55 protein-coding genes (1 of these 55 only partly in view) are annotated in these 54,480 nt (G+C 71.3%); 35 read left to right on the forward strand and 20 right to left on the reverse strand.

Annotated elements, in window-relative coordinates:
• The 12 genes from ACFOGJ_RS25430 to ACFOGJ_RS25485 form a co-directional block, all read left to right on the forward strand.
• Nucleotides 1–2,864 (forward strand): 4Fe-4S dicluster domain-containing protein (locus ACFOGJ_RS25430; RefSeq protein ID WP_379905948.1); only part of this gene is annotated, 2,864 nt, incomplete at its 5' end.
• 2 nt (nucleotides 2,865–2,866) lie between these two features.
• A complete protein-coding gene (gene nrfD, locus ACFOGJ_RS25435; RefSeq protein WP_379905949.1) occupies nucleotides 2,867–4,237 on the forward strand; it encodes an NrfD/PsrC family molybdoenzyme membrane anchor subunit in 1,371 nt (456 codons plus the stop codon).
• Nucleotides 4,238–4,242: 5 nt separating this feature from the next.
• A complete protein-coding gene (locus ACFOGJ_RS25440; RefSeq protein ID WP_379906234.1) occupies nucleotides 4,243–4,746 on the forward strand; it encodes a DUF3341 domain-containing protein in 504 nt (167 codons plus the stop codon).
• Nucleotides 4,743–5,285: a c-type cytochrome gene (locus tag ACFOGJ_RS25445; protein ID WP_379905951.1), complete on the forward strand. Its 543-nt coding sequence runs from the start codon at nucleotides 4,743–4,745 to the stop codon at nucleotides 5,283–5,285. The genes ACFOGJ_RS25440 and ACFOGJ_RS25445 overlap by 4 nt, the downstream gene beginning before the upstream one ends.
• Nucleotides 5,282–6,229, forward strand: a complete 948-nt coding sequence (locus ACFOGJ_RS25450; RefSeq protein ID WP_379905954.1) for a hypothetical protein — start codon at nucleotides 5,282–5,284, stop codon at nucleotides 6,227–6,229. The genes ACFOGJ_RS25445 and ACFOGJ_RS25450 overlap by 4 nt, the downstream gene beginning before the upstream one ends.
• A gap of 44 nt (nucleotides 6,230–6,273) precedes the next feature.
• The gene (locus ACFOGJ_RS25455; protein WP_379905956.1) at nucleotides 6,274–6,582 is read left to right on the forward strand and encodes a hypothetical protein; all 309 of its coding nucleotides are present in this window, start codon (nucleotides 6,274–6,276) and stop codon (nucleotides 6,580–6,582) included.
• Nucleotides 6,579–7,412 (forward strand): SCO family protein, encoded by an 834-nt coding sequence (locus ACFOGJ_RS25460; protein ID WP_379905958.1) that lies wholly within the window; start codon nucleotides 6,579–6,581, stop codon nucleotides 7,410–7,412. Before ACFOGJ_RS25455 ends, ACFOGJ_RS25460 begins: the two co-directional genes overlap by 4 nt.
• Complete coding sequence (coxB, locus tag ACFOGJ_RS25465) at nucleotides 7,405–8,364, forward strand: cytochrome c oxidase subunit II (RefSeq protein WP_379905960.1); 960 nt, start codon at nucleotides 7,405–7,407, stop codon at nucleotides 8,362–8,364. Before ACFOGJ_RS25460 ends, coxB begins: the two co-directional genes overlap by 8 nt.
• Nucleotides 8,361–9,977, forward strand: a complete 1,617-nt coding sequence (locus tag ACFOGJ_RS25470) for a cytochrome c oxidase subunit I (RefSeq protein WP_379905962.1) — start codon at nucleotides 8,361–8,363, stop codon at nucleotides 9,975–9,977. The genes coxB and ACFOGJ_RS25470 overlap by 4 nt, the downstream gene beginning before the upstream one ends.
• Complete coding sequence (locus ACFOGJ_RS25475; RefSeq protein ID WP_379905964.1) at nucleotides 9,974–10,606, forward strand: cytochrome c oxidase subunit 3; 633 nt, start codon at nucleotides 9,974–9,976, stop codon at nucleotides 10,604–10,606. Before ACFOGJ_RS25470 ends, ACFOGJ_RS25475 begins: the two co-directional genes overlap by 4 nt.
• A complete protein-coding gene (locus ACFOGJ_RS25480) occupies nucleotides 10,603–10,914 on the forward strand; it encodes a cytochrome C oxidase subunit IV family protein (protein ID WP_379905966.1) in 312 nt (103 codons plus the stop codon). Before ACFOGJ_RS25475 ends, ACFOGJ_RS25480 begins: the two co-directional genes overlap by 4 nt.
• A gap of 76 nt (nucleotides 10,915–10,990) precedes the next feature.
• Nucleotides 10,991–13,036, forward strand: a complete 2,046-nt coding sequence (locus ACFOGJ_RS25485) for an NAD(+) synthase (protein WP_379905968.1) — start codon at nucleotides 10,991–10,993, stop codon at nucleotides 13,034–13,036.
• Nucleotides 13,037–13,064: 28 nt separating this feature from the next.
• On the opposite strand, the gene ACFOGJ_RS25490 is transcribed toward ACFOGJ_RS25485, so the two are convergent.
• From ACFOGJ_RS25490 to ACFOGJ_RS25500, 3 genes are read right to left on the reverse strand one after another with little or no spacing between them, the layout of a single operon-like run.
• Complete coding sequence (locus ACFOGJ_RS25490; protein ID WP_379905970.1) at nucleotides 13,065–13,973, reverse strand: helix-turn-helix transcriptional regulator; 909 nt, start codon at nucleotides 13,971–13,973, stop codon at nucleotides 13,065–13,067.
• Nucleotides 13,974–13,975: 2 nt separating this feature from the next.
• A complete protein-coding gene (locus tag ACFOGJ_RS25495; RefSeq protein WP_379905973.1) occupies nucleotides 13,976–16,060 on the reverse strand; it encodes a xanthine dehydrogenase family protein molybdopterin-binding subunit in 2,085 nt (694 codons plus the stop codon).
• Nucleotides 16,060–16,515, reverse strand: coding sequence for a (2Fe-2S)-binding protein (locus tag ACFOGJ_RS25500; protein WP_379905975.1), 456 nt, complete (start codon nucleotides 16,513–16,515; stop codon nucleotides 16,060–16,062). Before ACFOGJ_RS25500 ends, ACFOGJ_RS25495 begins: the two co-directional genes overlap by 1 nt.
• 141 nt (nucleotides 16,516–16,656) lie before the next feature.
• On the opposite strand from ACFOGJ_RS25500, the gene ACFOGJ_RS25505 reads away from it, so the two are divergent.
• The 3 genes from ACFOGJ_RS25505 to sigJ are packed head-to-tail and all read left to right on the forward strand — an operon-like array spanning nucleotide 16,657 to nucleotide 18,519.
• Nucleotides 16,657–17,043, forward strand: a complete 387-nt coding sequence (locus ACFOGJ_RS25505; RefSeq protein WP_379905977.1) for a hypothetical protein — start codon at nucleotides 16,657–16,659, stop codon at nucleotides 17,041–17,043.
• The gene (locus tag ACFOGJ_RS25510) at nucleotides 17,040–17,585 is read left to right on the forward strand and encodes a hypothetical protein (protein WP_379905978.1); all 546 of its coding nucleotides are present in this window, start codon (nucleotides 17,040–17,042) and stop codon (nucleotides 17,583–17,585) included. Before ACFOGJ_RS25505 ends, ACFOGJ_RS25510 begins: the two co-directional genes overlap by 4 nt.
• Nucleotides 17,578–18,519: an RNA polymerase sigma factor SigJ gene (gene sigJ, locus ACFOGJ_RS25515; RefSeq protein WP_379905979.1), complete on the forward strand. Its 942-nt coding sequence runs from the start codon at nucleotides 17,578–17,580 to the stop codon at nucleotides 18,517–18,519. Before ACFOGJ_RS25510 ends, sigJ begins: the two co-directional genes overlap by 8 nt.
• On the opposite strand, the gene ACFOGJ_RS25520 is transcribed toward sigJ, so the two are convergent.
• The 6 genes from ACFOGJ_RS25520 to ACFOGJ_RS25545 form a co-directional block, all read right to left on the reverse strand.
• Nucleotides 18,507–18,878 (reverse strand): PRC-barrel domain-containing protein, encoded by a 372-nt coding sequence (locus ACFOGJ_RS25520; protein WP_379905981.1) that lies wholly within the window; start codon nucleotides 18,876–18,878, stop codon nucleotides 18,507–18,509. The two genes, sigJ and ACFOGJ_RS25520, sit on opposite strands and share 13 nt — an antisense overlap.
• 58 nt (nucleotides 18,879–18,936) lie before the next feature.
• A complete protein-coding gene (locus ACFOGJ_RS25525; RefSeq protein ID WP_379905983.1) occupies nucleotides 18,937–19,938 on the reverse strand; it encodes an ABC transporter permease in 1,002 nt (333 codons plus the stop codon).
• Nucleotides 19,939–19,943: 5 nt separating this feature from the next.
• Complete coding sequence (locus tag ACFOGJ_RS25530; RefSeq protein ID WP_379905985.1) at nucleotides 19,944–22,514, reverse strand: ATP-binding cassette domain-containing protein; 2,571 nt, start codon at nucleotides 22,512–22,514, stop codon at nucleotides 19,944–19,946.
• Between the two features lie 166 nt (nucleotides 22,515–22,680).
• Nucleotides 22,681–23,850, reverse strand: a complete 1,170-nt coding sequence (locus ACFOGJ_RS25535; protein ID WP_379905987.1) for a substrate-binding domain-containing protein — start codon at nucleotides 23,848–23,850, stop codon at nucleotides 22,681–22,683.
• 61 nt (nucleotides 23,851–23,911) lie between these two features.
• Entirely contained in the window at nucleotides 23,912–24,373 is a 462-nt protein-coding gene (locus ACFOGJ_RS25540) for a nuclear transport factor 2 family protein (RefSeq protein ID WP_379905989.1), read from the reverse strand.
• Between the two features lie 33 nt (nucleotides 24,374–24,406).
• Nucleotides 24,407–26,056, reverse strand: coding sequence for an FAD-dependent oxidoreductase (locus ACFOGJ_RS25545; RefSeq protein ID WP_379905992.1), 1,650 nt, complete (start codon nucleotides 26,054–26,056; stop codon nucleotides 24,407–24,409).
• 307 nt (nucleotides 26,057–26,363) lie between these two features.
• On the opposite strand from ACFOGJ_RS25545, the gene ACFOGJ_RS25550 reads away from it, so the two are divergent.
• The 9 genes from ACFOGJ_RS25550 to ACFOGJ_RS25590 all read left to right on the forward strand — a co-directional run bounded on the left by ACFOGJ_RS25550 (nucleotide 26,364) and on the right by ACFOGJ_RS25590 (nucleotide 34,483).
• A complete protein-coding gene (locus ACFOGJ_RS25550) occupies nucleotides 26,364–27,257 on the forward strand; it encodes a helix-turn-helix domain-containing protein (RefSeq protein WP_379905994.1) in 894 nt (297 codons plus the stop codon).
• A 147-nt stretch (nucleotides 27,258–27,404) separates the two neighbouring features.
• Nucleotides 27,405–28,328, forward strand: a complete 924-nt coding sequence (locus ACFOGJ_RS25555) for a MotA/TolQ/ExbB proton channel family protein (protein WP_379905996.1) — start codon at nucleotides 27,405–27,407, stop codon at nucleotides 28,326–28,328.
• Between the two features lie 43 nt (nucleotides 28,329–28,371).
• Entirely contained in the window at nucleotides 28,372–28,920 is a 549-nt protein-coding gene (locus tag ACFOGJ_RS25560) for an ExbD/TolR family protein (RefSeq protein ID WP_379905998.1), read from the forward strand.
• Nucleotides 28,917–29,423 (forward strand): ExbD/TolR family protein, encoded by a 507-nt coding sequence (locus ACFOGJ_RS25565; RefSeq protein WP_379906000.1) that lies wholly within the window; start codon nucleotides 28,917–28,919, stop codon nucleotides 29,421–29,423. The genes ACFOGJ_RS25560 and ACFOGJ_RS25565 overlap by 4 nt, the downstream gene beginning before the upstream one ends.
• Entirely contained in the window at nucleotides 29,423–30,607 is a 1,185-nt protein-coding gene (locus tag ACFOGJ_RS25570) for an energy transducer TonB (RefSeq protein ID WP_379906002.1), read from the forward strand. Before ACFOGJ_RS25565 ends, ACFOGJ_RS25570 begins: the two co-directional genes overlap by 1 nt.
• A gap of 53 nt (nucleotides 30,608–30,660) precedes the next feature.
• Nucleotides 30,661–30,972, forward strand: a complete 312-nt coding sequence (locus tag ACFOGJ_RS25575; protein WP_379906004.1) for an antibiotic biosynthesis monooxygenase family protein — start codon at nucleotides 30,661–30,663, stop codon at nucleotides 30,970–30,972.
• A gap of 122 nt (nucleotides 30,973–31,094) precedes the next feature.
• On the forward strand, nucleotides 31,095–32,348 hold the full coding sequence (locus ACFOGJ_RS25580) for a Glu/Leu/Phe/Val family dehydrogenase (RefSeq protein WP_379906006.1): 1,254 nt from the start codon (nucleotides 31,095–31,097) through the stop codon (nucleotides 32,346–32,348).
• Between the two features lie 69 nt (nucleotides 32,349–32,417).
• Nucleotides 32,418–34,016, forward strand: a complete 1,599-nt coding sequence (locus ACFOGJ_RS25585; protein ID WP_379906008.1) for an AMP-binding protein — start codon at nucleotides 32,418–32,420, stop codon at nucleotides 34,014–34,016.
• A gap of 176 nt (nucleotides 34,017–34,192) precedes the next feature.
• Nucleotides 34,193–34,483 (forward strand): GIY-YIG nuclease family protein, encoded by a 291-nt coding sequence (locus tag ACFOGJ_RS25590; protein ID WP_379906010.1) that lies wholly within the window; start codon nucleotides 34,193–34,195, stop codon nucleotides 34,481–34,483.
• A 156-nt stretch (nucleotides 34,484–34,639) separates the two neighbouring features.
• Here ACFOGJ_RS25590 and ACFOGJ_RS25595 read toward each other — a convergent pair whose 3' ends face one another.
• The 5 genes from ACFOGJ_RS25595 to ACFOGJ_RS25615 all read right to left on the reverse strand — a co-directional run bounded on the left by ACFOGJ_RS25595 (nucleotide 34,640) and on the right by ACFOGJ_RS25615 (nucleotide 38,352).
• On the reverse strand, nucleotides 34,640–35,047 hold the full coding sequence (locus ACFOGJ_RS25595) for a VOC family protein (protein WP_379906012.1): 408 nt from the start codon (nucleotides 35,045–35,047) through the stop codon (nucleotides 34,640–34,642).
• Nucleotides 35,048–35,125: 78 nt separating this feature from the next.
• Complete coding sequence (locus tag ACFOGJ_RS25600) at nucleotides 35,126–36,388, reverse strand: RNA polymerase sigma factor (RefSeq protein WP_379906014.1); 1,263 nt, start codon at nucleotides 36,386–36,388, stop codon at nucleotides 35,126–35,128.
• A gap of 5 nt (nucleotides 36,389–36,393) precedes the next feature.
• Nucleotides 36,394–36,819 carry a YciI family protein gene (locus tag ACFOGJ_RS25605; RefSeq protein WP_379906016.1) on the reverse strand — a complete coding sequence of 142 codons (426 nt, stop codon included), beginning with the start codon at nucleotides 36,817–36,819 and terminating at the stop codon, nucleotides 36,394–36,396.
• A 91-nt stretch (nucleotides 36,820–36,910) separates the two neighbouring features.
• Nucleotides 36,911–37,441 carry an AAA family ATPase gene (locus tag ACFOGJ_RS25610; protein ID WP_379906018.1) on the reverse strand — a complete coding sequence of 177 codons (531 nt, stop codon included), beginning with the start codon at nucleotides 37,439–37,441 and terminating at the stop codon, nucleotides 36,911–36,913.
• A complete protein-coding gene (locus ACFOGJ_RS25615; RefSeq protein ID WP_379906020.1) occupies nucleotides 37,438–38,352 on the reverse strand; it encodes a LysR family transcriptional regulator in 915 nt (304 codons plus the stop codon). Before ACFOGJ_RS25615 ends, ACFOGJ_RS25610 begins: the two co-directional genes overlap by 4 nt.
• A 112-nt stretch (nucleotides 38,353–38,464) precedes the next feature.
• Between ACFOGJ_RS25615 and ACFOGJ_RS25620 the strand changes: the two genes are divergently transcribed.
• The gene (locus ACFOGJ_RS25620) at nucleotides 38,465–38,917 is read left to right on the forward strand and encodes a cupin domain-containing protein (RefSeq protein WP_379906022.1); all 453 of its coding nucleotides are present in this window, start codon (nucleotides 38,465–38,467) and stop codon (nucleotides 38,915–38,917) included.
• Nucleotides 38,914–39,168: a helix-turn-helix domain-containing protein gene (locus tag ACFOGJ_RS25625; RefSeq protein WP_379906024.1), complete on the forward strand. Its 255-nt coding sequence runs from the start codon at nucleotides 38,914–38,916 to the stop codon at nucleotides 39,166–39,168. The genes ACFOGJ_RS25620 and ACFOGJ_RS25625 overlap by 4 nt, the downstream gene beginning before the upstream one ends.
• Nucleotides 39,169–39,438: 270 nt before the next feature.
• On the opposite strand, the gene ACFOGJ_RS25630 is transcribed toward ACFOGJ_RS25625, so the two are convergent.
• Both ACFOGJ_RS25630 and ACFOGJ_RS25635 read right to left on the reverse strand, forming a co-directional pair.
• Nucleotides 39,439–40,923, reverse strand: coding sequence for a SulP family inorganic anion transporter (locus tag ACFOGJ_RS25630; protein WP_379906026.1), 1,485 nt, complete (start codon nucleotides 40,921–40,923; stop codon nucleotides 39,439–39,441).
• Nucleotides 40,924–41,072: 149 nt separating this feature from the next.
• Nucleotides 41,073–41,978 (reverse strand): LysR family transcriptional regulator, encoded by a 906-nt coding sequence (locus tag ACFOGJ_RS25635; RefSeq protein ID WP_379906028.1) that lies wholly within the window; start codon nucleotides 41,976–41,978, stop codon nucleotides 41,073–41,075.
• 133 nt (nucleotides 41,979–42,111) lie between these two features.
• Here ACFOGJ_RS25635 and ACFOGJ_RS25640 point away from each other — a divergent pair, with 133 nt between their 5' ends.
• Nucleotides 42,112–42,729, forward strand: coding sequence for an FMN-dependent NADH-azoreductase (locus ACFOGJ_RS25640; protein WP_379906030.1), 618 nt, complete (start codon nucleotides 42,112–42,114; stop codon nucleotides 42,727–42,729).
• A gap of 12 nt (nucleotides 42,730–42,741) precedes the next feature.
• On the opposite strand, the gene ACFOGJ_RS25645 is transcribed toward ACFOGJ_RS25640, so the two are convergent.
• Complete coding sequence (locus ACFOGJ_RS25645; RefSeq protein WP_379906031.1) at nucleotides 42,742–43,290, reverse strand: AAA family ATPase; 549 nt, start codon at nucleotides 43,288–43,290, stop codon at nucleotides 42,742–42,744.
• A gap of 125 nt (nucleotides 43,291–43,415) precedes the next feature.
• Between ACFOGJ_RS25645 and ACFOGJ_RS25650 the strand changes: the two genes are divergently transcribed.
• The 6 genes from ACFOGJ_RS25650 to ACFOGJ_RS25675 all read left to right on the forward strand — a co-directional run bounded on the left by ACFOGJ_RS25650 (nucleotide 43,416) and on the right by ACFOGJ_RS25675 (nucleotide 50,778).
• The gene (locus ACFOGJ_RS25650) at nucleotides 43,416–44,120 is read left to right on the forward strand and encodes a GntR family transcriptional regulator (RefSeq protein ID WP_379906034.1); all 705 of its coding nucleotides are present in this window, start codon (nucleotides 43,416–43,418) and stop codon (nucleotides 44,118–44,120) included.
• Nucleotides 44,121–44,312: 192 nt separating this feature from the next.
• A complete protein-coding gene (locus ACFOGJ_RS25655; RefSeq protein WP_379906036.1) occupies nucleotides 44,313–44,921 on the forward strand; it encodes a biotin transporter BioY in 609 nt (202 codons plus the stop codon).
• Between the two features lie 434 nt (nucleotides 44,922–45,355).
• The gene (locus ACFOGJ_RS25660) at nucleotides 45,356–46,990 is read left to right on the forward strand and encodes an ABC transporter substrate-binding protein (protein ID WP_379906038.1); all 1,635 of its coding nucleotides are present in this window, start codon (nucleotides 45,356–45,358) and stop codon (nucleotides 46,988–46,990) included.
• Nucleotides 46,991–47,043: 53 nt separating this feature from the next.
• On the forward strand, nucleotides 47,044–48,069 hold the full coding sequence (locus ACFOGJ_RS25665; protein ID WP_379906040.1) for an ABC transporter permease: 1,026 nt from the start codon (nucleotides 47,044–47,046) through the stop codon (nucleotides 48,067–48,069).
• A 13-nt stretch (nucleotides 48,070–48,082) separates the two neighbouring features.
• A complete protein-coding gene (locus tag ACFOGJ_RS25670; RefSeq protein ID WP_379906042.1) occupies nucleotides 48,083–49,060 on the forward strand; it encodes an ABC transporter permease in 978 nt (325 codons plus the stop codon).
• 11 nt (nucleotides 49,061–49,071) lie between these two features.
• Nucleotides 49,072–50,778 carry a dipeptide ABC transporter ATP-binding protein gene (locus ACFOGJ_RS25675; protein ID WP_379906044.1) on the forward strand — a complete coding sequence of 569 codons (1,707 nt, stop codon included), beginning with the start codon at nucleotides 49,072–49,074 and terminating at the stop codon, nucleotides 50,776–50,778.
• 33 nt (nucleotides 50,779–50,811) lie between these two features.
• Here ACFOGJ_RS25675 and ACFOGJ_RS25680 read toward each other — a convergent pair whose 3' ends face one another.
• The gene (locus ACFOGJ_RS25680) at nucleotides 50,812–51,276 is read right to left on the reverse strand and encodes an MOSC domain-containing protein (protein WP_379906046.1); all 465 of its coding nucleotides are present in this window, start codon (nucleotides 51,274–51,276) and stop codon (nucleotides 50,812–50,814) included.
• Between the two features lie 151 nt (nucleotides 51,277–51,427).
• A complete protein-coding gene (locus tag ACFOGJ_RS25685) occupies nucleotides 51,428–52,189 on the reverse strand; it encodes a helix-turn-helix transcriptional regulator (RefSeq protein WP_379906048.1) in 762 nt (253 codons plus the stop codon).
• A gap of 89 nt (nucleotides 52,190–52,278) precedes the next feature.
• Here ACFOGJ_RS25685 and ACFOGJ_RS25690 point away from each other — a divergent pair, with 89 nt between their 5' ends.
• Nucleotides 52,279–53,946 (forward strand): FAD-dependent monooxygenase, encoded by a 1,668-nt coding sequence (locus tag ACFOGJ_RS25690; protein ID WP_379906050.1) that lies wholly within the window; start codon nucleotides 52,279–52,281, stop codon nucleotides 53,944–53,946.
• Complete coding sequence (locus ACFOGJ_RS25695) at nucleotides 53,943–54,131, forward strand: hypothetical protein (protein WP_379906052.1); 189 nt, start codon at nucleotides 53,943–53,945, stop codon at nucleotides 54,129–54,131. Before ACFOGJ_RS25690 ends, ACFOGJ_RS25695 begins: the two co-directional genes overlap by 4 nt.
• Before the next feature lie 23 nt (nucleotides 54,132–54,154).
• On the opposite strand, the gene ACFOGJ_RS25700 is transcribed toward ACFOGJ_RS25695, so the two are convergent.
• On the reverse strand, nucleotides 54,155–54,480 hold the 3' end of the coding sequence (locus ACFOGJ_RS25700) for a pirin family protein (protein ID WP_379906054.1). The gene runs 580 nt beyond the window's last position; 326 of the gene's 906 nt are visible here — the last part of the coding sequence; its start codon lies off the right edge, out of view — the gene reads right to left on this strand; its stop codon occupies nucleotides 54,155–54,157.

Genomic DNA, 54,480 nt, shown 5'->3' on the forward strand with positions numbered 1-54,480 from the left:
CGCCGGAGGAGATCGTCCCCTATGCCGAGATGCCGGAAGGCGCGGTGCCCGGCCGGCCGCGTTTCTATGCCACGGCGCTCGCCCTGACCGACTATGCGACGCCTGCGGTGGTCGAGGCCCATCAGGGCAGGCCGACGAAGGTGGAGGGCAATGCCCGGCATCCGGCCAGCGGCGGTGCCAGCGACGCCTTCGCCCAGGCGGCCGTGCTGTCGCTCTACGATCCCGACCGGGCGCGGGCGCCGCTGCGCCGCGACGCGCCGGGCCAGGCGGGCGCGATCGCCTCCTGGGACCGGCTGCTGGGGGAGCTGCAGCAGCGGCGGCAGGACTGGGCGCGCGACGGTGGCGCCGGCCTGCGCCTGCTCACCCCGCCGGTCTGTTCGCCCACCCTGGCGGCGCAGATCGGTGCCCTGCTGGCGGCCTATCCGGCCGCGCGCTGGCATGCCTGGGCGCCGCTGAACGAGGACAATGCCCGGCGCGGCGCGATCCTGGCCTTCGGGCGGCCGCTGCAGCTGCTGCCCGACCTGGCGCGGGCGCGCGCGGTGCTGACCCTGGATGCCGATCCGCTGGGGCCCGGGCCCGCCCAGGCCATGCTGGCCCGCGGCTGGGCCGCCGCCCGCACGGCCCCCTGTACGGCCGGCGCCGCCGACCGGCCCTTTTCCCGCCTCTATGCCGTGGAGCCGGCGGTGAGCCTGACCGGCGCGGCCGCCGATCACCGCCTGGCGCTGCCGCCGGACGATCTCACCCTGTTCGCCGGGGCGCTGGCGCAGCGTCTCGGCAGCGGCAGGCATGGCGGCGATGACGATGCGGCGGCGGTGCGGCGCCTGCCGGCCGCCGCGCGGGCCTTCCTGGATGCCGTCGCAGCGGACCTGGCGGCGGCGGGCTCGGCCGCCCTGGTGCTGGCCGGTCCGGCGCAGCCGCCGGAAGTGCATGCCCTGGCCCTTGCCATCAACCGGTCGCTCGGTGCCCTGGGCCGCACCCTGTCGCTGCTGGAACCGGTGCAGGCGGGACCGCCGCTGCTGCAGCCGTCGCTCGCCGCCCTGGCCGACGACATGGCGCGGGGCGATGTGACGGACCTTGTCGTGCTTGGCGGCAACCCTGCCCATGACGCGCCGGCCGACCTGGACTTCGCCGCCCGCCTGTCGGCGCTGCCCTTCACCCTGCGGCTGTCCGTCTGGCCCGACGAGACGGCTTCCCTGTGCCGCTGGCATCTGCCCGAACATCACCCGCTGGAGACCTGGTCGGACGCGCGCAGCGTCGACGGCCGGGCGAGCCTGGTGCAGCCGCTGATCCGGCCGCTGTTCGACAGCCGCTCCGCGCACGAGGTGCTGGCGATGCTGCAGGGGGAGCCGGGGCGACAGGGCCATGCGATCCTGCAGGCGCATTGGCGGGACCGGCTCGCTGCCGGCGGGCGCGCCGATGCCGGCGCCTTCGACAGCTGGTGGAAAGCGGCGCTGCGCGACGGCGTGGTGCCGGGCAGTGCCGCGCCGCCGGTGGATCCGGAGAGCCTGCCTGCACCGCCGCCGGTGGCGCTGCCGCGGCCTGCGATGGCGGCCTCGGCCCGTCCCGGCCTGACCCTGCTGCTGCGGCCGGACCCCGCCCTGTGGGACGGCCGCTTTGCCGGCAATGCCTGGCTGCAGGAACTGCCGCAGCCCTTCACCAAGCTGGCCTGGGGCAATGCCCTGCAGCTGGCGCCGCAGGAGATGGCGGCGCGCGGCCTGGCGGAGGGCGACCTGGTGCGGCTGGCGCATGACGGCGCCGTGCTGGAACTGCCGGTCTCCGCCCTGCCCGGACTGGCGACCGGCACCGCCGTCTTGCATCTGGGCCATGGCCGCCGCCGGGCCGGCGCGGTGGGCTCCGGGCATGGCACCGATGCCTATCCGCTGCGCCGCAGCGGTGCCATGTGGCAGCTGGACGGCATCGCCCTGCGCCGCACCGGCGGCCGTGCCCGCCTGCCGCGGACGCAGAGCCATTTCGGGGAAGCCGGCCGCGACATCGTGCGCGAAATCGATCTGGCCGCCCTGGCCGGAGGGACTGCGGAGCCGCAGGCGGACCCGCCCAGCCTCTATGCCGCCCCGCCGGTGCCGCAGGGCCCGCAGGCCTGGGGCATGGCGGTCGACCAGGCCGCCTGCATCGGCTGCAACGCCTGCGTGATCGCCTGCCAGGCGGAGAACAATGTGCCGGTGGTCGGGCCGGAGGAGATGGAGGCGGGGCGCGACATGCACTGGCTCCGGATCGACACCTATTTCGCAGCCGACACTGCGTCGGGGTCGGGGGCGGCCCGTGCGCGGTTCCAGCCGGTGCCCTGCATGCATTGCGAAAAGGCGCCCTGCGAGCCGGTCTGCCCGGTGGCGGCATCGGTGCATGACCGGTCGGGCCTGAACGCCCAGGTCTACAACCGCTGCATCGGTACCCGCGACTGCCAGTCGACCTGCCCCTACCAGGTGCGGCGCTTCAACTTCCGGGACTATGCCGGCGCGGATGCCTACGCCAATCTGGGCGATCCGCTCTATCGCCTGCAGCGCAATCCGGACGTCAGCGTGCGCAGCCGCGGCGTGATGGAGAAATGCACCTACTGCGTGCAGCGCATCGCCGGCGCCCGCCAGGATGCCGAGGCGTCGGGCCGGCCGATGCGCGACGGCGACGTCGTGACCGCCTGCCAGGCAGCCTGCCCGACCCGCGCGATCGCCTTCGGCGACCTGAACGACGACGGGGCGGAGGTGGTGCGCCGCAAGGCGCAGCCGCGCAACTACGCGCTGCTGGGGCATCTGGGGGTCCGGCCGCGGACGACCTATCTGGCGCGGCTGCGCAATCCCCACCCCGATCTGTCCGGTGGAGCGGGGGATGCGGAAGGCGGTGCGGAGTGAGCATGGCCGCGCCCCTGCTGCGGCTGCCCGAGGACCTGCCGGCGGCGCAGCGGCTGTCCTGGCTGACCGCTACGGTCGCCGGGCCGGTGCTGCGGCGGCCGCTGGGCGCTGGCTGGTGGCTGGCGCTGGCGGCCGCCGGCGCCGGCACGCTGGTCATGTTCGGCGCCATCCTCTGGCTGCTGCTGCACGGCACCGGTGTCTGGGGGCTGAACAGCGCCAACATCTGGGGCTTTGCGGTCGCCAACTATGTCTGGTGGATCGGCATCGGCAATGCGGGGACCCTGATCTCCTGCCTGCTGCTGCTGACCCGGCAGCACTGGCGGGCGGCGATCAACCGCTATGCGGAGACGATGACCCTGGTCGCCGCGGCGATCGCCGGCCTGTTCCCGATCCTGCATCTGGGCCGGCCCTGGCTGTTCTACTGGCTCCTGCCCTATCCGAACACCATGGACCTCTGGCCGCAATGGCGCAGCGCCCTGGTCTGGGACCTGTTCGCCATCGCCGGCTACCTGATCTTTTCCCTGCTGTTCTGGTATGCCGGGCTGATCCCGGACCTGGCCGCCCTGCGCGACCGGGCGCAGGGCCGCTTCGGCCGCCGCGCCTACGGTCTGCTGGCGCTGGGCTGGCGGGGCGCGGCGCGGCACTGGCAGGCGCATCACAGCTTCTACGGCGCGATGGCGGCGCTGGGCGTGCCGCTGGTGATCTCCGTCCACAGCGTGGTGGGGCTGGACTTCGCCATCGGCATCGCGCCGGGCTGGAACGAATCCCTGTTCCCGCCCTATTTCGTGGTCGGGGCGATGTATTCGGGCTTTGCCATGGTCGCCACCCTGGCGGTGCCGGTGCGCCATTTCCTGGGCCTGCAGGCGCTGATCACCCGCCGCCACTTCGATGCCATCGGCAGGATCCTGCTGCTCGGCAGCCTGGTGATGGCGGCATCCTACGCCACCGAATGGTTCATCGGCTGGTATGGCGGCGACCCGGCCGCGCGGACCCTGCTGCATTACCGCCTGGCCGGCGATGCGGCGCCGATGTACTGGGCGATGCTGGCCTGCAATGTCGGGCTGGCACAGGCGCTGTGGTGGCCGCGCCTGCGCCGCAGCCCGGCGGTCCTGTTCGTCCTGGCGGCCGGCATCAATGTCGGCATGTGGCTGGAACGCGTGCTGATCGTCACCGACAGCCTGTCGCGCAGCCACCTGCCGTCGCAATGGCGCAGCTTCAGCGCCACCATCTGGGACTGGGCGCTGCTGGGCGGCAGCCTCTGCCTGTTCGCCTTCCTGTTCCTGCTGCTGCTGCGCTTCCTGCCCGCCGTCTCCATGCACGAGACCCGCAGCCTGCTGCCGCCGGCGGATCCGGCGGAGCGGAGGCGGCCGTGACAGTGATGCTGGAATTCGCCGCGGCGCCGGCGCTGTTGCAGGCAATACCCCGCCTGCGCACGGCGGGCCACAGGCCGCTGGAAGCCTTTACGCCCTGCCCGGTGCCGGAACTGGCGGCCGCGCTGGAGCATCCGCCGTCCCGGGTCCGCCCGGTGATGCTGGCCGCCGCGCTGGCCGGCGCCGTCATCGCCTTCGGCACCCAGACCTGGAGCGCGGTGGTCGACCTGCCGCTCAACGCCGGCGGCCGCCCGCTCTTTTCCTGGCCGGCCTTCCTGCCAGTGACCTTCGAACTGGCGGTGCTGTTCGCCGCGATCGCCGGCTTCCTGGCCTTCCTGGCGGCCTGCGGCCTGCCGCGGCTGCACCATCCGCTGTTCGACCTGCCGGCCATGGGCCGGGCGAGCGCGGACCGCTTTCTGCTGGCGGTGGAGCCGGCGGCCGGGGAGGGGGCCGCACTGCGCCGCCTGGCCGCGGAAGCCGGTGCCATCGCGGTGCATGAGGTGCCGGCGTGAGGGGGGCGTCGCTGCCGCCGGCGCTGCTGCTGCCGACGCTGCTGCTGCCGGCGCTGCTGCTGGTGGCCGCGTGCCGCGATGACGGCCTGGCCCGGCAGCCCAAGGCTACCGCCTACGAGGCGGCGGAGGCCCTGCCCCGGCAGGCGGCGGCGCAACCGCCGCCCGCCCATACGGTCGCCCGGCCGGCCCCCGCCGGGCTGCGGCCGGCATCGCCTGCCGCCGCGCCGCGATCCGGCGCCGAGCTGCTGGCCCGCGGCCGGGAGCGTTTCGCGATCTTCTGCCTGCCCTGCCACGGCGCCGATGGCGGTGGCGGCGGCGAGGTCGTGCGCCGCGGCTTCCCGGCGCCGCCCAGCCTGCACAGCGCGCGGCTGCGTGCGGCGCCGGCGGCGCATATCCTGCGCGTCATCGCGGAAGGGCAGGGCGCCATGTATCCCTATGGCGCAAGGGTGCCGCCGGCCGACCGGCGCGCGATCCTGGCCTATATCCGCGCCCTGCAGCTTGCCGGTCCGGCAGCCGCAGGCGGGGAGGAGGCGCGATGAACGCCCTTGCCCCCGCCTGGCTCGCCGCCTGGTGCCTGCTGGCCGCCGTGCCGGCGGGCGCGACGGCCCTGCTGCTGCTCCATGCCCTGACCGGCGGGCGCTGGGGCGATGCGCTGGCAGAGGCCCTGCGGCCCGCCGCACGGGCCATGCCGCTGGTGGCGCTGCTGTTCCTGCCGCTGCTGTTCGATCTGGCAGCGCTCTATCCCTGGGCGGCCGGGGAGGCGCGGCCCGACCTGCCGCCCGATGTGGCCGCCGCCTGGCTGAACCCTGCCGGCTTCACGCTCCGTGCCGTTGCCATCCTGCTGCTGTGGAGCCTGCTGGGCTGGCTGGCGGCATCGCCGCGCCTGCGGCCGGCACTGGCAGCCCCCGCGCTGGCCGTCCATTCGGTCGCCGCCTGCATCGCCGGCTTCGACTGGCTGATGAGCCGCGACCCGGACTTCCATGCCACCGCCTTCGGCGCCGCCTTCGCGGTGTCGCAGCTTCTGGCCGCGCTTGCCTGGTGCGCCTTTGCCGCCGCGCCGAAGCTGCGGCCGGACGAGCGGTCCGACCTGGGGAAGCTGCTGCTCGGCGTCCTGGCCGGTTTCGCCTATCTCTGGTTCATGATCTTCCTGGTGGCCTGGTCCGGCAACCTGCCGGCGAAGGCGGCCTGGTTCCTCGCCCGCATCGAGGGGCCCTGGCTCGGCATCCTGCTGGCGCTGCTGGCGGGCGGCCTGCTGCTGCCGCTGGGCCTGCTGTTCACGGATGCGGGCCGGCGTGCGGCCGGCGCCCTGCGCCCGGCCGGTGTGCTGGTGCTGGCGGGGCTCGGCCTGCTGCAGCTCTGGCTGGTGCGGCCGGAGCCGGCGATCGCCGCGCTGCCATGGCTCGTCCTGCCCCTCGCCGCGTTCTGTGCCGTGGCCATGATCCGGCAGCGGCTTGGGCGGGCGCCGGCGCGGGGGGCGGTATGAGCGGGCACTGGCAGGACAGAGCGGACGCATGGCCCGAGCCCGAGGTGGCATCGCGGCCCGTCCTGTGGCTCGCGCTCGGCGTCCTGCTGCTGCTGGCCGGCAGCCTTGCGGTGACGGCGGCGGTCTTCGAACTCTCGCCCACCGGTACCGGCCCCGACAGGATCGCGCCGCTGCCGGACCTGCCGCTGCGGGGCGTGGACCTGCAGGCGCAGCCGGCGCCGCCGGCCGCCGCACCGCCGCCGCCCGCGCTGCGGCGTGCGATGGCTGCGGTGGCGGCACGGCCGCAGCCGCTCGCCCCGCTGACACCGGCAGAGATGGAGCGCTTCCGCGGCGGCGGGGAGGCCGGGAGATGAGCCGCCGGCTGCGCATGGCTGTCCTGCCGCCGGCCGCCCTGCTGGCGCTCTGCCTCTGCCTCGCCGCACCGGCGACCGCCGGATTGACCCGGGCGGAGCTGGACGATGTTGGCGTGACCCTGCCGCCCCAGGCGCGGCTGCCGCTGGCGGCGCCGTTCCGCGATGCGCAGGGGCAGGCCCTGACCCTGGGCGAAGCCGCCGGCGGCCGGCCGGTGGCGCTGTTCCCGGTCGACTATGGCTGCCGCATGGTCTGCGGCGTCGCGCTGCAGGCGCTGGCCGGGCTGGTCGCCGAGCTGCCGCCGGAAGCGGCGCGCGGCTGGCGCCTGCTGGTGGTCGGCCTGGACCCGGCCGACGGCCCGCAGGAGGCCGCCGCGGCCCGCACCCGGTTCCTGGCCGACCTGCCCGCCGTGGCGCCGGAGCTGCGCTTCCTGACCGGCGATGCGGCGGCGATCGGCGCGGTGACCGGCGCGGTCGGCTATCGCTATGCCTATGACGCGGAACGTGGCGAATTCGCGCATCCGGTAGCCATGGCGCTGGCCGGCCGCGACGGCCGGCTGGCCCGGGTGCTCTCGCCGCTGGCGGCGCGGGGAACGGACCTGCGCCTAGCGCTTCAGGAATCCGGCCGCGCGCCGGACGGCCTGGTCCAGGCGGTGCGCGCGCTGTGCTATCGCTTCGACCCGGCGACCGGCCGCTATACCGTGCTGGTTGACCGGGTGATGACCGGCCTGGCGCTGCTCAGCGCCGGGCTGCTGGCAGCCGGCGTGCTGTGGCTGCTGAGGCGGGAGCGCCGGCGGCGGCGCGACGGCGCGACGGAGGCCGGCCATGGCTGACCTGGCGCTGGTGCCGGAGACCGCCTCCGCCGCCGCGGCGCGCACCGACCTGCTGTTCCTGGTGCTGCTGGCCTTCTCCGCCGCGATCACCCTGCTGGTGGCGGTGCTGATCACCCTGTTCGCGATCCGCTATCGCGCCGGGACGCAGCGCGACCGCGGCCCGCTGCCGGGGCCGCTGCGGCGGGAGGTGGAGCTGGGCTGGACCCTGGCGACCCTGTTCCTGGCGGTGATCATCTTCGTCTGGGCGGTGGTGCAGGACCTGGGCTATCTGCGCCCGCCGGCGGAGGCGCTGGAGATCGACGTGCTGGCCAAGCAGTGGATGTGGCGGGTGCGCCACCCGGCCGGCCCGCGGGAGATCAACCGCCTGCACCTGCCGCGCGGGCGCGACGTCGTGCTGCGCATGAATTCCAGCGACGTGATCCATTCCTTCTATCTGCCCGCCTTCCGGGTGAAGCAGGACGTGGTGCCGGGCCGCACCACAAGCCTCTGGTTCCGGCCGGAGAAGACCGGCCGCTTCCGCCTGTTCTGCGCCGAGTATTGCGGCACCGACCACAGCCGCATGACCGGCGAGGTGGTGGTGATGGAGCCGGAGGACTATGCCCGCTGGCTCGATGCCCGGCCGGCGGGCGACGGGCTGGCCGCCCGGGGGGAGGCGTTGTTCACGGGATTGGGCTGCGCGGGCTGCCACCTGTCGGACAGCGGCCGCCGGGCACCGGTCCTGGCGGGGCTGGCCGGGCGGCCGGTGCTGCTGGCCGACGGCAGCCGGGTGATCGCGGACCGGCGCTACCTGATGGACGCGATCCTGCGGCCGCGGCAGGAGGTGGCGGCCGGCTACGCGCCGGTCATGCCGGGCTATGACGGCATCCTGTCGGAGGGCGAGCTGGCGGCGCTGATCGCCTATCTGCAGCGCCTGGACGGCCCGGAAGCGGTGCAGGCGGGAGACGGGGAATGAGCGGCGCGGACGGCACGGCGAGCTACCTGACGGCGGGCACCAGCCTGCGCTCCTGGCTGCTGACCCGGGACCATAAGCGGATCGCGCTTCTGTACATGGTCACCCTGACCTTCTTCTTCCTGCTGGGCGGGGTCTCCGCGGGGCTGGTGCGGCTGGAACTGGTGACCCCGGACGGCGATCTGATGAGCGCCGACGGCTACAACCAGGCCTTTACCCTGCACGGCATCGTCATGGTCTGGTTCTTCCTGGTGCCGCTGATCCCGGCCTCCCTGGGCAATTTCCTGCTGCCGCTGATGATCGGTGCGCGGGACCTGGCCTTTCCGCGCCTCAACCTGCTCAGCTGGTACCTGAATGTCGGCGCCGGCCTGCTGGTGGTCTATGCGCTGGTGGCTGGCGGGGTCGATACCGGCTGGACCTTCTACACGCCGTTCTCGACGGTCTATTCCAACAGCCATGTCTTCCTGGCCGCGGCCGCCGTCTTCGTCGCCGGCTTTTCAACCATCGCCACGGCGCTGAACTTCGTCGTCACCATCCACCTGCTGCGCGCGCCGGGCCTGACCTGGTTCCGCCTGCCGCTGTTCGTCTGGGCGCTCTACGCCACCAGCCTGATGATGCTGCTGGCGACCCCGGTCCTGGCGATGGTGCTGGTGCTGATCGTCGTGGAGCGGGTGCTGGGGGTCCCGGTCTTCGACCCGGCGCAGGGCGGCGACCCGCTGCTGTTCCAGCACCTGTTCTGGTTCTACTCCCACCCGGCGGTCTACATCATGATCCTGCCGGCGATGGGGGTGGTGACGGAGCTGATCACCTGCTTCGCGCGGCGGCGGGTGTTCGGCTACCGCTTCATGGTCTATGCCCTGCTGGGCATCGCCGCGGTCGGCTTCCTGGTCTGGGGCCACCACATGTTCACCTCCGGCCAGTCCGCCTATGCCAGCGTGGTCTTCTCGCTGCTGTCCTTCCTGGTCGCGGTGCCCTCGGCGATCAAGGTGTTCAACTGGACCGCCACCTTCTATCGCGGCACGATCCGCCTGACCTCGGGCATGCTCTACGGCCTGGGCTTCGTCGGGCTGTTCACCATGGGCGGCCTGACCGGGCTGTTCCTGGCGGCGATCCCGGTCGACATCCATGTCCACGACACCGCCTTCATCGTCGCGCATTTCCACTACATCATGGTCGGCGCGGTGGTGACCGCCTTCTATGGCGGGCTGCATTTCTGGTGGCCGAAAATCACCGGCCGCCTCTATCCGGAGGGCTGGGCGCGGTTCGCCGCGATCCTGATGTTCTTTGGCTTCAACCTGACCTTCTTCCCGCAGTTCATCCTCGGCTATCTGGGCATGCCGCGGCGCTACCACAGCTATCCGGCGGACTTCCAGGTCTGGCATGTCCTGTCCTCCGCCGGCAGCGTGGTGCTGGCGGCGGCCTATCTGCTGCCGATGGCCTATCTGGCCTGGTCGCTGGTGCGGGGCCGGCGGGCAGGTGCCAATCCCTGGGACGCGACCGGGCTGGAATGGCGCACCGCCTCGCCGCCGCCGGTGCACAACTTCGCTGAGACGCCGATCGTCGACGGGCCGCCCTATGCCTACCATCCGCCGACCGACGGGCAGGGGCCGACATGACGCAGCGCAGCCTGCCGGCCGACCATTTCCCCTCCCTGCCGCGCCAGCGGCTGGCGGGCGAGCTGGGGATGTGGATCTTCCTGGCCACCGAGATCCTGTTCTTCGGCGGCCTGTTCGCTGGCTACATGGTCTACCGCCTGCAATACCCGGAGGCGGTGCTGGCGGCGGCCCGCCATACCGACGTCCTGCTGGGCACCGTCAACACCTTCATCCTGCTGACCTCCAGCCTGCTGGTGGCGTTGGCGGTCACCTGCCAGGCGCGACCGACCCTGCGGCTCAGCCGGCTGTTCCTGGGCGGCGCGATCGTCCTGGGCATCGCCTTCATGGCGGTGAAGGCGCGCGAATATCAGATCGACCTGAAGGAGGGGCTGACCGCCTGGCCGGGCTCCAGCCTGCCGCCCGGGCCGCAGCGCCTGTTCTTTGCCTTCTACTGGGTGATGACGGGTGTGCATGCGCTGCACGTGATCATCGGCATCTTCCTGCTGGGCTATATGCTGCGCGACCTCCGGGCGCGGCCGCGCCTGATGCGCGCCACCGGCCGGCTGGAAGTGGCGGGCTTGTACTGGCATTTCGTCGATGCAATCTGGATCTTCCTCTACCCGCTGCTCTACCTGGTGGGGCGGGCATGAACAGCGGCACGGAAGACAAGACGCTCGGGCGCCGGATCCGGCTGGAGGTCGGCGTCTGGCTGGCGCTGATCGTCCTGCTGGCGGCGACCCTGGGCCTGGCCTATCTGCCCCTGGGGGCGGGCCATGCGGCGCTGGCGATCGGCATCTCCAGCGCCAAGCTGCTGCTGGTCGCGGCCTTCTACATGCATCTGCGCAGCGCCCGGCCGCTGGTCCGCCTCGCCGCCCTGGCGGGGCTGGTCTTCCTCGCCGTGATGTTCGCGCTGACCCTGGCGGACGTGCTGTTCCGGCTGCCGCCGGCGTGGCCATGACGGCGCCTGCTGCGCTATCTTTCCGGCCCCGTCCGCAGCCGCGGCCCCCATTCCTGGCGAGCGTCCAGTCCGAACCATGAGCTTCCGATCCCTCTACCGGCACGGTTTCGCCCGGGTCGCCGCCGGCACCATCGCCGTCAGCCTCGCCGACCCGGAGGCCAATGCCGCCGCGATCCTGCGCAGCCTGCAGGACTGCCACGCCCGCGGCGTGGCGGTGGCGGTGTTCCCGGAACTGTCGCTGTCGGCCTATTCGATCGAGGACCTGCTGCTGCAGGACCCGCTGCTGGACGCGGTGGAGACGGCGCTGGCCGGCCTGGCGGAGGCCAGCCGCGAGCTGCTGCCGCTGGTCTTCGTCGGCGCGCCGCTGCGCCACGGCGCGCGGCTCTACAACTGCGCGGTGGCGCTGCATCGCGGCCATATCCTGGGGGTGGCGCCGAAGCTCTACCTGCCGAACTACCGCGAATTCTACGAACATCGCCATTTCGCCGCCGGCCATGCGCCGGAAGCCGACACGATCCGCCTCTGCGGCCGGGAGGTGCCCTTCGGACCCGACCTGCTGTTCGCGGCCGAGGACCTGCCCGGGCTGATTGTGCATGCTGAGATCTGCGAGGATTTCTGGGTGCCGGTGCCGCCGTCCAGCACCGCCGCCCTGGCCGGCGCCACGGTGCTGGTGAACCTGTCGGCCAGCAACATCACCATCGGCAAGGCAGAGGAACGGCGTCTGCTGTGCAGTTCGCAATCGGCGCGCTGCCTGGCGGCCTATCTCTATTCCGCCGCCGGCACCGGCGAATCCACCACCGACCTGGCCTGGGACGGCCAGTGCGAGATCTTCGAATGCGGCCGCGCCCTGGCGGCGACGGAGCGCTTCCCGGATACCGGCAGCCTGGCGGTCGCCGATATCGACCTGGACCTCTTGCGCCAGGAGCGGGCGCGGATGGGTTCCTTCGACGACAATCGCCGGGTCCTCGGCCTGGACGGCGGCGATTTCCGCCGCATCGGCTTCCGCCTCGACCCGCCGCAGGACGATCTGGGCCTGGCGCGCGAGGTCAGCCGCTATCCCTTCGTGCCCGCGGACGCCGACCGGCTCGCCCAGGACTGCTACGAGGCCTACAACATCCAGGTCGCCGGCCTGATGCAGCGGCTGCGCGCGACGGGCATGAAGAAGATCGTGATCGGCGTCTCCGGCGGGCTGGACAGCACGCAGGCGCTGATCGTCGCCGCCCGCGCGTTCGACCGGCTGGGCCTGCCGCGCGCCAACATCCTCGCCTATACCATGCCGGGCTTCGCCACCAGCGACCACACGAAGGGCAATGCGCATCGCCTGATGGCGGCGCTGCAGGTAACGGCGGCGGAGCTGGACATCCGCCCGGCCGCCCGCCAGATGCTGGCCGATATGGGCCATCCCTTCTCCGGCGGCGAGCCGGTCTACGACACCACCTTCGAGAACGTGCAGGCCGGCCTGCGCACCGACTACCTGTTCCGGCTGGCCAACCATAGCGGCGGGCTGGTACTGGGCACCGGCGACCTGTCGGAGCTGGCGCTGGGCTGGTGCACCTATGGCGTTGGCGACCAGATGTCCCACTACAACGTCAATGCCGGGGTGCCGAAGACCCTGATCCAGCACCTGATCCGCTGGGTGATCGCCGCCCGCCAGCTGGAACGCGAGGCCGATCCGGTGCTGGAATCGATCCTGTCGACGGAGATCACGCCGGAGCTGGTGCCGGTGGGGGAGGGCGAGACGCCGCAGAGCACCGAGGCGAAGATCGGCCCCTACGACCTGCAGGACTTCACCCTGTACCATGTCCTGCGCTACGGCTTCCGGCCGTCGAAGATCGCCTTCCTGGCCTGGCATGCCTGGCGCGACGCGGCCGAGGGCGCCTGGCCGCCGCACTACCCGGCGGAGCGCCGCCGCCAGTTCGAGCTGGCGGAGATCCGCCACTGGCTGCAGGTCTTCCTGCAGCGCTATTTCGGCTTCAGCCAGTTCAAGCGCTCCGCTTTGCCGAACGGCCCGAAGGTCAGCGCCGGCGGCGCCCTGTCGCCGCGCGGCGACTGGCGCGCGCCATCGGACGGCAATGCGCGGATCTGGCTGGAGGAACTGGAGCGCGAGGTGCCGGAGAAGTAGGACCGGCGTGCCGTCCGCCGCGCCGGTGCTACGCCCGCACCTCGTCGCGATAGGCCTGCGGGGTCAGGGCGGTGAAGCGCTTGAACGACCGGCCGAAATGGGCCTGGTCGGCAAAGCCGCAGAGGAAGCCGATTTCCGCCAGGCTGTGCCCGGACCCGGCCAGAAGTTCGGCGCTGGCCTCCATCCGCGCCTCCGTCACGACCTGGGCGGCGCTGGTGCCGCGGGCCTGCAGGTGCCGCTGCAGGCTGCGCGGGCTGCGCCCTGTCTGCGCCGCCAGCTCGGCCAGCCGCCAGTGCCGGGCGGTGTCGGCCAGCACCGCCTGGCGCAGGGTTTCGACCAGCGCGCCGGCCCCGATCCGCCCCGCCGGGAAGGCCAGGGGGCGGTCGGGCGCCGGATCGAAGGCCAGGACGCAGCTGTCGAAGGGCGCCGCCCCGTCCGGTATGGTCCAGCGCCCGCCGCTGCGGCGCGGTCCGTCCGCCGCTTCGGCCCGCATCTCCACCCCTTCCGCGCCGGTCATTTCCGCCAGCACCGCCAGGAGGCCCAGGACCAGCAGGCTTTCCGCCGGATGTGGCGGCTGTCCGCGCATTGCCCGGTGCTGCAGATGCAGCCTGCCGGGGCCCTCCGCGCTCCAGCGCACCTGGTGGCGGGAATGGCCGTAGCGTTCCAGGCGGCTCCAGCGGCGCAGCAGGTCCGCCGGGTCGCTGGCCATCGCCAGGGCGCGGTGCAGCGGCTCGCGCGGCAGGTGCGGTGCCGCCTCGCCGATGCGCAGGATCGCCAGCGGGCCATGCGCGGCGAGCAGGGCATCCAGCGCTGTTCGCTTGGCCGCCAGCGGCACCCGCGCCGCGGCAGGCGCGGGCGGCAGCGGCGCCTGCAGGCCCTGCCTCGTGATGCCGGCACGGATCAGCCGCATCATCGCGGCGGAGGCGAAATCCTCCATCCTCAGGCCAGCGCGAAATCGGCGGGGACGAGCGGGAAGCGCCGCGGGCGGATGCCGGTGGCCGCCCGCACCGCATTGGCGATCGCGCCGGGGGCGGCCACGATCGCCGTCTCGCCCGCGCCGGCGGGCGGTGCGTCGCTTTCCACCAGCTCCACCGCGATCGGCGGCATGTCGCTCATCCGCGGGATCGGCGCGTCGGCGAAGCTCGCCGCCGTCACCGCGCCGTATTCGATCGGCAGGTCGTCCATCAGCACCATCGACAGCCCCCATGCCAGGTTGCCCTCCACCTGGGCGCGCACCTGGTCGGGGTTGATGATCGCCCCGCAATCGTGGACGCACCAGAGGCGGGTCACCTGCACGGTGCCGTCGGGGGCGACCGCGACCTCCGCGGCGGCGGCGGCATGGCTCAGGCCCTTGTAGGTGCCGCAGGCCAGGCCGCGGCCGGTGCGGAAGCCGGGGCGCCGGGCGGCCGGTGCCGGCCAGTCCGCCACCTCGCCCAGCCGCCGCAGCACCGCCGCCAGGCGCGGCTCAGCGACAAGGGCCAGGCGGAAGGCCAGCGGGTCGGCACCGGCGGCGAGCGCCGCCGCGTCGATGGCGGATTCCACCGCCAGGCCGTTTGGCCCCGCGGCCAGTCCCCGCCAGGGGCCGGTGAAGACCGGCAGGCGGACCAGGTCGTAGCCGATGTCGCGGCGGGCGATCCGGTAGGGCGGCTCCGCCCCGCGCGCGACCCCGCCATCGCCGACGAAGGTATCGGTCAGGGCCTGCAGCCAGGGCGGCACGGCGGCGTTGGTGAACAGGATATGGCTGCTGACCAGGCGGTGCTGCCAGTCCGACAGGCGGGGGGCGGCGGGCCGGTCCGCGTCGACCCGCAGCCGCAGCCGGTGGCTGACCGGCGGGCGGTGGAAGCCCTGGGCATATTCCTGCGCCCGGGTCCAGCGCACCTTCACCGGACGGCCGGCCGCCTGCGCCAGCGCCGCAGCCTCCGCCTCCACGGTGCAGATGGTGCGGGCACCGAAGGCGCCGCCGGCGCGGGTGGCATGCACGGTGACCCTGTCCTCCGCCAGCCCCAGGCCGCGGGCCAGCACGTCGCGGACATAGAACGCGTCCTGGGTGCCGGTCCAGACCGCCATGCCACCGTCGGACGGCACGGCAAGCGCAGCGCGCGGTTCGATCCCGCCATGGGCCGCCACCGGCAGGTCCAGACGCAGGTCGACATCCCAGGGCCGGTCGCCGGCAATGCTGTCGTCGGCCAGGCTGTGGGCCGCGCCGGCATCCGTCCGGTCGATGTCGATCACCGCGCCGATCTCCGGCGGCGCCGCCGCGTCGACCGCCCATTCGGGATCGAGGGCGGCGGCGATGCGGTCCAGCGCGCCCGGCGTCTCGGCGACGATGCCCAGGCCCTGGCTGGCGCCGAGTCGGAACATGTCGGATTCCACGACGGCGACGAAGCCGGGGAAGGCGCGGGCTGCCTGCAGGTTCCAGGCGGCCGGCCGGGACCCCGTCTCCGGCGAGGCTGCGGCGCGGAGCACCCGGCCATGCGCCATGCCCGGCGCCGTCATGTCGGCGGCGAACAGCGGCCGCCCGGCGACGATGTCGCGCAGCCTGTCCGGTTCCGGGCTGCGGCCGACGAAACGGCGGCCGCGGAAGGCGCGCAGGTCCGCCCGCGGCCGGACCTCCGGCAGCAGCTCGCCCGGCGGCGCGCCGCGGGCCAGGGCGTCGCGCAGGGTGGCGCAGGCCTGGGCCAGGGGCTCGGCGAAGTCGCGCACGGACTCGCTGCCGACGGTGGCGCGCACCCGTGCAATCGCATCGGTGTCCTGCGCCACGACCGCGACCTCGTCCCAGCCCGCGCCCAGTTCTTCGCAGGCGACCTGTTTCAGCGCGGTGCCGATGTTCTGGCCGATTTCCGCCCGCGGCAGGCGCAGGGTGTAGCGGCCGTCGCGATGACCGATCCAGCCCAGGGCGGTTTCCGCGTCCGGATCTGGGCGCTGCGGGAAGACCGGCACCAGGTCGCAGCCGGACAGCAGCGGGGCGGTCATGCCGAAGGCGACGGCGATCCCGCCGGTCGCAAGGAAGCGGCGGCGGTCCATCAGGCGCCCTCCGCCGCGCGGCGGATCGCCCTGCGGATCCGGCCATAGGTGCCGCAGCGGCAGAGATTGCCGTCCATTGCCGCGTCGATCTCGGTCTCCGTCGGCTGCGGCGTCTCGCGCAGCAGCGCCGCGGCGGACATGATCTGGCCGGCCTGGCAATAGCCGCATTGCGGCACCGCCTCGGCGATCCAGGCCCGTTGCAGCGGGTGGTCCGCGTCCGGGCCGCCCAGCCCCTCCAGTGTGACGATGTCGTCGCCTGTCGCCTCGGCGACAGGGGTGATGCAGCTGCGCACCGCGCGGCCGTCCTGCAGCACGGTGCAGGCGCCGCAGAGCCCGACGCCGCAGCCATATTTCGCGGCGGTCAGTTGGAGATGGTCGCGCAGCACGTCCAGCAGGCTCTCCGCCTGCCAGGCGGGCGGGATCTGGTGGCGGGTTCCGTTGACGCGGAGGTGCATTTCTCTCTCCCGGGGGTGTGGCGCCTTCCCGGAGAATGGCGATGCCGGGGCACGGCTTATTGAACAATCGCGCCAGAAAAATGCGGCCCGGATGTCACAGCGGGCGCCCCTGCCTCGTCTCGATGGCAGGAGGTGACCGATATGCGACTGCTTGCCCTGATCCTTGCCCTCTATCACGGTGCCAACGGCGCCCTGATGCTGGCCCTGCCGGGCCCCTGGTACCGGCTGACCCCCGGCGCCGCGGAGAGCGGGCCGATGAATGCGCATTTCGTCCGCGACATCGGCCTGGGCTTCCTGGCCGCCGCCCTTGCCCTGGCCCTGTTCGCGCGGGCCCCGCGTGCCGCGATCGTCTGGCCTGCGGCCCTGTTCCTGGGCGGCCATGCCGGGCTGCACCTGGCGGAGATGGCGCTGCACGGCACGGTTCCGGCGGCGGTTCTGCGCGACCTTGCGCTGATCGTGCTGCCCGGCCTGGCGCCGCTCTGGCTTCTCGCGCGGCCTGCTGCCGGCCTGGCGGAGGGACGGTCGTGATCGGCGCCGTGCTGCGGGCGGGCCTCGACCGCTTCGAGCGCCGCTGGAACTACGATGCCGGCTATATGCGCCGGATCCTGGCGGCGGACCGGCGGGCGGGGCTGAAGCTCGCCCTGGCGACCGGTTTCATGAACCACGATTTCGGGCTGCCGGCGGAGGTCGCCTTCGCCGCCCGGCTGCGCAGCACCCGCGCCGCCGATTGCGGTCCCTGCCTGCGGCTGGGTCTGGCGATGGCCGCCGCAGCCGGCGTGCCAGCAGCGCTGCTGCGCCCGGCGTTGCAGGATGGCGCGCCGCCCCCGGACGACCGGTCGGACATCGCGCTGGCGATCGGCTACACCGATGCGGTGCTGGCCGGCAGCGCCGATGCCCCGGGGTTTGCGGCGGAGGCGGCGGCACGCTTCGGGCCGCGCGGCCAGGCGGGGCTTGCGGTGGCGGTGCTGGCGGGCCAGACCTTCCCGCTGCTGAAGCGCGGCATGGGGGAGGCCGCGTCCTGCGCCCCGGTGCTGCGGGAACTCGCCGCGATGGAGGATGCCGATGCCTGAAACCGAGGATGACGAGGACCGGCTCGCGGCATTCCTGGCACAGCGGCCGCGGCTGGTGCGGCTGGCGTATCGCCATCTGGGCATGCTGTCGGAGGCGGAGGATGTGGTGCAGGACGCCTGGCTGCGGTTCAGCCGGGCGGCGGAGGTGCAGGATGCGGCCAGGCTGCTGTCCACCATCGTCACCCGGCTCTGCCTGGACCGGATGAAGTCGGCGCAGGTGCGGCGGGAGGTCTATGTCGGGCCCTGGCTGCCGGAACCGGCGGTGGGGGAGGCGGTGGACCCGGCAGGCGACCGGGTGCTCGACATCTCCTATGCGGTGATGCGGGTGCTGGAGCGGCTGAGCCCGGCGGAGCGCGCCGCCTATTTCCTGCACGACCTGTGGGAGATGCCGTTCGAGGAGGTGGCCGCGGTGCTGGAGCGCTCGCCGGCCGCCTGCCGCAAGCTCGCCTCCCGCGCCCGCGCAAACCTGGCGGAGGCGCGCGCCCGCTTCCAGCCTTCGGGCGCGCAGGTGGAACGGATGGCGGCCCTGTTCCGCGCGGCGTCGGAGGCGGGCGACCCGGCGATCCTGCAGGCCGCGCTGGCGGAGGAGGTGGAACTGCTGAGCGATGGCGGCGGCAAGGTGCCGGCGGCGCTCAACATCCTGCACGGCGCGGCGAATGTCAGCCGCTTCCTGCTGGCGGTGGCCGGGGAAAAGATCCGGACCGGGATCTACCGCTTCGAGGCCGCGGTGATCAACGATGCCGCCGCGGTGGTGGTCCATGCCGGCGACCGAGTGGAGCAGACCATGTCCTTCGACCTGGACGGCGAGGGGCGGGTGCGCGCGATCTACATCGTGCGCAACCCGGACAAGCTGGCCCGTCTCGCCGGCGGGACGGAGGGGGTGGCCGGCGGCGAGACGGGCGTCGCCCAGGGCATGCCAGGTCAGATCCAGTAGGGAGTGACGCCGTAGTGCCGGTGGATCGCGTCCTCGTAGCCGCGGTCGTCCAGGCGGTGCTCCTCGTGACGCGCGATCACCGGCGCGTCGTGCAACTGTTCCTTGGACAGATGCACGACATAGCCGTCCTTCCGCGGATCGTAGTGCAGCACCTCCCAGGGCAGGGGATGGTATTTCTCGCCGATGCCCAGGAAGCCGCCGAACGACATCACGGCATAGGCCACCTTGCCTGTCGTCTTGTTCACCATCAGCGAATCAACGCTGCCGAGCTCGTCGCCCTCGGCGTTGTAGACGGAGGTTCCCTCCACCTTGTGGCTGGAGATCAGGGTCGGGCTCTCGTCCGTTTCAAGGACCGCCATCGGATTTCTCCTCGCTCTGCCGCGGCCACCATGGCCGGGACAGCGGGGAAACCGCGGCCTACCGCTTGCGGTTCCAGCGGTACGGCAGGCGGAATTCGGCCAGCGCCATGCCCAGCGCGATGGCCAGGCCGTGGATCACGTACTGGACCGCGGTCGACAGGCCGAGCATCTTCAGCATCTGTCCGAGATGGGTCAGGAACAGCGCGGCACCGGCCACCGCGACCATCGAGCCGATGCCGCCGGAGATCGCCGTGCCGGCCAGCACCGCCGCCGCAATCGGCGCCAGCAGGTAGGCATTGCCGACATCCAGGGTCGGATTGCGGATGAAGGCGGAGAGCAGCAGACCGGCAATGCCGTAGAGCAGGGCGGCGGCGGCATAGGCGGAGACCTGCAGCGCCGGCACGTTCAGCCCGGCGATCCAGGCGGCGCGCGGATTGGCGCCCATCGCACCGAAGCGGCGGCCCAGCGCCGTCTTGCGCAGGACGATGGTGGCGATGACGATCAGCGCAGCGGCCATCCAGACCGAGACGTTCAGGCCCAGCAGGCGCGAGCCGCCCCATTCCGCCAGCAGCGGTGGCACCCGGGCCTCCTGCGCGATGCCCTGGCGGTACCAAAGGGTCGCGCCGGCGGTGATCGCACCGACCGCCAGGGTGACGATCAGCGCGTTGAGGCGGAACAGCGCCACCAGGATGCCGTTCACCAGGCCGACCGCCAGCGCAAAGCCCAGGGCCAGCAGGAGCGCCGGCAGCAGCGCCGCGTCCTGCCCGCCGGACACGCCCAGCAGGACCGTACTGGAGAGGGTGATGACGGCGGGGATCGACAGGTCGATGCCGCGCGACATCAGCACCAGGGTCTCGCCCATCGTGGCGATCGCCAGGAAGGCGGCGAAAGGGATGATCGGCAGGATCGAGCCCGGCAGCAGGCTGCGCGGCACGATCGCGGCGCTGAGGGCGAGGAGCGCCAGCAGCGCCAGCCAGATCGCGGCGAAGCGCATCGGCGGCACCGGGATCGACCAGCCTGTGCCGCCGGAGGCGATGCCGGCACCGTCTTTCGCCGCCACGCCCCTCATGACGGCACCCGGGCGCTGCCGGCCGCACCGGCGAAGGCGGCGCGCAGCCGCCGCAGCAGCCAGCCGACCGGCTCCCAGCCGGAATAGACCAGCACCGCGAACAGGGTCAGCCCGCCGCTGGCGATGATTCCGACCGCGGTGTTCAGACCCAGCAGCGGGATGATGTTCACTGTCAGGGTGAAGAACAGGGCGCCCAGCAGCGCGCCGAGGAACGAGCCGCGGCCGCCGGTCAGTGCCGCGCCGCCCAGCACCGCGGCGGCGATGCTGGTCAGGGTATAGGTGGCGCCCACCGTGGGATGGCCGACGCCGACCTCCGACGACAGGAACAGGCCGGCCAGCGCCGCCAGCAGGCCGGACAGCAGGTAGGCGCGGATATGCACCCGGTCGGTGCGCACGCCGTTGCGCTTCGCCGCCTCCTCGCGGAAGCCGGTGGCGCGCAGCCGCAGCCCGCTGCCGGAGCGGTAGAGCCACCAGTCGCCGGCGATCGCGATCGCCACCAGCAGGAAGAAGGAGAGCGGCACGAAGCCGGCCCGCGCCTTCAGGAGGTCGAGGAATTCCAGGCTGACCACCCCGGCCGGGGTCGGCCGCAGGTAGAGCGCGATGCCCTGCAGGATGGAGAGCATGGCGATGGTGGTGATCACCGAGTTGATGCCCAGCCGGCGCACCACAAGGCCGTTGACGGCGCCGACCAGAAGGCCGGCCGCCAGGCAGAGGATGAAGCCCAGCACCAGCAGCGACGGCCCCATCTGGTAGGCGATCAGAAAGGAGGCGAGCACCACCGTCATGCTCATCAGCGAGCCGACGGAGATGTCGAAGCCGCCGACCATCAGCACGTTGAACTGCGCCATGGTCACCAGCGCCAGCGGCGCCGCCGCCAGCAGGATGTGGCGGAAGTTCAGGGTGGTCAGGAAGGCTTCCGACTGGGTCGCCGCATAGCCGCCGACGATCAGCAGCAGCAGCGCCAGGAACAGGAGCGGCGTCCACCAGCGTGACGTCAGGCCGCCGCCCAGCAGGCCCGCGAGGAAGCCCGGCCGGGCGGCCCGGTCGGCCGTCTCGCCGCGCACCCGGGTGGAGGTGAGGAAGGCGGCGACGATGTTCTCCTCCGTCACCTCGTCGCCGGCCAGTTCCCGGATCACATGGCCGCGGGAGAAGACCAGAACCCGGTCGCAGATGCCCGCCAGTTCCAGCGCGTCGGAGGAATTGACGACGAAGCTGGCGCCGGCCTCTGCCTTGCCCCGGATCGCCTGGTAGATGTCGAAGCGGGCATTGGCGTCGACCCCTTGCGTCGGCTCGTCGATCAGCACCACCGGTGCGCCCTGCAGGAAGCTGCGGCCCAGCACCGCCTTCTGCTGGTTGCCGCCCGAGAGGCCGCCGATCGGCTGCTCCAGCCCGGCGGTGACGATGCCCAGCTCCGCAACCATCGCCGCGGCGTCGGCCCGCTCCCGCCGGGCGGAGACCAGGCCGCCGCCGGCATAGCGGCCGAGCACCTGCAGGGTCATGTTCTCCCGCACGCCCAGGGCGGGAAAGATCGATTCCTGCGCGCGGTCGGCGCTGAGCATCGTGATGCCGCCGGCCATCGCCCGGCGCGGCGCACCGCAGGGGATCGACCGGCCATGGCAGGCGATCCGGCCCTGCGCCTCCAGGAAGCCGCCCAGCGCTCGCAGCGCCTGGCGCTGGCCATTGCCTTCCGCGCCGGCGAAACCCAGCACCTCGCCGGCCCGCACCTGGAACGACAGGTCGCTGAACTGCGCGCCCTGCAGGTCCTGCACGTCGAGGACGACCGGCGCGGTGGTGGCCCGCGCGCCGAGCTTGGCGGGATATTCGGATTCCACCAGCCGGCCGACCATCAGCGCGATCAGCTGCGCCTCCGACAGCTCCGGCCCGACCGGATAGGTGCCGCGACCGACCCCGTCGCGCAGGATGGTGACCCGGTCGGCGAGGTCCAGGATCTCCGGCAGGCGGTGGCTGACATAGACGATGGCCGTGCCGGCCGCCTGTGCCTGGCGGATGATCGCCGTCAGCTTCTCCACATCCGGCAGGTCCAGGGTGGAGGTCGGCTCGTCGAGCAACAGCACTTTCGGCGCCGCCGTCAGGGCCTTCACGATCTCCAGGAACTGGCGCTGCGACGGCGTCAGGCTGCCGACGATTGCCTGCGGTGCCAGGTCCAGGTCGTAGCGGTCGAGCTGCGCTGCCGCCCAGGCGGCCATGCCGGTGACCGGCGGCGCGTCCTGCCCGGCGCCGGTGGGAACGCCGAGATAGAGATTTTCCGCCACCGTCAGCTCGCGTACCAGGGAATCGTCCTGGTAGACGGTGGCCAGGCCCAGGCGGCGCGCCTGCATCGGGTCGGCGGCGGTCAGGGGTGCGCCCATGATCTCCACCCGGCCCTCGTCGGCGGCGACCGCACCGGCGGCGATCTTCAGGAGGGTGCTCTTGCCGGAGCCGTTCTCGCCCAGCACGGCATGCACCTCGCCGGGGAGGCAGTCGAAGCTCATCCCGGCCAGCGCCTGCACGCCGGGATAGCGCTTGGAGATGCCGGAGAGGCGGAGGGAGGCATGTTCAGGGGTCATGAGGCTGCCGGTCGTAGATGGCTGCTGAAGGTCAGCCGTTTCAGTCATCCCGGGCTTGACCCGGGATCCATTCCGCCAGCCGTGCCGGGGGGCTGGCGGAATGGGTGCTCGGGTCAGGCCCGAGCACGACGGGCCGGTGGGAAGGGAGGTGGGCCGGGTCCCGCCGCTACTTGAACATCCGGTCGAGCATCGCGGTGCTGACCAGGGTGGAGACCGGCATCTCGTTGGGCAGGTCCGGGTTGCACATGCCCTTGGCGACCTGCTTCATCTTGAACGGCACGTCGACATGCGGCGGGATCTCGGCCCCGGCCTTGGCCATCATCGCCGCGGTGAGCGCGATGCGGGACTGGAAGGTGCCGCCGGACGAGAAGAAGATCTTGAAGTTCTCGTTGTTCGCCTTCTCCCAGTCGCAGAACAGGCCCTGCTCGTCGGTGCGCAGGGTGACGATCACGTCCATCGGCCGGTTCGCCGCCTCGAACGCGCGCACCCCGCCGCGGAAGCCGTCGGCATATTCGTAGAGCACCGCGTCGACATCCTCGTGCTGGGAGAGGAAGCCGGACATCGCCTCGAAGGAGCCTTCCTGGGTCCAGTTGGTATCGGCCTTGCCCAGCAGTTCCATGCGGTCGTTCTTGTCGATCGCCTCTTCCGAACAGGTCTGCCAGGCCGCGCTCAGCGGGTTGCCCGGCGTGCCGCCCAGCTCCACCACCTCGACCTTGTCCTCGGTATTGGCCTGGTCGACATACTGGACGAACTGGCGGCCCAGCTCGCACAGATCCTCCGCCACCAGGGTCAGGTAGTCGGTGCCGGGATCGCCGCCGAAGCCGGCGATATAGGGGACGACGGTGATGCCCTGCTCGGTCGCCTCCCGCGCCGTCGGCAGCAGGGCCGGGCCGGCGTCCGGGAAGGTGGCGATGACGTCGACCTTCTGCGCGATCAGGCTGCGCATGTCGGAGATCGCCTTGGAGGCGTCGCCGCGGGCGGAGGTGTAGATGATCTTCGCCACCTCCGGATAGCTCAGCGCCTGCAGCACGAACTCCATGTGCGTGACCCGGCGCCAGACATTCTCCCCGAAGCCGTCGGCCAGCGCGACGGTGAGGCTGCCGCGGCCGGTCTCGCAGACCAGGTCTTTCCAGCATTTCAGGGCGAGTGCCTGTTCCTCCGGCGTCAGTTCCTTCGCCGCGCGCATGAAGGTCTCCTTGACCACCGGGTTGATGCCTTCGGTGGTGCCCAGCGCCTTCATCTCCAGCTCGGCTGCGGTTTCGGCCTGGGCCGCCAGTGGCAGGGCGAGTGCGGCCGCCGCTGCCAACGGCAGCAGCCGCCTGATCGTCGTCTTCATGATGTCCTCCCTCGGATCTTCTTCTGGTTCTGCGTTTTCTGGTTCTGCGTTTCCGGGCGGATCAGGTCTTGATCCACGGGTAGCGGGCGGTGTCCTTCCCGGCATAGTCGGGGTCGAGGTAGATGAAGCAGCGGCAGATCTTCCAGTCGCGGATCTCGAACACGTCGCACCAGCGGCCGGCGCCCCATTCCGGCACCCCGGCACGCCAGGGCCCGTCCTGGTGCTCGCCATGGCTGGTGCCCTCCGCGACGATCACGTCGGAGCCGGAGAACACCCAGTTGAAATGCGAGTAGTGGTGCAGGATCGACTTGATCGTGGCGCCGACATCGCCGAACAGCTGGCCGATCTGCTCCTTGCCGGTCGCCAGTCCCCATTTCGGGAAATAGACCTGCGCATCCTCGGCGAAGAGGTCGAGGATCGATCCGCCGGTCGAGGTGGTGCCGCCATTGTCGAACGCCTTCAGGTATTCCAGGGCGACCGACTTGCGCTGCTCGTCGGTCATCACTTCCTTGGCCAGGGCCATCGGGTTTCCTCCTTCTGCTGTCTGTGCCGGGGGTCAGTTCGCGGGTTCGCGATTGGCGGCATTGGCCGCGCAATAGGCGAGGGCGAGATAGGGACCCAGGGTCGCGCCGCCGGCCCAGTAGGCGCGGGCCGACGCCGAGGCGACGCAGTTGCCGACGCCGTACAGGCCCGGGATGACGTTACCGGCGCGGTCCAGGATGCGGCCGTCGGGGTTCGCCATCGGCCCGCCCTTGGTGTCCAGGTTGCCGCCGGTCAGCAGGGCGGCGTAGTAGGGGCCGCTGTTGCTGATCGGATACATGGTGGGGTTGGGGCCTGCCGGATCGGCGCAGGCCGGGCCGTTGAACAGCAGTTCCACCTGCCGCTCGCCGCGCTGGAAATCCTCGTCCCGTCCGGCCTTCGCGAAAGTGTTGAAGCGCTCGATCGTAGCCTTCAGGGTGGCGGCGAAATCCTCGGCGACCTTCAGATTGCCGATGGCGGTCGCGTATTTCGCGAAGCGGGCCCGGATGCCTTCGGCCAGCGCCTCCAGGGTCTCGCCCTTGATGACATGGGCATCGTCGCAGCCGGGCGGCACGATGAAGCGGCCATATTCGTCGCCCGCGGAATGCTCCTGGCTGCGCTGGTCCCAGACCGCGATCAGCACCAGGTTCGGATATTCCGCCTTTGTCGGGTCCCATTTGAAGAAGGCCTGGGCGGACTCGTTATAGGCCAGCTTCTCGTTGGTGACCCGGCGGCCGGTGCGGTCGACATAGATCATGGAATCGCCCGATGGCGAGAAGGTGCCGATCAGGCCCGGATCCCCGTTCAGTGCCTTTTCCAGGACGATCGGGCACATCCAGGGATAGTTCATGTTGCGCAGTTCGGCGCCGGCGGCGGCGCCGATGCGCACGAAGTCGCCCTCGTTTGTGACCGCCGCGCAGCCGCCCAGCACCGGCTGGGCCAGGAAGTTGCGGCGCAGGTCGGTATCGTGGGTGAAGCCGCCGGAGCCGAAGATCACCGCCTTCCGCGCTTTCAGGCGCAGCGGGCCGTTGGCGGCGGTGTCGACCTCCACCCCGGTCACCCGGCCCTGGTCGTTGCGGACCAGGCGCTGCACCCGATGGCCGGTGCGGATCTCCACCCCGTCGCGGGCGCAGGCCTCCGACATCGTGCGCACTGCCACCGCACCGCCGTCGGACATCGTGTCGCGCGCGCCCTTCGGCACCAGCACGCGGCCGGTCGGGCATTTGTCCTCCGGGATCTCCGCCCAGTAGTCGGGCACCGCCTCGCAGTGGCGGTATTCCAGGGCGCCCTTCTCCGACAAGAGCTCGGTGGCCGGCGAGGCATTGTCGTAGATCGCTTCGCAGACCGCGTATTCCCAGTCGCTCAGGCCGAACCGCGCATCGTCGGGGGCATAGCTTTCCGGCCGCGACAGCCGGGCCATGTAGCGGATGCAGTCCTCCTTGCGGTCTTCCATCCCGGCGGCCTGCATCGCCTTGTTGTTCGGCACCCAGTACCAGAAGGCCGCCTTCTTCGTGGTGCCGCCCAGCTCGTCGGCTTTTTCCAGCAGCACCACGGAATTGCCGTGCCAGCGGGAGAACAAAGCCGAGGCGAGGCCGGCGGCGCCGCCGCCGACGGTGATGACGTCATACTCGGCGTCGAACCGGTCCGAATTGACGGGCTCGGGCGAGCCGCGGGCGATGGTCGGCATGGGCATCCTCCTCTCCGTTCTGCGGCACCATTGCTGCGGGCGTTGTGCCGCCCGTCCCGTGCCCAGTTGGAGGAAGCCTGCGCGTCGACGGGTGCCCCGTCTTTCAGAAGCCGGCTTTTACAGATTCCTGCCGCCGCCCCTCCGGCGGGACAGATTGTCGCTGGCATGGAGTTGCGGTTAGACTTGGAGCAAGCCCGTGCCAGGCCGGCGATCCCGCCGGCAGCGGCAGCAGAAGGGCGCGACCGCCAGGAGGAGCGCGCAACGGCCCGTTGGCCGGGTCCCGCTTCCTGGACGGCAGAGCTGGGGGGTGACGCTGGTGGCGCTGAGCCGGACCGCGTTGGAATCCGTTCCTGGCAGCGTGATCACCGGCGCACGCTTCCAGGGGTTGGAGCAGTTCCCCGCACGGTCGACGACCGGCGGGATCAGCTACTGCATTGCCGGGCCGACCCCCTATTCCCTGGACTTCGCCACCGACTTCGACGTGATCTGCCTGCTGCTGGGCGACATCGCCGGCCGTACCCGCTTCGACGACGACCGGGAATGCGAGATGGTCTTCCGAGGGGAGACGGCGGCCTTCCATCCCGGCGGCGGCAATGTGCGGGTCGATGCGCAGCGGGTGCGCCACGGCTTCATCGCCTTTGGCTTTTCGCCCGAATTCCAGGAGGTCGCCGACGACCATCGCCTCTCCGCCCTGCGGCGGGAGGGCACCCGCAACAATCTGCGGCGGGTGGAGATCCGGCACCTGGCCCGCTATGTGCGGGAGCGGATGCGCGGCAGCGATCGGCTGGACCGGCTGGAACTGCAGTCGCTCGCCACCCTGACCTACCTGCATACCCTGCGCAGCCTGGAGAGCCGGCCGTCGGAGCGGCCGGGCGGCGGGCTGTCGGATGCCGCCTTTCGGCTGATCTGCGACCATATCGACGCGGAACTGGCGAACGAGATCTCCTGCGAGGGGATCGCCGCCGCCGCCGGCCTGCCGCTGCGGGTGGTGTTCGACGGCATGAAGGCCCGCACCGGCATGAGCCCCTACAAGTACGTGGTGGAACGCCGGCTGGCCCGCGCCTGCCACCTGCTGCGCAGCACCGACGATCCGATCGCCGATATCGCCTTCGCCTGCGGCTTCTCCTCCCAGCAGCACCTGACATCGGCCATGTCGACGCGGCTCGGCCGCACGCCGCTGCGCGTCCGCCGCGACGGCTGACCCCCTCGGGAATTCCGGGCGCTTGCCATGCGCCGCACGCAATACCCCCCGGCGCGCTGCATGTTGCGAATGCAAACGCCTGTCAATTGCATAGATCCACGGGAAAGCCTATGAATGGCGCCGGCGCGTATCGGCCGGAGGAAAGGCGTGGACGAGGAGCAAGTGGCGGTGGAGCTGCCTGGCAATGGCCAGGGCGTAGCCGCGGATGCGAACGGGACGGCACCCGCGGACGGAACGGCGGTTGGTGCGGCCCCCGCCGATGGAGCCCAGATCGGCGGCACCCCGGCGGACGGTTCTCTGGCGGACGGTTCTCTGGCCGGCGCTGCCCCCGACGGCAATATGGCCGGCACCATGATGGCCGGCGATATGACGCCGGGCGAAGGGCCGATCGCCCAGATCGCCGAATGGGCCGGGCTGGGCGGGCCGGTGGTCTGGATCCTGGCGGCCATGTCGGTCCTGGCGCTGGCCGTGACGATCATGAAGATCGTCCAGTTCCTGCGCGGCGGGGTCTGGCGCCGCGGGCGCGCCGCCCGTGCCGTCGCCGCCTTCCGCGCCGGCGACGACGAGACGGCGGCCGACCTGCTGCGTGGCCGCGGCGGCCTGCCGGTGCAGGTCGTCCGCGCCAGCCTGCGCGCCACCGCGGCGCACGGTCCGCTTCCCGCGCTGCGGGAGGAGATCGAGCAGTTCGCCAGCGACCGGCTGGAAGGGCTGCGCGGCAACCTGCGCTTTCTCGAGGCGATCGCCGCCCTGGCACCGTTGCTGGGCCTGTTCGGCACCGTGCTGGGGATGATCGCCGCCTTCCAGGACATGCAGGGCGCCGGCGCCCGTGTGAGCCCCGACATCCTGGCGGGCGGCATCTGGACCGCGCTGCTGACCACCGCGGTCGGCCTGGCAGTGGCGATGCCGGCGGTGGCCCTGGTGACCTGGTTCGAACGCACCCTCGACAGCCTGGCGCACGACCTGGAGAGCTATATCACGCAGATCTTCGCCGCCCGTGCGGTGGCCGAGCTGGAGCCCGCGAACGAGGAAGCGCATGTCGGACGGCGCTACGCCGTGGCCCGCGCCGGCTAGCGGTGCGGGCATCGTGTCGGGAAACGGGACACCGGCGGGTGGGTTGGCGGCAGGCGGTGCGGCAGCGGTCCGGCCGCGCCGGTCCGGCCTGACCGCCCCGCGCGGCCGCCGGCGCGCCCTGATCAGCCTGACGCCGCTGATCGATGTCGTCTTCATCCTGCTGGTCTTCTACATGCTGGCCTCGACTTTCACGGACTGGAACGCGATCCCGCTGGCGCTGGACCCGTCGCCCCGCGACGGCGAGCCCGCCGGCAGTGCGGCGGCAAGCCGGCCGGAGCAGCCCTATGCCGGCGCGCTGATGCTGGACGTCCAGCCGGAGGGCCTGCGCCTGTCGGGACGGCCACTGGCCGACGCGGAACTGCCGGCGCGTCTGGCCGCGATGCAGCAGGCGGCCGCATCGGGCGGCGGGGCGCCGGGCGCCGGTACATCCTCCATTGGCCGCAAGGTCATCGTGCGGCCGATGGAGGGCGTGCCGCTTCAGCGCATGGTCGCGGTGATGGACATGCTGGCGGCGGCCGGGATCACCGACCTGGCGCTGGCGCGGCGCGGCGGCCTGCCGGCGGGCCAGCCCCGGCAGGGCGGGCAACAATGAGCCGCCTGGTCCGAAAGGCCGGCGGCGGCCGTGCCCTGGACAGCGATGCCGGGATCCTGCCGCTGATCAACGTCGTCTTCCTGCTGCTGATCTTCTTCATGATCGCCGGCCAGCTGGCCGAGCAGGCGCCGTTCGAGGTGGAGCCGCCGGCCTCCGATGCCGAGGCGCAGGTCAGCCGCGAGGAACTGCTGGTGCTGCTGGCCGCCGACGGCCGCGCCGCCGTGGCGGGCCAGACGGTGACGATGGAGGCGGTGGTCGAACATGTCCTGGCGGCGCTGGCCAAGGCGCGCCAGGCCGCGACGACGGGCGGCGGTCCCAGCCTCGGGCAGGCGCAGCCGCAGGACGGCGCGCCGGGCGCCGGGCCGGCGCCGGGCGGTTTCCCCGAGGCGGTGCGGCTGCGCGCCGATGCCGGGGTGGAAGCGGCCCGGATCGTCGGCCTGATCGAGGAACTGCGCGCCGCCGGCGTCGAGAAGATCACCCTGATGACGGCGGGACGATCGTGATGAAGGGGATGCTGCGCTGGAGCGCCGTGATCCTCGCCGCGCTGGCCTTGCACGGGCTGGGAATCCTGTTCTTCCTGCCCTCCGCGCCGGAACCGACGGCGCCGCAGGCCGGCGACGGCTTCACGCTGAGCTTTGCCGGGCTGGCCAGTGCGGAGGCCGCACCGAGCGCGGCGGACCCTTCGGCGGTTGCCGCGGCCGCACCGGCCTCCGTCGCCGCGGCCTCGCCCGACACCCCGTCGGTGGAGGCGCCGCCGCCGGAAGAGGAGGTGCAGGAGACCGAGCCGACGGAGGTGGAGACCGAGACCCCGCCGGAACAGGTGACGGAGGCCAGGCCGGAAGAGGTCCGCGACGCCGTGCCGGAGGAGGTCGCCGAGACCCCGCCCGACCGGATCGCGCCGGTGGAGGCGGCAAAGCCCGCCGAGCCGGAGCAGCGCGAGGTGGCCGAGGCACCGCGGCTGGAGATGCTGGACGAGAGCCGGCCGAAGCCTGTGGAACCGGTGAAGCCGGTGCAGACCGCCGCCGTGCCGACGGAGAGCCTGAAGCCGGTGACCCCGAAGCCGCCGCAGCCGAAGGCGGTCGAGGTGCCGGAGCCGCAGGAGGAGGCGGTGCCGACACCGCGGCAGCGTCCGAAGGAACTGGTGCAGCGGACGCCGCCGAAGCCGCCGCAACCGGCGAAGCAGGTAGCCAAGGCCGAGCCCCGGCCGCCGAAGCCGCAGCCCCCAAAGCCGCAGCCCCCGAAGCCGCAACCACAGCAGGCGGAGGCGGCGCCCCGGCAGGGCGCCGGCGCGCCGGGCGCAACCGCCCAGGCGGCCCCTCGGCCGCCTTCCGCCAACCCCTCGGCCGCCGGCGGCAATGCCGCCCGGACATCGGTCCAGGGCTCCCCGGAGGGCCAGGCCAGGACCCAGAACTACATCGCGCTGCTGCATGCCTGGCTGGCCAAGCACCGCGAATATCCGCGCACCGCGCGGATGCGGCGCCAGGAAGGGGTGGTGATGCTGTATTTCGCCATCGATCGCGACGGCCAGCTGCTGCGCTACCGGGTCGAGCGGTCCTCCGGCTTCCACCTGCTGGACCAGGCGGCGGAGGCGATGATCGAGCGGGCGGCGCCGCTGCCGCCGGTGCCGCTGGAGCTGTTCAACGGCGGCTTCGAGGTTGTCGTGCCCGTCCGCTTCACCATCTCCTGACGGGGCGGCCCGGCTTTCGGCGCCGCCCGCCTGCATTGCGGAAGGAGGGCTGCATGTTCATCGCGATGAACCGGTTCCAGGTGGCACTGGGCAACGAGGAAGAGTTCGAGCGCATGTGGCGGGAACGGGATTCCCACCTGAAGGCGGTGCCGGGCTTCCGCGCGTTCCAGCTGCTGCGCGGCCCGCGGGAGCAGGACCATACGCTCTATTCCTCCCATGTGGTCTGGGACAGCCGCGAGGCGTTCGAGGCCTGGACCCGTTCCGATGCCTTCCGGCAGGCGCATGCCAATGCCGGCAGCGCGAAATCCCTCTATCTCGGCCATCCGCGTTTCGAGGGCTTCGAGGTGATCCAGACCCTCGACTGATCCAGATCCGGGACTGATCCGAATCACGGTCATGTGCCGGGGCAGGTGCGGCCGGAACCGCTTCGCCCGGCGATCGTTCTCCAGCCCAAGTGCCTGTCACGCGGGAGGAAGATGTGGCCGAGATGCTTGAGGCAGCCCTGGAGCGGATGAATCGGGCCGCCGGACATTGCAACATTCCCGAAGAGGTGCTGCTGCGCCTGCACAGCCCGGCGGAGGTCACCATGGCCAGCCTGCCGGTGCGCCGGGACGACGGCCGGCTGCAGATCTTCCGCGCCTGGCGCTGCCGCTACAACGACACCCGCGGGCCCGGCAAGGGCGGCATCCGCTTCCATCCGGAGGTCAGCCAGGACGAGGTCGCGACCCTGGCCTTCTGGATGACCCTGAAATGCGCCGTGGTCGACCTGCCGTTCGGCGGCGCCAAGGGCGGCGTTGCGGTCGACGTGTCGGATCTGTCGACGATGGAGCTGGAACGCCTGTCGCGGGCCTATGTGCGGGCCTTCGCCCATACCCTGGGCGACCGCCGCGATATCCCGGCGCCCGACATGTACACCAACGGCCGGGTGATCGCCTGGATGTCCGACGAACTGCGGATCCTGAACGGCGAGCATGTCCCGGCCGCGATCACCGGCAAGCCGGAGGCGGTGGGCGGCTCCGCCGGCCGGATCGAGGCGACCGGCCGCGGCGCGGCGCAGGTCCTGGCGGCCCTGGCGAAGGACATCGGCGTGCCGCCGGAAGGGGCGCGCGTCGCGGTACAGGGTTTCGGCAATGCCGCCTACCATCTGGCCGCCGCACTGCGCGACCAGGGTCATCGCATCGTTGCCGTCTCCGACAGCGGCGGAGGACTCTACGACCCGGACGGCATCGATCCCGACGAGGTGAGGGCCCACAAGGCGCGCACCGGTGCCGTCGCCGGGGCGCCCACCTTCGGTACCGCCCGGGACATCGACAATGCCGGGCTGCTGACCTGCGACTGCGACCTGCTGGTGCCGGCGGCGACAGGCGGGCAGATCACCTGCGACAATGCCGCGGATATCCAGGCCCGGGCGATCCTGGAAGTGGCGAACGGGCCGGTGGATCCGGCGGCGGATGCGGACCTGCATGACACCGGGGTGATCGTGGTGCCGGACATCCTGGCCAATGCGGGCGGGGTCGTGGTCTCGCACCTGGAATGGGTGCAGAACCTGGGCGGCGAGCGCTGGCCGCTGGACCGGGTGCGCGAGCAGCTGGACGCCACGATGTGCCGCGAGGCACGGGCCGTGCAGGAGCTGGCCGCGGAAATGGAGATCGACCTGCGGCAGGCCGCCTATGTGCATGCCCTGCGGCGGATCGGCGCGGTGGCGGAGGCGCGCGGCATGGAGCAGCACTACCGCGCCTGACAGGCGCCGAATTCGGTTATGCTCGCCCTGCCGTTACGAACCAGAACAACAGGCAGCAGGGAGGGGAACATGGCCGCGGAGCCTTCGGCATCCGCCGATCAAAGCGTCGTGGAGGGGGAGGCGCGGGACTTCGCGCCGCACATCCTGACGGCGGATCTGGAGCAGGCGGCGCAGCTCTGTCCCGACCGCGCGGCATTCCGCATGGCGGGGGCGGATTTCAGCTATGCCGCCCTGCACGATGCCGCCGGCCGGCTGGCCGGCGGTCTGGCCGCCCTGGGGGTCGGGCCCGGCGACCGGATCGCCACCCTGATGCCGAACCATCCGCTGTTCCTGGTCGCGCTGCATGCGGCCTGGCGGCGCGGGGCGGCGATGTCGGGGTTGAACCCGCTCTATGGCCAGCCGCTCTTGCAGCGCCAGCTGGCGGAAGTCACGCCGAAGGTGCTGCTGACCCTGGACGAGCCGGAGCTGCTGGCCAAGGCGCGCGCCGTGGCGCCGGAGGGTGCCGCGGTGCTGGCCGCCACCCCGTCGGGCGCGGAGCTGCTGCCCGGCGCGGCCGGAACCGGCGGGCTGGCGGCGCACATGGCCGGCCCGGCCCCCGCGTCGGAGCCGCTGACCGTCGACGACCTGGCGCTGCTGCAGTTCACCGGCGGCACCACCGGGGTGCCGAAGGCGGCGGAACTGACCCACCGCAACATCTCGATCAACAACCAGCAGCTCGGCGCCCGGCTGCCCCGCTTCGGCTTCGGCTGCGAGGACTTCCTGGCGCTGCCGCCGTTCAGCCATATCATCGGCTCCAGCATCATCCTCTGCCTCGGGGTGAAGCTGGCCGCGACCCTGCATCCCGTCGCCCGCTTCGTGCCGGAGGAGGCGGTGCGGCTGATGGTGGCGCAGCGGATCAGCTTCCTCTCCGGCGTGCCGCCGATGTTCATGGCGATCGCCCGCCTGCCCGCCGCGCAGGGCGCCGACTGGTCGGCGCTGAAATACTGCATGACCGGCGGCGCGGCGATCCCGGCCTCGGTGATCGCGGAGTTCGAGGGGGTGACCGGCGCGCCGCTGCTCACCGCCTACGGCCTGTCGGAAACGGCGCCCGGCGCGGTCCTGGCGCTGGAGGGCGAGAAGGCGCCGGAGGGCGGCACCGGCCGGCCGCTGCCGGAAACGAAGGTGGAGATCCGCGACATCGCCGATCCGGGCCGCATCGTGCCGCGCGGCAGCCGCGGCGAGATCTGCATCTCCGGCCCCCAGGTCACCCGCGGCTATTTCGGCCGGCCGGAGGAGAGCGCGCACGCGCTGGGACAGGGCTTCCTGCGCACCGGCGATATCGGCGTGATCGACGCCGAGGGCTTCATCTGGGTGGTCGACCGGCTGAAGGACATCATCATCGCCTCTGGCTACAACATCTATCCCGCCCTGGTGGAGGAGGCGCTGTACCGCCATCCCGACATCGTCGAGGCGGCCGTGGTCGGCGCCCCCGACGAGTATCGCGGCGAGACGGTGAAGGCGGTCGTCGTCCTGGCCGAGGGCAAGACGCTCGCCCTGGAGGACCTGCAGGCCTTCCTGAAGGACAGCCTGTCGCCGATGGAGATGCCGAAGCAGCTGGAGGTCCGCAGCGAACTCCCCCGCTCGCCCGCCGGCAAGATCCTCCGCCGCGCACTGAAAGCGGAGGGGTAGGGGGGCTTTGCCGTCCTGCCACGATCCTCGGGTCGAGCCCGAGGACGACGGCGAAGCTGGTGCGGATTGCAGGGCTGACAGGCGCGGTGCCAGCAGCCTCCCCGTCGCCCTCGGGCTCGACCCGAGGGCCGCGATGGTACCTTGCCGCCTCCCTGTAAGGCCCCTAACCTTCAACCATGAAGGGTGGTTGGGTCTACATCCTCGCGAGCCGTCCGCAGGGCACCCTGTACATCGGCGTGACCGCGGACCTCGCTGCCCGCGTGCTCGCCCATCGCGAAGGCCGCGGCAGCGGCTTCGCGCATTACTACGGCACCCGCCGGCTGGTCTATGTCGAACGCCATGAAGACATCGTACGCGCGATCCAGCGGGAGAAGAACCTGAAGCGCTGGCGCCGCGCCTGGAAGATCGCGTTGATCGAAGCCGAAAATCCCGGCTGGGGCGATCTTTGGGAGAGGCTTCAGGTATAGGCAGACGGCGATGCGGCACAGTCCCGTCACGGTCCTCGGGTCAAGCCCGAGGACGACGGATATGTTGAGTTGCCGCGAGGCAAGCAGCGCCGCGCCACCGGCCTTTCCGTCGCCTTCGGGCCTGACCCGAAGGCCGCGACGATACAGCGCCGATCCTCACCCCTCCGCCTTCGCCGCCCAGGGGTCATAGGTCCCGAAGCTCCACAGATTGCCCTCGGGATCGCGGGCGGAATATTCGCGGGAGCCGTAGGGGGTGTCGTACAGTTCCATGACGATCTCCGCACCGGCCGCCTTCGCGCGGGCGTAGTGGGCGTCGGCATCCGCGACGATCACGTAGATCCCCATCGGCACCTGCGCCCAGGGATTGTCGGCCTTCCCGGTGCCGCTACCGAACATCACCATGCCGTTGCCGATGGTCATCTCGGCATGGCCGATGCCGCCATCCTCGCCCGGATAGCTGGCATGGGGGGCGAAGCCGAAGGCCTTTTCCAGGAAGCTCGCCGCCTCGTTGGTGCGGGCATAGCGGATCGCGGGAATGATCGTGGGGGTCTGCGGGCCGGTCATCGGTCTGTCCTCCTGTCGGGTGGGTCGATGGGCGGAGGGTAGGGCGGCGGCGGCCTGCGGTATTGGACGTTTTTCCGCTCAGGCGCCTGGCCGGGCGCTTTCCGCTGCCAGGCGGTCCAGATGCCGGCGGATATGCGCCGCCTCCGCCGGGGTGGCGGCGAGCGCGATCGCGCGGTCGAAGGCGCCCCGCGCCTCGCTCACGCGGCCGAGTTCAAGCAGGAAGGCGCCGCGTGCGCCGTGATAGGGGAAATAGCCGTCCAGCCGGGCGGCCAGCGGCGCGATCATGTCCAGCGCCGCCGCCGCTCCCTGCAGCTTCGCCACCGCCACCGCCCGGTTCAGGGTGACGACGGGGGAGGGCTGCAGCCGTTCCAGGGTGGCATAGAGCCGGTCGATGCCGGCCCAGTCGGTGTCCGCCGCCGTGGCGGCGCGGGCATGCAGCGCGGCAATCGCCGCCTGCACCTGATAGGCGCCGGGGCTGCGGTGGCGCATCGCCTTGTCGATCAGCGCCAGCCCTTCGGCGATCATGCCGCGGTCCCATAGCCCGCGATCCTGCTCCTCCAGCAGCACCGCCTCGCCGGCGGTGTCGAAGCGGGCGGCGCGGCGGGCATGCTGCAGCAGCATCAGCGCGGCCAGGCCCATGATCTCCGGTTCCGCCGGGAACAGGCGCAGCAGCAGGCGGGCGAGCCGGATCGCCTCGCCGCAGAGCGGGGCGCGTTCGGCAGCCGTCGCGGCGCCGGCCGAATAGCCCTCGTTGAAGACCAGGTAGAGCATCGCCGCCACCACGCCCAGGCGTTCGGCACGGTCCGCCGCGCCGGGCGCGGCAAAGGGCAGGCCGGCCTGGCCGATGCGGGCCTTGGCGCGGGTGATGCGCTGTTCCATCGCCGCCTCGCCGACCAGGAAGGCGCGGGCGATCTGCGGTACCGTCAGGCCGGAGACGATGCGCAGGGCCAGGGCGATCTGCTGCGTGGCGGGCAGGTCGGGGTGGCAGCAGGTGAACAGCAGCCGCAGCACGTCGTCGCGATAGTCCGCGCCGTCCAGCCGCTCCGCCATCGCCGCCTCCGCATCCTCCAGGTCCGAGATCGCCGCCTCTTCCTCCGGCAGCGGTGCCTCCCGTGCGCGGCGCCGCGTGCGGTCGATGCCGGCGTTGCGGCCGACCAGGATCAGCCAGGCGGCGGGATCGCGCGGCGGGCCGTTCTGCGGCCAGTTGCGCAGGGCGCGCAGGCAGGCGTCCTGGAACGCCTCCTCCGCAATCTCCAGATTGCCGAAATAGCGCAGCAGGGCGCCGACCGCCCGCGGCCGCGCGCCGGTCAGCGCCGTGTCGAGCCAGGTCAGGTCGTTCAAAGCAATCAGTCCGTCCGCTTGCCGGCGGGTGCGTGGAAGCCGGTCGCCACCTGGACCTCCGGCTCCAGTCCGTTCGGCTTGAAGGTCAGCAGCGGCCGCACCTCGTAGCCGCCGCTGCCGCCGCTATTGGCCAGGGCCAGGTCCTTCGCCGCCGCCAGCGCCGCATCGAGGTCGGGCAGGTCGAGGATGAAGAAGCCCAGCAGCTGCTCCTTCGTCTCCGCGAAGGGGCCGTCCAGCACCAGCGGCTCCTTGCCCTTGCGCACCGTGGTGGCGGCGGTGGTGGGCAGCAGGCGCGCGACGGGGCCGAGCTGGCCCTTCGCCGCCAGTCCCGCCTCCACCGCCTGCAGGCGGCCCATCACCCTGGCCTCCTCCTCCGGCGTCCAGGCGCCGACGGCATCTTCGGAATCGTAGCAGAGGATGGCATAGAGCATGGGGTCTCCTTTCGTGCGGGGCGGGCCCTATGGAAACGACGCAGGCAGGCGCCGCCAGCCGACATCGGATATGGCGGTGCCGGTGAAAAGGTCAGGCGGCGGCGAGGGCGGCCTGCAGCTCGGCCAGGCAGTCCGCGATGCTGCGTCGCGCCGTCTCCACCACCAGCGGCGGCGCATCCGGCGGCCACGGCGCATAGTCGCGGTCCAGCACCGCCTGCCAGTCGGGCGGCACCAGGCCGGGCAGGTCCGGGATCCGGCTCTCCACCCTGCGGCGATGCTCCGCCGGATCGCTGCAGCGGACCTCCACCTCCAACAGGCGCGCGCCGGCGCGCACGGCGACCTCCCGCCAGGCCGACCGGGTCACAGGCAGCGGGTTCACCGAGTCCGCGACCACCTCGATGCCCAGCGCCAGGTTGCCCTCTGCCAGGGCGTAGGCCGCCATGTAGCCGGCCGGCCCGACATCGTCGCCCGCCAGCTGCCCGCTCTCCCGCAGCGCCTGCTCGATCGCGTCGATGCGCAGCCAGGCGGCGCCGCGGGCCTGCGCCAGGGCGCGGGCCAGGGTCGTCTTGCCGCTGCCCGGCAGGCCGGCGAAAGCGACCAGCAGCGGCCGGCCGGCGCTCATGCCGGCAGCGCCGCCGGCGCGTGCGGGCCGGCGAAGCCGCGCCGCGCCAGTTCTGCCGCCAGATGGTCGACGAAGGCGCGCACCTTCGGCGTGAGCAGGCGGTTGGTTGGATAGACCGCATAGATGCCGCTGGCCGGCGTCTCGAGCCCCGGCAGCACCTCGACCAGCGCGCCGCCGGCCAGCGCGTCGTCCACCATCCAGCGCGGCAGGGCGACCAGGCCGTGACCGGCCAGCGCGGCGGCGCGCAATGTCTCCGAGGCGTTGGTCAGCAGCCGCGGCGCCACGCGCACTGTCCGTCCGCCGACCCGCCAGGTGTCGCGCCAGTCCAGCGGCGTGAAGCCGACACAGGCATGCTGCGCCAGGTCGGCCGGTGTCGCCGGCGCACCGGCGCGAGCCAGGTAGCCCGGTGCGGCCACGACGACGATCTGCGAGGTGCCGATCCGGCGCACCACCAGGTTCTCCTCCGGGACTGCGACGATGCGGATGGCGAGGTCGATGCCCTCCTCCACCAGGCGGGAGATCGCATGCGATTCCACCAGGTCGATCTCCAGCCCGGGATGGGCGTTCAGGAAGCCGTACAGCCCCGGCACCACGATGCGGCTGGCGAAGGCTTCCGGCAGGGCGATGCGCAGCCGGCCTTGCACCGCGCCATGTTCGGCCTGGGCGGCGGCGCGGGCGGCTTCCGCATCGTCCAGCAGGCGGCGGCAGCGGGCATAGAAGGCCAGCCCTGCCTCGGTGGCGCGGACCTTTCGCGTGGTGCGGTCCAGCAGCCGCACGCCGAGCCGTTCCTCCAGCCCGCGCACCGCCTCGCTGACCGACGATTTCGCCGTCTGCAGCTGCGCCGCCGCGGCGGTGAAGCTGCCGCATTCCACGACCTTGGCAAAGGCCTCGATGCCGGCGAAGGGATCCATGGCGCGGGATTGTTCGCAGGCCCGAACGATCTGTCCAGATCCCCCGTCTCTTCAGGCGCCGCGGCCGCGCCTAGGGTCCGGCCACCGCAACCGAGCGAGACGGGAGATGAAAATGCTCGAGACCGTGAAGATCCATGTGGTGGCCGCCGACGAAGGCGAGGCGATCGACGTGCTGGGCCTGCCGATGATGGTGAAATGCGACGGCAGTCACCTGCCGCTGTTCCTGGCGGAGCACGAGCTGCCGCCGGGCGCCGGCACCCCGGCCCATATCCACGACCATGACGACGAGATGTTCTACATGCTGGCCGGCGAACTCACCCTGGAGGGCCGCGAGGGCGAAACCCGGATCGGCCCCGGCGCCTGCGCGCAGTTCCCGCGCGGCTCCTTCCACGGCTTCCGCAACGACGGGCCGGAGACGGCGCGCTTCCTGGTGATCTGCAATCCCGGCCGCCAAGCGCTGGAAATGTTCCGCCATTTCGACCGCGCCTCCCGCGCCAGCGGCACGGCGCTGGCGCCGCAGGAGGTCGGCGCGATCTGCGACCAGTACGGGGTGCGGTTCGGGTGAGGGACGGCCGGCTCTCGGGCGCCATCTTCCCGCGGGCCGGCACTACCGAAGCGGACCATGAGGCCGCGCTGGAGGAAGTGGCGCGCCTATGGGGCGCCTGCAGCGGAACGCCGGAAGGCGACCGGCTCGGCATCCTGGCCACCTTGATCGATGCCTGGGAGGCAGAGCACGAGCCGATGGACCCGCCCGACCCGATCGAGGCGATCCTGTTCCGCATGGAGCAGCAGGGGACGGTCCGGAAGGATGTCTAGTGGCCGATCGGTACGCACTGCTGCGCCGGTTGCTGTCGACAAGGCCTGGCCTCGCCGCACCGCCACAGCCCCCGTCGTCCTCGGGCCTGACCCGAGGATCGTGGCAGGGCTGCGAAGTCGCTCATACGGGGCACGCTGCCGCTCGCTGATCGGTCCTCGGGTCGCGCCCGAGAACGACGGCGCGTGTCGTGTCGATGCGGTTCGCCTGGCACCGAAGCGATAAGGGGGATGCCGGGCATCCTGGGCGTTCCGGCTGTGTCCCTTACCCCCTCAATGCCCCGCCATCTGCGCCGCCGCGTCCGGCCGGTCGTGCACCGCCAGGCGCTCCACGATGCTGGCGGAGTGGCGGTTCAGGCCGGCGATCTCGACCTGCACGCCGTGGCGGCGGAATTTCAGGATGATGGTGTCGAGCGCCGCGACGCTGGAAATGTCCCAGATGTGGGCGCGGCTGACGTCGATGGTGACCTTCTCCAGCTTCTCGCGGCAGTCGAAGGCGGCGGCGAAGGCGTCCGCGGAGGCGAAGAACAGCTGCCCCTCGACGGTGTAGATGCGATGGCGGCCGTCCTCGCTGAGGGTCGAGCCGACCTCGAACAGGCGGCTGATCTTCCAGGCGAAGAAGATGCCCGACAGCAGCACGCCGACCAGCACGCCGATTGCCAGGTTGTGGGTCGACAGCACCCCGGCCACGGTCGCCAGCATCACGAAGGAGGAGCTGCGCGGGTGGTGCACCAGGTTCTTAAGCGAGGCCCAGGAGAAGGTGGAGATCGACACCATGATCATCACCGCCACCAGGGCCGGCATCGGGATCTGCCGCACCCAGTCGGCCAGCACCAGGATGAGGAACAGCAGGAAGGCGCCGGCGCAGAAGGTGGAGAGCCGGCCGCGGCCGCCCGACTTCACGTTGATGATCGACTGGCCGATCATCGCGCAGCCGGCCATGCCGCCGATGAAGCCGGTGGCGGTGTTGGCCAGGCCCTGGCCGATGCATTCCTGGTTCTTGTCGCTGGTGGTGTCGGTGCGCTCGTCGACGATGGCGGCGGTCAGCAGACTTTCCAGCAGGCCGACGGCGGCGACCGCGGCGGCATAGGGCAGGATGATGCCCAGGGTCTCCAGGGTCAGCGGGATGTCGGGGATCAGGAACACCGGCAGGGTGGCCGGCAGCTCGCCCATATCGCCGACGGTGCGCAGGTCCAGCCCGAAGGCCATGGCGGCGGCGGTCAGCGCGACGATGCAGACCAGTGGCGAGGGGATCGCCTTCGTCAGGTGGGGGAACAGGTAGATGATCGCCAGGCCGGCGGCGACCATCGGATAGGTCAGCCAGGGCACGTCGATCAGCTCCGGCAGTTGCGCCAGGAAGATCAGGATCGCCAGCGCGTTGACGAAGCCGGTCAGCACGGAGCGGGAGACGAAGCGCATCACCGCGCCCAGGCGCAGCAGGCCGGCGGCGATCTGGATCAGCCCCGCCAGCACCGTGGTGGCCAGCAGGTATTGCAGGCCATGGTCGCGCACCAGGGTGACCATCAGCACCGCCGTCGCCGCCGTGGCGGCGGAGATCATCCCCGGCCGGCCGCCGGTGAAGGCGGTGATCACGGCGATGGAGAAGGAGGCATAGAGCCCGATCTTCGGGTCCACCCCGGCGATGATGGAAAAGGCGATGGCTTCGGGGATCAGCGCCAGCGCGACGACCAGGCCGGACAGGACGTCGCCGCGGATATTGCCGAACCACTGCGCGCGATAGGCAGCAAGGGTGAGCATGGGTCTCCGGGTCGGGCAGCTCGGGAAAACAGGGGACACCGGCCTGCCGACACGTGCGGCAACGGTACCGATTGCGCCTTCTATTAGCCGAAAGCGATGCTGCAATGCAATATTGCGGCGCAACACGAAGCTGTGTCCCGGAATCTGCCTCAGGTGGCGACGGTTGCCAGCTCGGCCTCGAAACGGTCGATCAGCCAGGAGACGGCCGGGCCCGGCGGGGTGGCGGCCGGCCAGAGCGCGCTCAGCCGATAGGGGCTTGGCGGATAGGGCTCCAGCGACAGCACGACCAGCCGGCCGGCCGCCAGGTCCGGCGCGACCATCCAGTCCGGCAGGCCGCCCCAGCCCAGCCCGGCGCAGAGCAGCGCGCGCTTGGTCTCCGCATCCGTCACCCGCCAGACGGCATCTGCCGCCACCCGGATGTCGCGGCCCTTCGTATGCGCGGTCTGGTCGGTGATGACCACCTGGAAATGCGCCCGCACCAGGCTGGCGGGCACCGGCGCTGCGCTGCCGGCCAGCGGGTGTTCCGGCGCGGCCACCGGGATCATCGTGGCGCCGCCCAGCTGACGGATCGCCAGGGTGTCCTCGATCGCCGTGGGGGCGCTCGCGATCCCCAGGTCGGCGCGGTGGGTCTGCAGCAGCTCCTGCACCGCGCCCAGCGCGCCGGTATGCAGCTGCAGGCCGACGGTGGGATAAGTATCGCGGAACCCCTTCAGCACCGCGGTCATCACCGCCGCCGGCAGCAGCACGTCGACCGCCAGCCGCACCTCCGCCTCCAGCCCGCCGCGCAGGCCATGCGCCCGCGCCCGCAGCAGCTGCAGCGCCGCCGCCATGCGGCGGGCATCCGGCACCATCGCCTGGCCGGCGGCGGTCAGGCGCGGCTGGCGGGTGCCTTCCCGGTCGAACAGGGTCAGGCCCAGCTGCGCCTCCAGGTTGGCGATGCCGTAGCTGACCACCGACTGCGCGCGCCCCAAACGCCGGGCGGCGGCGGAGAAGCTGCCGCCGTCCACCACCGCCAGGAAGATCTGCAACTGGTCGAGGGTCGGGTTCGAATCCATGACTTATCGAAAAACTTGATGAATTGGAGCAAAACTTTCGCGGTTATCGCGATCACAGTCCAGGACCATCTCAGTCCCAGCAGTCCGGAGCGGCGCCCGCCGGCGCCCCGGCCAGAGACGAAAGGACAAATAGATGCGCTCCATCCTCCTGGTGACCTCCAGCCCGCGCGGGGCCGCGTCCCATTCCAGCCGCATCGCGGGCGAGCTTGTCCGCGACCTGCAGGCCGGTGCGCCCGGCAGCACGGTCACGCTGCGCGACCTGGCGGCCGACCCGCTGCCGCATATCGGCACCGACTTCGCCATCGGTTCGCGCGCGCCTGCGGCGGACCGCACGGCTGGCCAGGCGGCGGCCGTCGCCGTCTCGGACGCTGCGGTCGCCGAACTGCTGGCCGCCGACACGGTGGTGATCGCCGCCGGCCTGATCAATTTCGGCGTGCCCTCCACCCTGAAGGCCTGGATCGACAACGTGGCCCGGGCCGGGCTGACCTTCCGCTACACCGAGGCCGGGCCGGAAGGCCTGGCGAAGGGGCGCAAGGTCTATCTGGTCCTGGCTTCCGGCGGCATCTATTCGGAGGGACCGGCCGCGGCGATGGACCATGCGGTTCCCTATCTGCGCGACACCCTGGGCTTCATGGGCATGACCGACGTGGAGGTGATCCGGGTCGAAGGCGTCGCGATGGGGCCGGAGGCGGAGGCGCAGGGCCTGGACCGCGCCCGGGCGCAGCTGGACGGTCTGGCCCGCGCCGCCTGACGGACGGCGGCGTCAGTCCGCGGCGATCGTCTCCAGGACGAAGCGGGCCCGCGCGGCGATATCGGTCCGGGGCAGGGTGACGAGGCGGTAGCCGAAGGCCGGATAGGTCCGCGCCATCATCCGCATCGTTGCCTCCGCTTCGGCCGGATCCTGGCGCCGTTCCGCATCGCGGACATAGATCTGCGGCCAGTGCGGCGCCAGGAAGACGGTCGGGTTGTAGCGGAACAGGCGGGCCGCAGCCTCCACATGCGGCGGCACCGGGCAGCCCTCCAGGGCGAGGTAGCCGACCAGGTCGGGCAGGCCGCGGTCGAAGAAGACCGGCCCCGGCAGGTCGGCGGCCAGCCGGTGGGAGCGCAGCTCCCATCCCAGCATCTGCGCGGCGAAGGCCGGCGGGTCGGCCCAGGGCAGGGCCGGCCCGCCGATCGCCTGCTGGTCGCGGATCACGGCACGGCCGGCCTCCGGCATGCAGGCATGCCCCGACGCCGCCAGCGCCTGCAGCAGGCTGGTCTTGCCGGCGCCCGGGCCGCCGGTGATGACGAAGAAGCGGTCATGGCCGGTCATGGCATGCAGTCCCTGGTTTCCGGATTGTCGTTCGGCACGGCGTTGCCGGCCCTGCTTGCTCGACTCTGCCGGCCGGCGGGGCCTATCAATGCCGCATGGCAGGCAGGCAGCAGGATACCCTTCCGGTGCGGATCGCACGCACCCTGGCGGAGCGCATCATCGCCGGCGCGCTGGCGCCGGGGGAAAAGCTGCGCCAGGACCATGTCGCGGCCGAGTTCGGCGCCAGCCATGTGCCGGTGCGCGAGGCGTTCCGGCGGCTGGAGGCACAGGGCCTGGTGGTGGGCACCCCGCGGCGCGGCGTGCGGGTCGCCGCGATCGACCCGGCCAGCCTGCGCGAGGTGGCGGAGATGCGCGCCGCGCTGGAGGCGCTGGCCCTGCGCCATGCCGCGCCGCACCTGACCGCGGCGATCCTGGACCGGGCCGAGGCGGCGATCGAGGCGGGCGAGAAGGCCAGCGACCTGCAGGCCTGGGAAGCCGCGAACCGGCGCTTTCACGAACTGATCCTGGGCGCCTGCCGGATGCCGCGCCTGCTGCGCGCCATCGCCGACCTGCAGGATGCCAGCGCCCGCCTGGTCTTCGCCGCCTGGCGTGAGGAATGGGAAGGCCGCACCGACCGCGACCATCGCGCGATCCTGGCCGACCTGCGGGCCGGGCGGGTCGAGGATGCGGCCGATCGCCTGGCCCGCCATGTCCGCTGGAGCGCGCGCGGCGCGGACCGCGAGCCGGTCGCGCTGGCGGGTCCAAAGGGCGGCTCGGCCGCCGGGGGGCCCGGCGGGGATGCGGCCGCGGCGCCGCGTCAGGACGGCGATCTGCCGGCCGGCGGCACCTGAGGCCGCGCCGGCGCGCCGTCCTTCCATCAACCACCGCTGTTCCGCTTGGCCGGACCGGACGTCCGAGAACTCCAGGCAGGGACTGTCGTGGGGTCCAGCGCTCCGGTTCGAGAGGCCGGTCGATTTTCAAAAAAGTAGGTCATGTGCAAAAATTATCTATAAAACAGTGCTTCCATCGATAAGGAGGTTGATATGACAGAAGCAGCGACGCATGCCGCAGGGGGGACGCCGGGCAATGCGAGTGTCCGGTCCGGGCTGTCAGGGCGCGCGCCCGCGGTCCAGCTGGGCGCCGTCCTGGCCGGCACCCTGGTGCTGACCCTTTCCTCGTACCTGGTGGTGCCGATGGTGCCGGTGCCGGTCACCATGCAGACCCTGGCGGTGACCCTGGTCGGTGCCCTCTATGGCTGGCGGCTGGGTGCGATCACCGTGCTGGCCTGGCTCGCCCAGGCGGCGATCGGCCTGCCGGTCCTGGCCGGCGGTGCCGGCGGCCTGGCCCATTTCGCGGGGCCGACCGGCGGCTATCTGGCCGGCTTCGTCCTGGCGGCGGCCCTGACCGGCTGGCTGGCGGAGCGGGGCTGGAGCGGGCGCCGCCCCGTTCTGGCCTTTGCCGCGATGCTGGCCGGCAACGCACTCTGCCTTGTCACCGGCGCGGCCTGGCTGGCCGTCCTGATCGGACCGGAGAAGGCCGTCACGCTCGGCGTCCTGCCGTTCCTGCTCGGCGGGCTGCTGAAATCGGCCCTGGGGGCGGCGCTGCTGACAGGTGGCGGCCGTCTTGCCGATCGGTTCCGCGCCGGTCGCTGAAGCCGTTCGGATGCAGGTGGCGGGCATCATGCCGCCACCTGCATTGCCGAACCTGATAAATGACTAAAAACTATGCACTTTTCGCTGGATCGGCGATTTCATTCGAAACTTCATAGTGTATTGAATTTAAATGTGAATTTTGTGAAGACCTGATCTCAGGGCCGGGTCGCAATGACGGCGTTATCTGCTGACGCCGCCAATCGTGACACTTTCCCTGTCAGAATCGATGTCGGAACGCATAAAAAATAGTCAATAAGGATTCCTTTAAGGCAGTTTGAGAGAGTGCCTAACAACTGGACATTCGGCGAAGCCTTCTGATTCAATCGGTTATCCGATCCTCAAAACTTGGCACGAAACCTGCTGATAAGTTGCATGCAATTTTGCATGCAATCTGGTGCGGCCTTGGCCCACCGTGCCGAAGCAGGGGGACAGAGATGGACCGACGGCAATTCCTGAAATCGACCGCTGCCGCCTCGATGGGCGCTGCAACCATCGGTGCGGGCCTGGTGCCGCTGGCCCGGGTGCTGCCGGCGCAGGCCGCACAGTCGGTGGCGGTGGTCGCTCTGGGCACCACGATCAACTCGCTGGACCTGCACCGCAAGGGCACCAACCGGCCGAGCTACCAGGTCGCGATCAACGCCTATGACCGGCTGGTCAGCTTCGGCACCAAGACCATGCCGGACGGTTCGCTGAGCTACGATTCCACGAAGATCGAGCCCGACCTGGCGGAAAGCTGGGAATTCTCCTCCGACGGCGACACCCTGACCTTCAAGCTGCGCGGCGACGCGGTATTCGCCGACGGCAGCCCGGTGACGGCGGAAGACGTGAAATGGTCGCTGGACCGGGCGGTCACCCTGGGCGGCTTCCCGACGGTGCAGATGAAGGCCGGCCTGTTGGAGAAGCCGGAGCAGTTCGAGGTCGTTGACGACAAGACCTTCAGGATCAACCTGATCAGGTTCTCCAAGCTCACCCTGCCGGACCTTGCCGTGCCGGTGCCGTTCATCATCAATTCCAAGGTCGCGAAGGCGCATGCCACCGCCGACGATCCCTGGGCGACGGAATACCTGCACCGCACGACGGCCGGCTCCGGCGCCTTCGTGGTGCAGCGCTGGGACCCCGGCCAGCAGCTTGTCTATGGCCGCAACGACAAGTGGACCTCCGGACCGCTGCCCGGCGTGTCCCGGGTGATCATCCGCGAGATCCCGAACCAGTCGACCCGCCGGGCGCTGATCGAGAAGGGCGATGTCGACATCTCCTTCGACCTGCCGGCGAAGGACGCCAAGGAACTGGCCGAAGGGGCCAAGCTGAAGGTGGTCTCCACCCCGATCGAGAACTGCGTCTATTCCGTCGGCTGCAACCTGAAGTTCGAGCCGTTCCAGGACAAGCGTGTACGCCAGGCGATGGCCTATGCCATCCCCTATGAGGAGATTTTCAAGACCGCGGCCTATTCCGTCGGCGTGCCGATGTGGGGCGGTGCCTCCGCCACCCCGGCCGACATCGCCTGGCCGCAGCCCTTCCCCTATGCCACCGATCTGGACAAGGCGAAGGCGCTGCTGGAGGAGGCCGGCTACAAGGACGGCTTCACGGTGCCGTTCTATATCAGCCTGGACCTGGTTTCCTGGATGGAGCCGACGGCGCTGCTGATCCAGGAGAACCTGGCGAAGATCGGCGTCACCGCGCCGATCGAGAAGATCCCCGGCGCCAACTGGCGCACCGCGGCCCTGGTCGAGAAGCGGCTGGAAATGCATCTCGACGATTTCGGCGGCTGGCTGAACTATCCCGACTACTACTTCTTCTGGGCCTATATGCCGGGCCACCTGTTCAACTCCTACAACTACGACAATCCGGAGCTGAACAAGCTGGTGGAAGAGACCCTGCACATGCCGGTCGACGACCCGGCCTATGCCCCGAAGATCAAGGAGCTGATCGAGATCGCCTTCACCGACGTGCCCCGCATCCCGCTCTGGCAGCCGGCCTTGTCCTCGGCCATGGGCAAGGATGTGGAGGGCTACGAGTACTGGTTCCACCGCCAGATCGACTGCTCCCGCCTGTCGAAGGCGGGCGCCTGACCGCCGCCTGTCGTTCGTAGAGGGAGCGTTCGTCAGCAACAGGAGGCGCGGCGATGGCGCAGTCCAAGCTCACCCTGGTGCTGGGCCGCCTGGCCCAGGCCATCCCGACCCTGGTCGGCGTCATCGTCGTGACCTTCATCCTGACCCGCGCCCTGCCCGGCGACCCGGCGGTCTATTTCGCCGGACCCGCCGCGGACGAGAAGTCGATCGCCCAGATCCGCGCGGCTTTGGGCCTGGACCGGTCGCTGCCGGAGCAGTTCCTGGCCTATGCCGGCGACCTGGTCACCGGCAATCTGGGCAATTCCATCTCCACCGGCCAGACGGTGATGTCAGATATCGCGGCGCGGCTGCCGGCCTCGCTGGAACTGACCCTGATGGCGCTGCTGCTGTCGATCGGCATCGCGGTACCGCTGGGCATCCTGGCGGCGACCCGGCCGGGCACCTGGATCGACCATCTCTGCCGGGTGCTGGTCACCGCCGGCGTCTCGCTGCCGGTCTTCTTCACCGGCCTGGTGCTGGTCTATGTCTTCTACTACCTGGCCGATGTCGCGCCGGCGCCGCTCGGCCGGCTCGATTTCATCCACATCTCGCCGGCGCATGTCACCGGCTTCTACGTGATCGACGCCATCCTGGACGGCGATGGCGAGACGGCTTTGGCCGCGCTCGGCCAGCTGGTCCTGCCGGCGGTCACCCTGGCGCTCTTCACCCTGGCGCCGATCGCCCGCATGACCCGGGCGGCGATGCTGCAGGTCCTGTCCAGCGACTTCATCCGCACCGCCCGCGCCGCCGGCCTGACCTGGCGCAAGGTGCTGTTCACCTATGCCTTCCGCAACGCGCTGCTGCCGGTGATCACCACCCTCGGCATGGTCTTCTCCTTCACCCTGGGCGCCAACGTGCTGGTGGAGAAGGTCTTCTCCTGGCCCGGCATCGGTTCCTACGCGGTGGAGGCGCTGGTCGTCTCCGACTATGCCGCGGTGCAGGGCTTCGTGCTGGCCATGGCGGTTCTGTTCGTGGCGCTGAACCTGGTCATCGACATCGTCTACACGCTGATCGACCCGCGGGTCGGCTTCGAGAATTGAGGGAGGGCAGGCCATGACCCGGACATCCGCCGCACCCTCGCTCGACCCGGAAGCGGCCGTCGCGCCGGAACCGCCGGAGCCGGCCATCGCGGAGCCCCCAGGATCGGAGGCGGTTGCGACGCCGGTCGCCGCGGCGCCACGGGGCCGGCTGGCGATCCTGCGCCATGCCGGCTATGTGCTGCGCTCGAACCCGATGACCCTGGTCGCGTTCGTACTGTTCGTGCTGATCCTGGTCGCCGCGATCTTCGGCTCCTGGATCGCGCCCTACGACCCGCTGCAGAGCAATGCCGCCGCGGCCCTGCAGCCGCCCTCGGCCGCCCACTGGTTCGGCACCGACGATCTGGGCCGCGACGTCTTCAGCCGGGTGCTGGTCGCCACCCGGCTGGACCTGGCGATCGCCTTCTCCGCCGTCGCGATCTCCTTCCTGCTGGGATCGGTGATCGGCTCCCTGTCGGGCTTCTACGGCGGCTGGGTGGACCGGATCTCGGGCCGCTTCATCGACACGATCATGGCCTTCCCGCTGTTCGTGCTGGCGATGGGCATCGTCGCCGCTCTGGGCAATTCGGTGGAGAACATCGTCATCGCCACGGCGATCGTGAACCTGCCCTTCTATGCCCGGGTCTCCCGCGCGGAGGTGAACATCCGACGCAATGCCGGCTTCGTGCAGGCGGCGAAGCTGTCGGGCAATGGCGACCTGCGCATCCTGGCGACGCAGATCTTCCCCAATGCCCTGCCGCCGATGATGGTGCAGATCTCGCTGAACCTGGGCTGGGCGATCCTGAACGCCGCCGGCCTGTCGTTCATCGGCCTGGGCGTGCGGCCGCCGACCCCGGAATGGGGGATCATGGTGGCGGAAGGCGCGCGCTTCATCGTCTCCGGCGAATGGTGGCTGGCGCTGTTCCCCGGCGCGGTGCTGATGCTGGCGGTCTTCACCTTCAACATGCTGGGCGACGGTCTGCGCGATATCGTCGACCCGCGCCAGCGCACCTGAGGGAGGGGGACATGAACGCACTCACGCCGCCGCTTCCCAATCCGGCCCTCGTCGACGTCCGCAGCCTGTCGGTCGACTTCGCCACCCGCAACGGCACCGTGCATGCGGTGCGCGACGTCTCCTTCACCCTGCCGAAGGGGAAGACCCTGGGCATTGTCGGCGAAAGCGGCTCCGGCAAGTCGGTAACCTCCTTCACCCTGATGCGGATCCTGGACAAGGCCGGCATGATCGCTGGCGGCAGCATCAGCTTTTCCGGCATCGACATCGGCGCGGCGAGCGAGGCGCAGATGCGCGACATCCGCGGGCGCGAGATGTCGATGGTGTTCCAGAACCCGCGCGCGGCGCTGAACCCGATCCGCAAGGTCGGCCACCAGATCGAGGACGTGCTGCTGCACCATGTGCAGGCGACCCGCCAGACCGCGAAGGCAAAGGCGATCGAGGTCCTGAAACAGGTACGGATCAACAATCCGGAGGAACGCTACCACGCCTATCCGTTCGAACTGTCGGGCGGCATGTGCCAGCGCATCGTCATCGCGCTGGCCCTGGCCTGCAAGCCGCAGCTGCTGATCGCGGACGAACCGACGACCGGACTGGACGTCACCACCCAGAAGGCGGTGATGGACCTGATGGCCGACCTGACCCGCGAACGCAACATGGCGACCATCCTGATCACCCACGACCTGGGCCTGGCCGCCGCCTATTGCGACCATCTGATCGTGATGAAGGACGGCGAGGTGGTGGAGGCCGCGCCCGCCGAGGCCTTGTTCCGCAACCCGCAGCATCCCTATACCCGCAAGCTGATCCGGGCGACCCCGCACGGGTCGGGCACGATCCGCGACCTTCTGCCGGAGGGCAGCCGGACGACGGAACCGGCACCGGTGCAGGCGGATGCCGCCGATGCGCCGATCCTGGTGGTGGAGAACCTGGTCAAGGAATATCCGATGAAACCGGCGACGGGCGGCTGGTTCCGCAAGGCGGCACCCGATGCGCCGAAGGTGTTCAAGGCGGTGGCCGGGATCTCCTTCACCGTCGGCCGGGGGGAGAGCGTCGGCCTGGTGGGCGAGTCCGGCTGCGGCAAGTCCACCACCTCGTCGATGGTGATGCGGCTGCTGGATGCGACCGAAGGGACCATCCGTTTCGACGGGGTCGATATCGGCGCGATCCCGTCGCGCGACTTCGCGAAGTCGCCGCATCGGTCGCGGCTGCAGATGGTGTTCCAGGATCCGACCGACTGCCTGAATCCGCGTTTCACCGCGCGCCGGTCCATCGCCGACCCGCTGATGCGGATGGCGGCCGACCGGTCGGGTGCGGCCATCGCCGCGCGGGTGGAGGAACTGGCCGACCTGGTCGGCCTGCCGCGCCACCTGCTGGACCGCTTCCCGCACCAGCTGTCCGGCGGGCAGAAGGCGCGGGTCGGCATCGCGCGCGCCATCGCCGTCGACCCGGCGCTGCTGGTACTGGACGAGCCGACCGCGGCGCTGGACGTCTCCGTCCAGGCGGTGGTGCTGAACCTGCTGGTGGACCTGAAGGCGAAGCTCGGCATGAGCTACCTGTTCGTCTCCCACGACCTCAGTGTCGTACGCCTGCTCTGCGACCGGGTGATCGTGATGCAGGCCGGCCTGATCCTGGAGCAGGGCGATTGCGAGACGGTGCTGTCGGCGCCCTCGCATCCCTATACCCGCCAGCTGCTGGAGGCGATCCCGCAACCGCCGTTCTGACGGTGGGCGGCGGGGAAGGCGGAAGCGTCGTGCTCAGAGCGGTCGGATGGTGTCGCCCACCGCGATCGTGCCGCCCTCGACGATCCGGCAGTTCAGGCCGGAGCGGTTGATCAGCGGCTTGAACACCTTCTTGCCTGTCAGGTCGGCGAGGTACTGGCAGGGCACGTTCAGGCGGCCGCCTTCCAGCACTACATCGCCGACGGCGAAGCGGCGGCCGACCAGGTGGTTCAGCGGCACGCCTTCCGTCGTCAGGTTGCGGCGATGCTCCTCGACCGCGAGGTCGATGCCATGGTCGCGGCGCAGCGCGTCCAGCACCTCCGCCTCGATCAGGGTGACCTCCCGGATGTCGGGGCGGGCGGAATAGTAGCCGCGGCCGGTGGCGTAGCGGTCGCCCTCCAGCCCGACCCCGGCGATGCAGCGGATCCGCTCGTGCGCGACCATCGCGGCGCCGCCCTCTTCCGCGGTGTGGATGTGCAGCAGCCTGCCTTCCCAGATCATCTTCCCTCCATCGCCTCTGCCACGGCCATAGGTTGCACACAGGGGCATGTGCAGGTCCAGAAGGCCCCAGGGGGCATCGCCTCGGCCTGCGCCCGGGCGCGGATTGCCGGCGCAGAGGGCCGGGCCGCCCGATTGCCGCGCCCGCTCCGCGTCAGCTCCGGCAGAGGGCGAACAGGGCGGCGCGGGAGGAAATGCCCAGCTTTTCGTAGGCGCGCCTTCGGTACGTCGCCACGCTCGACGGGGCGATGCCGAGGTCGCCGGCGATCGTCTCCGCCTTGCGGCCGGCCAGGATTCCCTGGCAGACCGCGCGCTCCCGCTCCGTCAGCACGGCCAGCGGTGCCGGCCAGGAGGGGCCGCTGCCGGCGGCGAAATGCGCCGCGGCGACCTGGCCCGCCAGGGCGCAGAGGCGTCGATGCAGGTTCGGTTCCCAGCCCGTCGGGCCATCCGGTCGCTGATGGTAGAGGTTCAGCGCAATGCGCAGCGCGCCGCGGGCAACGAGGATGGCCGTCTTCCCGCCCAGGTCGAGGGAATCGTAGAACAGGGCGCGATACTCGGCGCCCATGCGGTCGCGGATCTCCGCGAAGCGGAGCACATGGCTGTGGCGGTGGTTCACGGCCAGCGCCGCGCGATAGAGCGGATCCTGCCGGTACCAGCCATCCAGATAGGCGAGGGCGCGCTGCCTGCCCTTGGCGCCGGCCACGAAGTTGCGCGCCAGCAGGCAGCGCGCCCGGTCGCTGTCGTAGGCGAACACCATGCATTGCACCGCGCCCAATGTCTGCGCGGCGTCGAGGAAGGGGGCGGCAAACTCCTCGGTGCCGGCCTCTCCCATGGCCACGGCCAGATGTTCCGCGACGGCGCCGGCCAGAGCCTCGCCGGAGCGCGCCCGGCTCGCAGCGTCTGTCCCCTTTTCCATGGGACAGATCAGGACGCGGAAAGAGGCTATCTGTAAAGCGTCGGCCCGCAGGCGGCGGGATGACAGAATGCGGGGGAGGAGACGGAACGATGAGGCCGGCAGGTCGCGGCGAGCTGGACTCGCTCTATTTCGAGTATCCGCATTTCGAACCGCCGGACCGGCCCGCAGCGGAGCCGCGGCGGCGGGTGGCGATCGTCGGCGCCGGGCCGGTCGGGCTGACGGCCGCTTTGGCCCTGGCGGCGGAAGGGGTGCCGAGCCTGCTGCTGGAGCGCAAGGCCACCTTCAACGACGGCAGCCGGGCGATCTGCATCGCCCGGCAGAGCTTCCACATCCTGGAGCGGCTGGGCGCGCTGGCGCCGTTCCTGGAGAAGGCGCTGCCCTGGACCACCGGGCGCAGCTTCTATCGCGGGCGGCAGGTGCTGGAATTCGAGATGCCGGACGGGCCGGATGAGAAGTTCCGGCCGATGTACAACCTGCAGCAGCAGTATATCGAGCGCTTCCTGTGGCAGGCGGCTTCGGCCTCGCCGCTGGTGGAGATCCGCTGGCAGAGCGAGGTGGCCGGGATTGCCGACCGGGATGGCGGCGTGACCCTGGAGGTCCGCGACCCGGCCGGCAGCTATGCGGTGACGGCCGACTGGCTGCTTGCCGCCGATGGCGCGCGCAGCCCGGTGCGCGGCATGCGGAACCTGCGCCTGCAGGGCGAGAATTTCGAAGGCCGCTACGTCATCGCGGATGTCCGCATGGCGCATGACTATCCGACGATCCGCCGCGCGCTGTTCGATCCGGCCTGCAATCCCGGTTCCACCGTGCTGGTGCATCGCCAGCCCGAGGACATCTGGCGCATCGACTACCAACTGCCCGAGGGCGAGAGCGCGGAGGAAGCGACCCGGGAGGAGGTGGTGCGCGACCGGGTCGCCGCGATCCTGGGGGAGATCGGCCATCGCGGCACCTGGGAACTGGAATGGTGGAGCGTCTATGCCGCCAACACCCTGGCGCTGGCGGACTATCGCGACGGCCGGGTGTTCTTCCTGGGCGATGCCGCCCATATCGTGCCGATCTTCGGCGTGCGCGGCCTGAACAACGGCATCGCCGATGCCGCCGATATCGGCTGGAAGCTGGGCCGCGTGGTCGCCGGCGGCGCGGGCGAGGGCCTGCTGGCCAGCTACACGCCGGAGCGCCGCGACGCCACCCTGGACGTCTTCGCCAATGCCACGAAGAGCACACGCTTCATGACGCCGCCGACCCGGGGCTGGCGCCTGATGCGGGATGCCGCGCTGGGGCTGGCGCTGCGCCACGACTTCGCGCGGCCCTTCGCCAATCCGCGGCAGATGGCGCCCTATACCTATGCCGCCAGCCCGCTGACCGCGGACGACGATCCGGCCTTCGACGGCGCCGGCCCGGCGCCCGGGAGCGTGCTGCCGAACCTGCGGCTGGCCGCGGGCGGCTTCCTCAGCGACCGGCTGGGGCCCGGCTTCACGCTGCTGCTTTTCTCCGCAGGTGCCGCGGCGGCGGAGGCGATGCTCCGGCCGCTTCGGGCGCGCGATCCGGACCTGCGCCTGCTGTGCATCGGCGGCGCGATGCCGGATGCGCTGCACGATCCGGACGGCCGCATCGCCGCCCGCTTCGCCGCCGGGCCGGGCAGCGCCTGGCTGGTGCGGCCGGACATGTACATCGCCGGCCGCTGGCGGCAGGCGGAACCGGCAGCCGTGGCGTCCTGCCTGGCGCGGCTGCTCGACATTGCGGAGGTGGAGCAATGACGATGCCCTTTGCGGAGCTGGAGCCGGTCTATGAGGAACTGGCGATGGCGATCGATCGGGTGGGCGAGGCGCAGGCGCCGCTGTTCCTGGCGAAGCTCGCCCTGATGCTGGCGCACGAACTGGGCGACCGGGAGCGCGCGCTCGCCGCGATCGCGGACTGCGAGCGGGACCTGCTCCGGGAATAGCCGCGGGCGGTGCCGCGCCCTCCCTACGACAGCGGCTCCGCGGCGGGCGGCTTCTTCCGGTGGTCCGGCGGCAGCGGCACCCATTCGTCGCGGTCGTGCGGCGGCAGGGCGATGCGGCCCTCGGTCCAGTCCGCCTTCGCCTGCTCGATCCGGTCGCGGCGGGAGGAGACGAAGTTCCACCAGATGAAGCGCTCGCCCAGCGGCGCCCCGCCCAGCAGCATCACCGTGGCATCCGTCGTCGCCCGGATGGTCGGCGCCTCATGCGCTGCGAAGACCAGCAGCTGGCCGGCAGTGAAGGGCTGACCGTCGACCTCCGCCGTGCCGTGGGCGATGAAGGCGGCGCGCTCCT

The organism is Marinibaculum pumilum, from assembly GCF_042646425.1.
GTDB classification, from domain to species: Bacteria; Pseudomonadota; Alphaproteobacteria; order Ferrovibrionales; family Ferrovibrionaceae; genus Marinibaculum; species Marinibaculum pumilum.

Bases quoted from the DNA above. Each gene is read 5' to 3' on its own strand.
- ACFOGJ_RS25630 (WP_379906026.1), bottom strand. From the start codon at position 40,923: ATGCTCACCCTTGCTGCCTATCGCGCGCAGTGGTTCGGCAATATCCGC.
- ACFOGJ_RS25580 (WP_379906006.1), top strand. From the start codon at position 31,095: ATGCTTGAGGCAGCCCTGGAGCGGATGAATCGGGCCGCCGGACATTGC.
- ACFOGJ_RS25570 (WP_379906002.1), top strand. From the start codon at position 29,423: ATGAAGGGGATGCTGCGCTGGAGCGCCGTGATCCTCGCCGCGCTGGCC.
- ACFOGJ_RS25640 (WP_379906030.1), top strand. From the start codon at position 42,112: ATGCGCTCCATCCTCCTGGTGACCTCCAGCCCGCGCGGGGCCGCGTCC.
- ACFOGJ_RS25655 (WP_379906036.1), top strand. From the start codon at position 44,313: ATGACAGAAGCAGCGACGCATGCCGCAGGGGGGACGCCGGGCAATGCG.
- ACFOGJ_RS25575 (WP_379906004.1), top strand. From the start codon at position 30,661: ATGTTCATCGCGATGAACCGGTTCCAGGTGGCACTGGGCAACGAGGAA.
- ACFOGJ_RS25690 (WP_379906050.1), top strand. From the start codon at position 52,279: ATGAGGCCGGCAGGTCGCGGCGAGCTGGACTCGCTCTATTTCGAGTAT.
- ACFOGJ_RS25520 (WP_379905981.1), bottom strand. From the start codon at position 18,878: ATGGCGGTCCTTGAAACGGACGAGAGCCCGACCCTGATCTCCAGCCAC.
- ACFOGJ_RS25500 (WP_379905975.1), bottom strand. From the start codon at position 16,515: ATGCACCTCCGCGTCAACGGAACCCGCCACCAGATCCCGCCCGCCTGG.
- ACFOGJ_RS25595 (WP_379906012.1), bottom strand. From the start codon at position 35,047: ATGACCGGCCCGCAGACCCCCACGATCATTCCCGCGATCCGCTATGCC.
- sigJ (WP_379905979.1), top strand. From the start codon at position 17,578: ATGCCTGAAACCGAGGATGACGAGGACCGGCTCGCGGCATTCCTGGCA.
- ACFOGJ_RS25535 (WP_379905987.1), bottom strand. From the start codon at position 23,850: ATGAAGACGACGATCAGGCGGCTGCTGCCGTTGGCAGCGGCGGCCGCA.
- ACFOGJ_RS25605 (WP_379906016.1), bottom strand. From the start codon at position 36,819: ATGCTCTATGCCATCCTCTGCTACGATTCCGAAGATGCCGTCGGCGCC.
- ACFOGJ_RS25505 (WP_379905977.1), top strand. From the start codon at position 16,657: ATGCGACTGCTTGCCCTGATCCTTGCCCTCTATCACGGTGCCAACGGC.
- ACFOGJ_RS25480 (WP_379905966.1), top strand. From the start codon at position 10,603: ATGAACAGCGGCACGGAAGACAAGACGCTCGGGCGCCGGATCCGGCTG.
- ACFOGJ_RS25565 (WP_379906000.1), top strand. From the start codon at position 28,917: ATGAGCCGCCTGGTCCGAAAGGCCGGCGGCGGCCGTGCCCTGGACAGC.
- ACFOGJ_RS25460 (WP_379905958.1), top strand. From the start codon at position 6,579: ATGAGCCGCCGGCTGCGCATGGCTGTCCTGCCGCCGGCCGCCCTGCTG.
- ACFOGJ_RS25450 (WP_379905954.1), top strand. From the start codon at position 5,282: ATGAACGCCCTTGCCCCCGCCTGGCTCGCCGCCTGGTGCCTGCTGGCC.
- ACFOGJ_RS25635 (WP_379906028.1), bottom strand. From the start codon at position 41,978: ATGGATTCGAACCCGACCCTCGACCAGTTGCAGATCTTCCTGGCGGTG.
- ACFOGJ_RS25495 (WP_379905973.1), bottom strand. From the start codon at position 16,060: ATGGACCGCCGCCGCTTCCTTGCGACCGGCGGGATCGCCGTCGCCTTC.
- ACFOGJ_RS25645 (WP_379906031.1), bottom strand. From the start codon at position 43,290: ATGACCGGCCATGACCGCTTCTTCGTCATCACCGGCGGCCCGGGCGCC.
- ACFOGJ_RS25610 (WP_379906018.1), bottom strand. From the start codon at position 37,441: ATGAGCGCCGGCCGGCCGCTGCTGGTCGCTTTCGCCGGCCTGCCGGGC.
- ACFOGJ_RS25670 (WP_379906042.1), top strand. From the start codon at position 48,083: ATGACCCGGACATCCGCCGCACCCTCGCTCGACCCGGAAGCGGCCGTC.
- ACFOGJ_RS25545 (WP_379905992.1), bottom strand. From the start codon at position 26,056: ATGCCGACCATCGCCCGCGGCTCGCCCGAGCCCGTCAATTCGGACCGG.
- nrfD (WP_379905949.1), top strand. From the start codon at position 2,867: ATGGCCGCGCCCCTGCTGCGGCTGCCCGAGGACCTGCCGGCGGCGCAG.
- ACFOGJ_RS25540 (WP_379905989.1), bottom strand. From the start codon at position 24,373: ATGGCCCTGGCCAAGGAAGTGATGACCGACGAGCAGCGCAAGTCGGTC.
- ACFOGJ_RS25685 (WP_379906048.1), bottom strand. From the start codon at position 52,189: ATGGAAAAGGGGACAGACGCTGCGAGCCGGGCGCGCTCCGGCGAGGCT.
- ACFOGJ_RS25470 (WP_379905962.1), top strand. From the start codon at position 8,361: ATGAGCGGCGCGGACGGCACGGCGAGCTACCTGACGGCGGGCACCAGC.
- ACFOGJ_RS25590 (WP_379906010.1), top strand. From the start codon at position 34,193: ATGAAGGGTGGTTGGGTCTACATCCTCGCGAGCCGTCCGCAGGGCACC.
- ACFOGJ_RS25660 (WP_379906038.1), top strand. From the start codon at position 45,356: ATGGACCGACGGCAATTCCTGAAATCGACCGCTGCCGCCTCGATGGGC.
- ACFOGJ_RS25585 (WP_379906008.1), top strand. From the start codon at position 32,418: ATGGCCGCGGAGCCTTCGGCATCCGCCGATCAAAGCGTCGTGGAGGGG.
- ACFOGJ_RS25440 (WP_379906234.1), top strand. From the start codon at position 4,243: ATGCTGGAATTCGCCGCGGCGCCGGCGCTGTTGCAGGCAATACCCCGC.
- ACFOGJ_RS25675 (WP_379906044.1), top strand. From the start codon at position 49,072: ATGAACGCACTCACGCCGCCGCTTCCCAATCCGGCCCTCGTCGACGTC.
- ACFOGJ_RS25615 (WP_379906020.1), bottom strand. From the start codon at position 38,352: ATGGATCCCTTCGCCGGCATCGAGGCCTTTGCCAAGGTCGTGGAATGC.
- ACFOGJ_RS25620 (WP_379906022.1), top strand. From the start codon at position 38,465: ATGCTCGAGACCGTGAAGATCCATGTGGTGGCCGCCGACGAAGGCGAG.
- ACFOGJ_RS25680 (WP_379906046.1), bottom strand. From the start codon at position 51,276: ATGATCTGGGAAGGCAGGCTGCTGCACATCCACACCGCGGAAGAGGGC.
- coxB (WP_379905960.1), top strand. From the start codon at position 7,405: ATGGCTGACCTGGCGCTGGTGCCGGAGACCGCCTCCGCCGCCGCGGCG.
- ACFOGJ_RS25490 (WP_379905970.1), bottom strand. From the start codon at position 13,973: ATGGAGGATTTCGCCTCCGCCGCGATGATGCGGCTGATCCGTGCCGGC.
- ACFOGJ_RS25695 (WP_379906052.1), top strand. From the start codon at position 53,943: ATGACGATGCCCTTTGCGGAGCTGGAGCCGGTCTATGAGGAACTGGCG.
- ACFOGJ_RS25475 (WP_379905964.1), top strand. From the start codon at position 9,974: ATGACGCAGCGCAGCCTGCCGGCCGACCATTTCCCCTCCCTGCCGCGC.
- ACFOGJ_RS25530 (WP_379905985.1), bottom strand. From the start codon at position 22,514: ATGACCCCTGAACATGCCTCCCTCCGCCTCTCCGGCATCTCCAAGCGC.
- ACFOGJ_RS25485 (WP_379905968.1), top strand. From the start codon at position 10,991: ATGAGCTTCCGATCCCTCTACCGGCACGGTTTCGCCCGGGTCGCCGCC.
- ACFOGJ_RS25665 (WP_379906040.1), top strand. From the start codon at position 47,044: ATGGCGCAGTCCAAGCTCACCCTGGTGCTGGGCCGCCTGGCCCAGGCC.